This window comes from Mycolicibacterium parafortuitum, from assembly GCF_010725485.1.
GTDB lineage: Bacteria > Actinomycetota > Actinomycetes > Mycobacteriales > Mycobacteriaceae > Mycobacterium.
In genome coordinates, this window is record NZ_AP022598.1 from 1,722,368 (window position 1) to 1,778,840 (window position 56,473).

Annotated in this window: 57 protein-coding genes and 2 pseudogenes (2 of these 59 cut by a window edge); 33 read left to right on the forward strand and 26 right to left on the reverse strand. The window is 69.4% G+C overall.

The genetic code is table 11. The features are described from left to right. The 3 genes from NTM_RS08105 to hrpA form a co-directional block, all read left to right on the forward strand. Nucleotides 1-262, forward strand: partial view of a mycobacterial-type methylenetetrahydrofolate reductase gene (locus NTM_RS08105; RefSeq protein ID WP_104865124.1) — the 3' end only. It extends 635 nt beyond the left edge of the window; 262 of the gene's 897 nt are visible here — the last part of the coding sequence; its start codon lies beyond the left edge, outside the window; its stop codon occupies nt 260-262. 93 nt (nt 263-355) lie between these two features. Next, nucleotides 356-769 carry a hypothetical protein gene (locus NTM_RS08110; protein ID WP_236645110.1) on the forward strand — a complete coding sequence of 138 codons (414 nt, stop codon included), beginning with the start codon at nt 356-358 and terminating at the stop codon, nt 767-769. Further along, complete coding sequence (hrpA, locus tag NTM_RS08115) at nt 651-4,568, forward strand: ATP-dependent RNA helicase HrpA (RefSeq protein WP_163766001.1); 3,918 nt, start codon at nt 651-653, stop codon at nt 4,566-4,568. The genes NTM_RS08110 and hrpA overlap by 119 nt, the downstream gene beginning before the upstream one ends. Here the strand turns inward: hrpA and NTM_RS08120 are convergent. After that, a complete protein-coding gene (locus NTM_RS08120) occupies nt 4,543-5,271 on the reverse strand; it encodes an SDR family oxidoreductase (RefSeq protein WP_163766002.1) in 729 nt (242 codons plus the stop codon). The two genes, hrpA and NTM_RS08120, sit on opposite strands and share 26 nt — an antisense overlap. Before the next feature lie 100 nt (nt 5,272-5,371). Here NTM_RS08120 and NTM_RS08125 point away from each other — a divergent pair, with 100 nt between their 5' ends. Continuing rightward, nucleotides 5,372-6,196, forward strand: coding sequence for a helix-turn-helix transcriptional regulator (locus tag NTM_RS08125; RefSeq protein WP_104865127.1), 825 nt, complete (start codon nt 5,372-5,374; stop codon nt 6,194-6,196). On the opposite strand, the gene NTM_RS08130 is transcribed toward NTM_RS08125, so the two are convergent. Then, nucleotides 6,177-7,322, reverse strand: a complete 1,146-nt coding sequence (locus NTM_RS08130; protein ID WP_104865128.1) for a zinc-binding dehydrogenase — start codon at nt 7,320-7,322, stop codon at nt 6,177-6,179. The genes NTM_RS08125 and NTM_RS08130 overlap by 20 nt on opposite strands. A 30-nt stretch (nt 7,323-7,352) precedes the next feature. On the opposite strand from NTM_RS08130, the gene NTM_RS08135 reads away from it, so the two are divergent. Genes NTM_RS08135 through NTM_RS08145 form a run of 3 tightly spaced genes read left to right on the forward strand, consistent with a single transcriptional unit; the run spans nt 7,353 to nt 9,654 of the window. Then, entirely contained in the window at nt 7,353-8,120 is a 768-nt protein-coding gene (locus tag NTM_RS08135; protein WP_163766003.1) for a glutaminyl-peptide cyclotransferase, read from the forward strand. Next, a complete protein-coding gene (locus tag NTM_RS08140; RefSeq protein WP_163766004.1) occupies nt 8,117-9,235 on the forward strand; it encodes an FAD-dependent oxidoreductase in 1,119 nt (372 codons plus the stop codon). Before NTM_RS08135 ends, NTM_RS08140 begins: the two co-directional genes overlap by 4 nt. After that, on the forward strand, nt 9,232-9,654 hold the full coding sequence (locus NTM_RS08145) for a PPOX class F420-dependent oxidoreductase (protein ID WP_163766005.1): 423 nt from the start codon (nt 9,232-9,234) through the stop codon (nt 9,652-9,654). The genes NTM_RS08140 and NTM_RS08145 overlap by 4 nt, the downstream gene beginning before the upstream one ends. 65 nt (nt 9,655-9,719) lie before the next feature. On the opposite strand, the gene NTM_RS08150 is transcribed toward NTM_RS08145, so the two are convergent. The 4 genes from NTM_RS08150 to NTM_RS08165 all read right to left on the reverse strand — a co-directional run bounded on the left by NTM_RS08150 (nt 9,720) and on the right by NTM_RS08165 (nt 12,636). Then, entirely contained in the window at nt 9,720-10,370 is a 651-nt protein-coding gene (locus tag NTM_RS08150; RefSeq protein ID WP_163766006.1) for an isochorismatase family protein, read from the reverse strand. A 109-nt stretch (nt 10,371-10,479) separates the two neighbouring features. Beyond that, nucleotides 10,480-11,649, reverse strand: coding sequence for a lipase LipE (gene lipE, locus NTM_RS08155; protein ID WP_104865133.1), 1,170 nt, complete (start codon nt 11,647-11,649; stop codon nt 10,480-10,482). Further along, the gene (locus tag NTM_RS08160) at nt 11,649-12,146 is read right to left on the reverse strand and encodes an Rv1352/Rv1906c domain-containing protein (RefSeq protein ID WP_163766007.1); all 498 of its coding nucleotides are present in this window, start codon (nt 12,144-12,146) and stop codon (nt 11,649-11,651) included. Before NTM_RS08160 ends, lipE begins: the two co-directional genes overlap by 1 nt. An 88-nt stretch (nt 12,147-12,234) precedes the next feature. Next, nucleotides 12,235-12,636, reverse strand: coding sequence for a heme-binding protein (locus NTM_RS08165; protein WP_083146203.1), 402 nt, complete (start codon nt 12,634-12,636; stop codon nt 12,235-12,237). Nucleotides 12,637-12,952: 316 nt separating this feature from the next. On the opposite strand from NTM_RS08165, the gene NTM_RS08170 reads away from it, so the two are divergent. From NTM_RS08170 to NTM_RS08185, 4 genes are read left to right on the forward strand one after another with little or no spacing between them, the layout of a single operon-like run. Then, nucleotides 12,953-13,360, forward strand: a complete 408-nt coding sequence (locus NTM_RS08170) for a VOC family protein (RefSeq protein ID WP_179963906.1) — start codon at nt 12,953-12,955, stop codon at nt 13,358-13,360. Between the two features lies 1 nt (nt 13,361). Further along, nucleotides 13,362-14,231 (forward strand): rhomboid family intramembrane serine protease, encoded by an 870-nt coding sequence (locus tag NTM_RS08175; RefSeq protein ID WP_104865136.1) that lies wholly within the window; start codon nt 13,362-13,364, stop codon nt 14,229-14,231. 16 nt (nt 14,232-14,247) lie between these two features. Further along, the gene (locus NTM_RS08180) at nt 14,248-14,949 is read left to right on the forward strand and encodes a beta-phosphoglucomutase family hydrolase (RefSeq protein WP_163766008.1); all 702 of its coding nucleotides are present in this window, start codon (nt 14,248-14,250) and stop codon (nt 14,947-14,949) included. A 13-nt stretch (nt 14,950-14,962) separates the two neighbouring features. Then, nucleotides 14,963-17,335, forward strand: a complete 2,373-nt coding sequence (locus tag NTM_RS08185) for a glycoside hydrolase family 65 protein (protein WP_163766009.1) — start codon at nt 14,963-14,965, stop codon at nt 17,333-17,335. A gap of 1 nt (nt 17,336) precedes the next feature. Here the strand turns inward: NTM_RS08185 and NTM_RS08190 are convergent, their stop codons facing one another. Beyond that, nucleotides 17,337-19,220 (reverse strand): potassium transporter Kup, encoded by a 1,884-nt coding sequence (locus NTM_RS08190; protein WP_232079659.1) that lies wholly within the window; start codon nt 19,218-19,220, stop codon nt 17,337-17,339. 54 nt (nt 19,221-19,274) lie between these two features. Here NTM_RS08190 and NTM_RS08195 point away from each other — a divergent pair, with 54 nt between their 5' ends. From NTM_RS08195 to NTM_RS08205, 3 genes are all read left to right on the forward strand, one after another. Continuing rightward, nucleotides 19,275-20,081 carry a hypothetical protein gene (locus tag NTM_RS08195; protein WP_163766010.1) on the forward strand — a complete coding sequence of 269 codons (807 nt, stop codon included), beginning with the start codon at nt 19,275-19,277 and terminating at the stop codon, nt 20,079-20,081. An 87-nt stretch (nt 20,082-20,168) separates the two neighbouring features. Continuing rightward, nucleotides 20,169-21,458 carry an MFS transporter gene (locus NTM_RS08200; protein ID WP_163766011.1) on the forward strand — a complete coding sequence of 430 codons (1,290 nt, stop codon included), beginning with the start codon at nt 20,169-20,171 and terminating at the stop codon, nt 21,456-21,458. A gap of 10 nt (nt 21,459-21,468) precedes the next feature. Continuing rightward, nucleotides 21,469-22,377, forward strand: coding sequence for a DMT family transporter (locus tag NTM_RS08205; protein ID WP_170311970.1), 909 nt, complete (start codon nt 21,469-21,471; stop codon nt 22,375-22,377). Here NTM_RS08205 and NTM_RS08210 read toward each other — a convergent pair. After that, the gene (locus NTM_RS08210) at nt 22,353-22,937 is read right to left on the reverse strand and encodes a sigma-70 family RNA polymerase sigma factor (protein ID WP_163766012.1); all 585 of its coding nucleotides are present in this window, start codon (nt 22,935-22,937) and stop codon (nt 22,353-22,355) included. The two genes, NTM_RS08205 and NTM_RS08210, sit on opposite strands and share 25 nt — an antisense overlap. A gap of 86 nt (nt 22,938-23,023) precedes the next feature. Further along, nucleotides 23,024-23,452 (reverse strand): TIGR03668 family PPOX class F420-dependent oxidoreductase, encoded by a 429-nt coding sequence (locus NTM_RS08215; protein ID WP_104865141.1) that lies wholly within the window; start codon nt 23,450-23,452, stop codon nt 23,024-23,026. 77 nt (nt 23,453-23,529) lie between these two features. Between NTM_RS08215 and NTM_RS08220 the strand changes: the two genes are divergently transcribed. The 4 genes and pseudogenes from NTM_RS08220 (at nt 23,530) to NTM_RS29125 (ending at nt 27,386) form a co-directional block, all read left to right on the forward strand. Beyond that, nucleotides 23,530-24,675 carry an ABC transporter substrate-binding protein gene (locus NTM_RS08220; protein WP_435405080.1) on the forward strand — a complete coding sequence of 382 codons (1,146 nt, stop codon included), beginning with the start codon at nt 23,530-23,532 and terminating at the stop codon, nt 24,673-24,675. After that, the gene (locus NTM_RS08225) at nt 24,668-25,528 is read left to right on the forward strand and encodes an ABC transporter permease (RefSeq protein ID WP_163766013.1); all 861 of its coding nucleotides are present in this window, start codon (nt 24,668-24,670) and stop codon (nt 25,526-25,528) included. Before NTM_RS08220 ends, NTM_RS08225 begins: the two co-directional genes overlap by 8 nt. A gap of 10 nt (nt 25,529-25,538) precedes the next feature. After that, a complete protein-coding gene (locus tag NTM_RS08230) occupies nt 25,539-26,348 on the forward strand; it encodes an ABC transporter permease (protein ID WP_163766014.1) in 810 nt (269 codons plus the stop codon). Further along, a pseudogene (locus NTM_RS29125) lies at nt 26,345-27,386 on the forward strand (ABC transporter ATP-binding protein). The gene NTM_RS08230 and the pseudogene NTM_RS29125 overlap by 4 nt, the downstream one beginning before the upstream one ends. Here NTM_RS29125 and NTM_RS08240 read toward each other — a convergent pair. Together NTM_RS08240 and NTM_RS08245 are read right to left on the reverse strand one after the other, a co-directional pair. Further along, nucleotides 27,383-27,961: an orotate phosphoribosyltransferase gene (locus NTM_RS08240; protein WP_104865146.1), complete on the reverse strand. Its 579-nt coding sequence runs from the start codon at nt 27,959-27,961 to the stop codon at nt 27,383-27,385. The pseudogene NTM_RS29125 and the gene NTM_RS08240 overlap by 4 nt on opposite strands. Then, on the reverse strand, nt 27,958-28,767 hold the full coding sequence (locus NTM_RS08245) for a HugZ family pyridoxamine 5'-phosphate oxidase (RefSeq protein WP_163766015.1): 810 nt from the start codon (nt 28,765-28,767) through the stop codon (nt 27,958-27,960). Before NTM_RS08245 ends, NTM_RS08240 begins: the two co-directional genes overlap by 4 nt. 112 nt (nt 28,768-28,879) lie before the next feature. Between NTM_RS08245 and NTM_RS08250 the strand changes: the two genes are divergently transcribed. After that, nucleotides 28,880-29,992, forward strand: coding sequence for a hypothetical protein (locus NTM_RS08250; protein ID WP_163766016.1), 1,113 nt, complete (start codon nt 28,880-28,882; stop codon nt 29,990-29,992). 34 nt (nt 29,993-30,026) lie between these two features. Beyond that, nucleotides 30,027-31,349, forward strand: coding sequence for a maltokinase N-terminal cap-like domain-containing protein (locus tag NTM_RS08255; RefSeq protein WP_163766017.1), 1,323 nt, complete (start codon nt 30,027-30,029; stop codon nt 31,347-31,349). A gap of 14 nt (nt 31,350-31,363) precedes the next feature. Here the strand turns inward: NTM_RS08255 and NTM_RS08260 are convergent, their stop codons facing one another. The 12 genes from NTM_RS08260 to NTM_RS08315 form a co-directional block, all read right to left on the reverse strand. Beyond that, entirely contained in the window at nt 31,364-32,155 is a 792-nt protein-coding gene (locus tag NTM_RS08260; protein ID WP_435405123.1) for an ABC transporter permease, read from the reverse strand. Nucleotides 32,156-32,174: 19 nt separating this feature from the next. Further along, nucleotides 32,175-33,014, reverse strand: a complete 840-nt coding sequence (locus NTM_RS08265; protein WP_104865151.1) for an ATP-binding cassette domain-containing protein — start codon at nt 33,012-33,014, stop codon at nt 32,175-32,177. A gap of 394 nt (nt 33,015-33,408) precedes the next feature. Continuing rightward, nucleotides 33,409-35,556 carry a glycogen debranching protein GlgX gene (glgX, locus tag NTM_RS08275; RefSeq protein WP_163766018.1) on the reverse strand — a complete coding sequence of 716 codons (2,148 nt, stop codon included), beginning with the start codon at nt 35,554-35,556 and terminating at the stop codon, nt 33,409-33,411. Between the two features lie 71 nt (nt 35,557-35,627). Next, nucleotides 35,628-36,215: an isochorismatase family protein gene (locus NTM_RS08280; protein ID WP_104865153.1), complete on the reverse strand. Its 588-nt coding sequence runs from the start codon at nt 36,213-36,215 to the stop codon at nt 35,628-35,630. After that, complete coding sequence (locus NTM_RS08285; protein WP_163766019.1) at nt 36,212-36,898, reverse strand: ANTAR domain-containing protein; 687 nt, start codon at nt 36,896-36,898, stop codon at nt 36,212-36,214. Before NTM_RS08285 ends, NTM_RS08280 begins: the two co-directional genes overlap by 4 nt. Nucleotides 36,899-36,930: 32 nt before the next feature. Next, nucleotides 36,931-38,214: a hypothetical protein gene (locus NTM_RS08290; protein WP_163766020.1), complete on the reverse strand. Its 1,284-nt coding sequence runs from the start codon at nt 38,212-38,214 to the stop codon at nt 36,931-36,933. Nucleotides 38,215-38,227: 13 nt separating this feature from the next. Further along, nucleotides 38,228-38,650, reverse strand: a complete 423-nt coding sequence (locus NTM_RS08295) for a hypothetical protein (protein WP_163766021.1) — start codon at nt 38,648-38,650, stop codon at nt 38,228-38,230. After that, a complete protein-coding gene (locus NTM_RS28515; protein WP_170311971.1) occupies nt 38,647-38,796 on the reverse strand; it encodes a hypothetical protein in 150 nt (49 codons plus the stop codon). Before NTM_RS28515 ends, NTM_RS08295 begins: the two co-directional genes overlap by 4 nt. Next, nucleotides 38,793-40,637 (reverse strand): hypothetical protein, encoded by a 1,845-nt coding sequence (locus NTM_RS08300; protein ID WP_163766022.1) that lies wholly within the window; start codon nt 40,635-40,637, stop codon nt 38,793-38,795. Before NTM_RS08300 ends, NTM_RS28515 begins: the two co-directional genes overlap by 4 nt. Before the next feature lie 141 nt (nt 40,638-40,778). Beyond that, complete coding sequence (locus NTM_RS08305) at nt 40,779-42,161, reverse strand: acyl-CoA dehydrogenase family protein (protein ID WP_163766023.1); 1,383 nt, start codon at nt 42,159-42,161, stop codon at nt 40,779-40,781. 89 nt (nt 42,162-42,250) lie between these two features. Further along, nucleotides 42,251-43,552, reverse strand: coding sequence for an MFS transporter (locus tag NTM_RS08310; protein ID WP_232079660.1), 1,302 nt, complete (start codon nt 43,550-43,552; stop codon nt 42,251-42,253). A 25-nt stretch (nt 43,553-43,577) separates the two neighbouring features. Next, entirely contained in the window at nt 43,578-43,883 is a 306-nt protein-coding gene (locus tag NTM_RS08315) for a DUF222 domain-containing protein (RefSeq protein WP_104865158.1), read from the reverse strand. Between the two features lie 49 nt (nt 43,884-43,932). Here NTM_RS08315 and NTM_RS08320 point away from each other — a divergent pair, with 49 nt between their 5' ends. The 4 genes from NTM_RS08320 to mmpH all read left to right on the forward strand — a co-directional run bounded on the left by NTM_RS08320 (nt 43,933) and on the right by mmpH (nt 47,585). Next, nucleotides 43,933-44,388 (forward strand): PPOX class F420-dependent oxidoreductase, encoded by a 456-nt coding sequence (locus tag NTM_RS08320; RefSeq protein WP_104865231.1) that lies wholly within the window; start codon nt 43,933-43,935, stop codon nt 44,386-44,388. Nucleotides 44,389-44,573: 185 nt separating this feature from the next. Next, entirely contained in the window at nt 44,574-45,809 is a 1,236-nt protein-coding gene (gene manT / locus NTM_RS08325) for an MMP alpha-(1->4)-mannosyltransferase (RefSeq protein ID WP_104865159.1), read from the forward strand. Further along, on the forward strand, nt 45,803-46,528 hold the full coding sequence (locus NTM_RS08330; protein ID WP_104865160.1) for a class I SAM-dependent methyltransferase: 726 nt from the start codon (nt 45,803-45,805) through the stop codon (nt 46,526-46,528). The genes manT and NTM_RS08330 overlap by 7 nt, the downstream gene beginning before the upstream one ends. Next, nucleotides 46,521-47,585, forward strand: coding sequence for an MMP endo-(1,4)-3-O-methyl-alpha-D-mannosidase (gene mmpH / locus NTM_RS08335; protein WP_163766025.1), 1,065 nt, complete (start codon nt 46,521-46,523; stop codon nt 47,583-47,585). The genes NTM_RS08330 and mmpH overlap by 8 nt, the downstream gene beginning before the upstream one ends. Here the strand turns inward: mmpH and NTM_RS08340 are convergent. Then, a complete protein-coding gene (locus NTM_RS08340) occupies nt 47,582-48,262 on the reverse strand; it encodes a class I SAM-dependent methyltransferase (protein WP_163766026.1) in 681 nt (226 codons plus the stop codon). The two genes, mmpH and NTM_RS08340, sit on opposite strands and share 4 nt — an antisense overlap. A gap of 30 nt (nt 48,263-48,292) precedes the next feature. Here NTM_RS08340 and NTM_RS08345 point away from each other — a divergent pair, with 30 nt between their 5' ends. Continuing rightward, entirely contained in the window at nt 48,293-48,862 is a 570-nt protein-coding gene (locus NTM_RS08345) for a TetR/AcrR family transcriptional regulator (RefSeq protein WP_104865162.1), read from the forward strand. Between the two features lie 10 nt (nt 48,863-48,872). Here the strand turns inward: NTM_RS08345 and NTM_RS08350 are convergent, their stop codons facing one another. Next, complete coding sequence (locus NTM_RS08350) at nt 48,873-49,469, reverse strand: TetR/AcrR family transcriptional regulator (protein WP_104865233.1); 597 nt, start codon at nt 49,467-49,469, stop codon at nt 48,873-48,875. 57 nt (nt 49,470-49,526) lie between these two features. On the opposite strand from NTM_RS08350, the gene NTM_RS08355 reads away from it, so the two are divergent. After that, on the forward strand, nt 49,527-50,861 hold the full coding sequence (locus NTM_RS08355; RefSeq protein ID WP_104865163.1) for a cytochrome P450: 1,335 nt from the start codon (nt 49,527-49,529) through the stop codon (nt 50,859-50,861). Nucleotides 50,862-50,868: 7 nt separating this feature from the next. Here NTM_RS08355 and msrA read toward each other — a convergent pair whose 3' ends face one another. Continuing rightward, a complete protein-coding gene (gene msrA, locus NTM_RS08360; protein WP_104865164.1) occupies nt 50,869-51,378 on the reverse strand; it encodes a peptide-methionine (S)-S-oxide reductase MsrA in 510 nt (169 codons plus the stop codon). 99 nt (nt 51,379-51,477) lie between these two features. Here msrA and NTM_RS08365 point away from each other — a divergent pair, with 99 nt between their 5' ends. The 7 genes and pseudogenes from NTM_RS08365 to NTM_RS08395 form a co-directional block, all read left to right on the forward strand. Further along, entirely contained in the window at nt 51,478-51,888 is a 411-nt protein-coding gene (locus tag NTM_RS08365; protein ID WP_318268638.1) for a hypothetical protein, read from the forward strand. A gap of 40 nt (nt 51,889-51,928) precedes the next feature. Beyond that, a complete protein-coding gene (locus tag NTM_RS08370) occupies nt 51,929-52,435 on the forward strand; it encodes a nuclear transport factor 2 family protein (protein WP_104865166.1) in 507 nt (168 codons plus the stop codon). Further along, a pseudogene (locus tag NTM_RS08375) lies at nt 52,432-53,447 on the forward strand (NAD-dependent epimerase/dehydratase family protein). The gene NTM_RS08370 and the pseudogene NTM_RS08375 overlap by 4 nt, the downstream one beginning before the upstream one ends. 30 nt (nt 53,448-53,477) lie before the next feature. Further along, on the forward strand, nt 53,478-54,854 hold the full coding sequence (locus NTM_RS08380; protein ID WP_163766027.1) for an NAD(P)/FAD-dependent oxidoreductase: 1,377 nt from the start codon (nt 53,478-53,480) through the stop codon (nt 54,852-54,854). Nucleotides 54,855-54,862: 8 nt separating this feature from the next. After that, nucleotides 54,863-55,255 carry a DUF427 domain-containing protein gene (locus tag NTM_RS08385; protein WP_163766028.1) on the forward strand — a complete coding sequence of 131 codons (393 nt, stop codon included), beginning with the start codon at nt 54,863-54,865 and terminating at the stop codon, nt 55,253-55,255. 9 nt (nt 55,256-55,264) lie between these two features. Next, nucleotides 55,265-56,176: a DNA-3-methyladenine glycosylase family protein gene (locus NTM_RS08390; protein WP_104865170.1), complete on the forward strand. Its 912-nt coding sequence runs from the start codon at nt 55,265-55,267 to the stop codon at nt 56,174-56,176. Nucleotides 56,177-56,255: 79 nt separating this feature from the next. Continuing rightward, a protein-coding gene (locus tag NTM_RS08395) for a Dps family protein (protein ID WP_104865171.1) crosses the window boundary here: on the forward strand, nt 56,256-56,473 show its 5' portion. It continues 328 nt past the right edge of the window; 218 of the gene's 546 nt are visible here — the first part of the coding sequence; the start codon lies at nt 56,256-56,258; its stop codon lies off the right edge, out of view.

Genomic DNA, 56,473 nt, shown 5'->3' on the forward strand with positions numbered 1-56,473 from the left:
CGGGCTGATCAACTGGCTGATCCAGGACCCCGGCAACGAGGCCGTCGAACGCGAGCAGGACTTCGTCCGCACGCTCGCCGAGACCGACCCGGACGGCCGCCGGCGGATGATGGTCGACCTGTACAAGCGGGTCATCGACGGGGTCGGCGAGCTCGGGTTCCCGCTCAGCGTGCACTTCGAGGCCACCTACGGCATCAACACCGCGGCATTCGAGACGCTGGCCGCGATGCTCGACTACTGGGCGCCTGACATCTCGGGATGAGATTTCGGCCTCACCGGGGTCTACTTGTGTATGGACGGTGCGGCGCTTCGACGGTGTAGTCCCGTCGTGCGCGGGACCGGTGCCGTACTCGCCGTGAGTTCGGCTGTCCTGCACGCCAGTTCGCCCACCCCGTGGACCGCCGTGATGGCGGCGGCGTGTCTGTACTGCGCGTACGAGGTGTGGCGGTTCGACACCGTGCGCAGCTGGGTGCTGGTCGCCGTGATGAACGTCGCGATGATCGCCGTGCACCTGCCGCTGGCCGGGCACCGGCACGGCAACGCCGCCGCCGGGGAAGCGTCGATGGGCACCGCGATGCAACTGGCCACCGGGGTGGCCGCCACCGAGATCGTGTTCGCCGCCATCGTGCTGTACCGCCTATCGTTGCCGGGTGCCCGAACCGTCCAGAACCGATGTGCGAGCGCTGCGTGCGCGCCTCGACGGTCTGACGATCAGCGACGCCGCGCGGCTGGGCCGCCGGCTGCGGCAACTGCGCGACCCCACCCCTGACCAACTCGCCAAGCTGACCGAACGCCTCACCGCCGCCGAGGCACTGGTCGCGACGCGGCGCGCCGCCGTCCCCGACATCAGCTATCCGGAGCTGCCGGTCACCGAGCGCCGCGACGAGATCGCGGCCGCGATCGAGGCGAACCAGGTCGTGATCGTCGCCGGTGAGACCGGCTCCGGCAAGACCACGCAGCTGCCCAAGATCTGCCTCGAACTGGGCCGGGGCATCCGCGGCACCATCGGCCACACCCAGCCGCGCCGGCTCGCGGCCCGCACCGTCGCGACCCGCATCGCCGAGGAACTCGGCACGCCGCTGGGCGAGGCCGTCGGCTACACCGTCCGGTTCACCGACCACGCCGGCGACCGGACGCTGGTGAAGCTGATGACCGACGGCATCCTGCTCGCCGAGGTGCAGCGCGACCGCCGGTTGCTGCGCTACGACACGCTGATCATCGACGAGGCGCACGAACGCAGCCTCAACATCGATTTCCTGCTCGGATATCTGCGCCAGCTGCTGCCACGCAGGCCCGACCTGAAGGTCATCGTCACCTCGGCGACCATCGAACCGGAGCGGTTCGCGCGGTTCTTCGGCGACGCCCCGATCGTGGAGGTCTCGGGACGCACCTATCCCGTCGAAATCCGCTACCGCCCGCTGGAAGTGGTGGTACCGGCGGGCGACGACGAGGACCCCGACGACCCGGATCACGAGGTGGTCCGCACCGAGCTGCGCGACCCGGTGGAGGCGATCATCGACGCCGTCGCCGAACTGGAGAGCGAGCCGCGCGGCGACGTGCTGGTGTTCCTGTCCGGAGAGCGGGAGATCCGCGATACCGCAGAGGCTCTGCGCGCCGTCACCGATCCGGCGCACACCGAGGTGCTGCCGCTCTACGCGCGCCTGCCCACCGCCGAACAGCAGAAGGTGTTCCAGCCCGGCCGCACCGCGCGGCGGATCGTGTTGGCCACCAACGTCGCCGAGACGTCGCTGACGGTGCCCGGGATCCGGTACGTGGTGGACCCGGGCACCGCGCGGATATCCCGGTACAGCCGGCGGACCAAGGTGCAGCGGCTGCCGATCGAACCGATCTCGCAGGCTTCGGCGGCGCAGCGGGCGGGCCGGTCCGGCCGTACCGCACCCGGTGTGTGTATCCGGCTGTACTCCGAGGAGGACTTCCAATCTCGGCCCCGCTACACCGATCCCGAGATCCTGCGCACCAACCTGGCCGCGGTGATCCTGCAGATGGCCGCGCTCGGCTTCGGTGACATCGAGGAGTTCGGGTTCCTGGACCCGCCCGACGCGCGCAGCATCCGGGACGGGGTGGCGCTGCTGCAGGAGCTCGGCGCATTCGACCGCGGGGGCGAGCTCACCGACACCGGCCGCAGGCTTGCGCAGATCCCGGTCGATCCGCGGCTGGGCCGGATGATCCTGCAAGCCGACCGGGAGGGCTGCGTCCGGGAGATGCTGGTACTGGCCGCGGCGCTGTCGATCCCGGACCCCCGCGAACGCCCCGCCGACCGCGAGGACGCGGCCCGGCAGAAGCATGCCCGCTTCGCCGACGAGCACTCGGACTTCACGTCCTACCTGAACCTGTGGCGATACCTGACCGATCAGCGAAAGGAGCGTTCCGGCAGCTCTTTCCGGCGGATGTGTCGTGACGAGTTCCTGCACTACCTGCGGATCCGCGAGTGGCAGGACCTGGTCGGCCAGCTGCGCGGCATCTGCCGTGATCTGAACATCCGTGAGCAGGACGAGCCTGCCGACCCGCGCACGGTGCACACCGCCCTGACCGCCGGGCTGCTGTCGCACGTCGGCATGCGCGACCAGGACGGCCGGACCTACGAGGGTGCCCGCAACGCGAAGTTCGTGCTCGCCCCGGGGTCGGTGCTGACCCGGCGTCCGCCGCGCTGGGTCGTGGTCGCCGACCTCGTCGAGACCAGCAGGCTGTTCGGCAGGACCGCGGCGCGCATCGAACCCGACACCGTCGAGCGGGTCGCGGGGCATCTGCTGCAGCGCACCTACAGTGAGCCGCACTGGGATTCCGAGCGCGGCGCGGTGATGGCCTACGAGCGGGTCACGCTGTACGGGCTGCCGCTGGTGGCGCGTCGCCGTGTCGGCTACGCGCAGGTGGACCCGGAGGCGGCGCGGGACCTGTTCATCCGGCACGCCCTCGTCGACGGCGACTGGCGCACCAAGCACCACTTCTTCCGCGACAACGCGCGGCTGCGTGAGGAACTCGCCGACCTCGAGGAGCGGGCGCGTCGCCGAGATCTGCTGGTCTCCGACGACGAGATCTTCGCGTTCTACGACGCCCGGATCCCGGCCGACGTGGTGTCGAGCAGGCACTTCGACGGCTGGTGGCGCAAGGAGCGGCACAAGAATCCCGATCTGCTCACGCTGACCCGGGATGACCTGCTGCGCAACGATACCGGCGACGATCAGCCCGACACCTGGCGCTCCGGGGACCTGGCGTTGCCGCTGAGCTACCGGTTCGACCCGGCCGCCGCCGACGACGGGGTCACCGTTCACGTGCCGGTGGACGTGCTGGCGCGCCTCGGCGGTGACGACTTCGCCTGGCAGGTGCCCGCACTGCGCGAGGAACTGCTCACCGCGCTGATCAAATCGCTGCCGAAGGACCTGCGCCGCAACTTCGTACCCGCCCCGGACACCGCACGCGCGCTGCTGCAGTCCATCACCCCCGACAGCGGGCCGCTGCTGGATGCGGTGCAGCGGGAATTACGGCGCCGCACCGGGGTTCTCGTGCCGATCGACGCGTTCGATCTGAGCAAGCTGCCCGCCCACCTGCGGGTCACCTTCGCCGTCGAGGACGGCGACGGCACCGTGGTCGAACGCGGCAAGGATCTCGAGGCGCTGCAACGCAAACTCGCCGCGCCGACCCGGGATGCGGTCGCGGCGACGGTCGCGGGCGATCTCGAGCGCACCGGGCTGCGCGACTGGCCCGCCGATCTCGACGAGCTGCCCAAGGTGGTGGAACGGGCCGGCGCCTCCGGCCATCTCGTACGCGGATTCCCCGCCCTGGTTCCCGCGGGTGCCGCGGTGGACATCCGGGTGTTCGCGACGAAGGCCGAACAGGACGCCGCCGCGGTGCGCGGCAGCCGGCGGCTGCTGCTGCTCGCGGTCCCGTCGGTCACGAAAGGTGTTGAGCGCAGCCTCGATACCCGGACCCGGTTGCTCCTGGGCAACAACCCGGACGGTTCGCTGCAGGCGCTGCTCGACGACTGCGCGCAGGCCGCGGTACAGGCCCTGGCGCCCAAACCGGTGTGGTCGAAGGGTGAGTTCGCCGCTGCCAGGCAGCGGTTGGCGTCCGGGCTGGCCAAGACCACCGGCGACGTCGTCCGGCGCGTGCAGAGCGTGCTCGCCGCGCTGCACGAGGTGGAGCTCGCGCTGCCGAAGCAGCCGAGCCAGGCCCAGGCCGCCGCGATCGCCGACATCCGCGCGCAGTTGTCCCGGCTGGTGCCACCGGGTTTCGTCGCCGCCACCGGCGCGGCGCGCCTCGGCGACCTGACCCGCTACCTGACCGCGATCAGCCGCAGGCTGGAGCGGCTGCCGCACGGCCTCGCGGCCGACCGTGAGCGGATGGACCGGGTCGCCGCGGTGCAGGGCGCATACGACGACCTGCGCGCGGCGCTGTCACCGGCCCGGGCCGCCGCGCCCGATGTCGTCGACATCGGCTGGATGATCGAGGAACTGCGGGTCAGTCTGTGGGCGCAGCAGCTCGGCACCGCACGGCCGGTCAGCGAACAGCGCATCTACCGGGCGATCAACGCTGCCGAGTCGGCCGGATGACGATCTCGTTGACATCGACGTCCGCCGCGGTGCCGACCGAGTACGCGACCGCATCCGCGATGGCCTCCGGCCCGATCGCGTCGCGGCGGTAGTCGACCATCGCGTCACGGGCGACCGGATCGCTGATCGTGTCGGCCAGTTCGGATTCCACCACACCGGGGGAGACCGTGGTGACCTTCAGCCACGGCGGGGACTCCAGCCGCAGCCCTTCGGTGATCGCCCACGCGGCGTGCTTGGTCCCGCAGTACACCGCCCCGGTCGCGACGACCTCGTGGGCGCCGACCGAGGCCACCGTGACGACGTGCCCGCGCTGCTGACGGGTGAAATGCGGCAGCACGGCGTGGATTCCGTGCAGCAGACCGCGGATGTTGACGTCGATCATCCGGTCCCACTCGTCGACGAGCCCCGCGTCCAGCCGCGACAGCGGCATCACCCCCGCGTTGGCGACCAGTACGTCGATGCTGCCGTGCCGGGACACGATTCGGTCGACCGCATCGCGCACCGCGTCGCAGTCGGTGACGTCGAGTGCGCACGGTTCGACGGTGCCGGGCGCGTCGGCCAGTTCGGCGGCCAACGCGTCGAGCCGGTCGGTGCGCCGCGCCGCGGCGATCACGGTGAACCCGTCGGAGGCCAGTCGTGCCGCGACCGCGCGGCCGATTCCGCTACTTGCTCCGGTGACCAGAGCAGTGCTGTGATTCGTCATGCCTCCACTGTCGGCGCGGACCGCCGAACGTACGAGGATGCGGTGTACCTGGGAGTGCTGCACCCAGGAACGTCCCGCCGAACCCGGTTACGCTGCGGAGATGGCCGGAAACGAGCTCGGGGAGTTCCTGAAGGCACGCCGCGCGCAGGTCACCCCGGCCGAGGTGGACCTGCCCTCGGTCGGGCAGCGCCGGGTCAGCGGGCTGCGGCGGGAGGAGGTCGCGCTGCTGGCCGGGTTGAGCGTCGACTACTACACCCGCCTGGAGCAGGGCCGCGAACGCCATCCGTCGGCCCAGGTGGTCGATGCGCTCGCTGCGGCACTGCGGCTGCCCGAGGACGGCAGGGAACACCTGTTCCGGCTGGCCGCGCTGAGCCCGCGGGTGCACACCGCGGCCGCCGTCCACGTCGACCCCGCGCTGCTGCAGCTGATGAGCATGTGGCCGCACAACCCGGCGATCGTGTACAGCCGTGCCTATGACGTGCTGGCCTCGAACCAGATCGCCGACGCGATGTTCTCGGGATGGGAGCACTCGACGAACCTGCTGCACGTGGTGTTCACCGACCCGGCCGCACGCGGCTTCTACGCCGACTGGGCCGCGGTCGCCGAGGACGCGGTCGCCGGCTTCCGGCACGGCTACGGGCAGGCGCCCAACGATCCGCGGATCCGCGCGGTGCTCGCCGAGCTGCTGGAGGCCAGCCCCGAGTTCGCCGACCTGTGGACCAGTCACGATGCCCGGCGGAAGTCAGCGCAGAGCAAGAGGTTTCGCCATCCCGGGGTCGGTGAGATGACGTTGACGATGCAGACCTTCGACGTGCGGTCCAGCCCCGGCCAGGAGCTGGTGGTCTACCACGCCGAGGCCGGATCGCCGAGCGCCGAGGCGCTTTCGCTACTCGGATCGCTGGCGGCTACCGAGACGGGTCGATGAGGATCTTCGCGTGTTTCTCCGGGTTCCCGAGGTCGGCGAACGCCCCGGCGACGCCGTCCAGCCCCACCGTCCCGGTCACCAGCGGTGACGCGTCGACCTTGCCGTCGGCGAGCATGTGCAGGGTGTCGCGGAATTCCAGAGGCGTGTAACCGAATACGAAGCGTAGGTCGATCTCCTTGCCGATCGCCATCGCCGGGCGCAGCTTGTCCTCACCCATGCAGACACCGACCACGATCACCCGTGACGCGAGCGGGGCGGCGCTGATGGCGCCGTCGATCATGCCGGGAACGCCGACACACTCGAAGATCACCGGACGCTTCGGGGCGGTGCCGCCGAGCCGGTCGGCGACCCGGTACACGTGCGACCAGGCGGGGATCTTGCGCAGCTTCTCCATCGCACCGATACCGAGTTCGTACAGGGCGGGCAGCTCGGTCAGCCCGCGCTGCTTGGCGGGCACCGCGTCGTACGGCGAATCCTCGGCGGGGTCGACGACGATGTCGGCGCCGCAGCGGGTGGCCAGCGCGCGCCGGCCGGGGGAGAAGTCGCTGGCGACGATCGTGCGCACGCCCCTGGCCTTCAGGTGGGAGATCACGGCCAGCCCGACCGGGCCGCAGCCGAGCACGATCGCGACGTCCTTGCCGGTGATGTCGCTGCGCCGCACCGCGTGATAGGCGACCGCCATCGGCTCGGTCAGCGCGGCGGTGGACGGATCCAGGCCGTTGGGCACCACGAACGTCAGCGCCGCCTCGGCCAGCACCTGCTCGGCGTAGCCGCCGGGCGCCTTCGGTGACAGGCCCGTCAGGTGCACGCCGCCGTGGGCGCGCAGCAGCGGGAACGACACCACCGTGGTGCCCGGCTTGAACTCCTTGCCCGCCTTACGGCCGCGGTCGGCGACCACGCCGCAGAACTCGTGGCCCATCACCACCGGGGTGTCACTGCGGACGAAGTCGTGGTAGCCGCCCTCGGCGAACACCTCGGTGAGCTCGTCGGCGTGATCCTTGGCGTGCAGGTCCGACCCGCAGATCCCGCAGCGCAGCACGTCGAGCAGCAGCTGGGCGTCGTCGGGGCGGGGGGACGGCAGGTCGACGACCTTCAGATCGCCGTGAAAACAACTGACCGCTTTCATTGCGCCATCGTCGCACGGTAGAACGGCGGTATGAGCAAGTCGCCCCTGTGGGCCACTCTGATGCTTGCGGTGGTGGCGGGCTGCGCCTCCCCGCCGGCTGCCCAGGCCGGCCCGGCGCCGGTGATCCAGCCGGTGGTGCTCGAGGAGATCCCGCACGATCCTGGCGCGTTCACCCAAGGCTTCGAGATCAGCGGGCCGGTGCTCTACGAGGGCACGGGGCTGGCGGGGCAGTCGCAGCTGCGCCGGCTCGACCCCGCGACCGGGGAGGTGGCGCGCGCGGTCGCGATCCCGGGCGGCTACTTCGGCGAGGGCATCACCGTGGTCGGGGACCGGATCTGGCAGCTGACCTACCAGGACGAGATCGCCGTCGAATGGGACAAAGAGAGCCTGACGCCGGTGCGCGAGGTCCCGCTGGCCGGGGAGGGATGGGGGCTCTGCTACGACGGGAACCGGCTGATCCGCAGCGACGGCACCAACCGGCTGCAGTTCCTGGACCCGGACACGCTGGCCGAGATCGGAAGCGTGGAGGTCACCGGAGACTCCGGCGTGGTCAAGGGTCTCAACGAACTGGAGTGTGTCGACGGCCAGGTGTGGGCCAACGTGTGGCCGACCGACACCATCGTGCGCATCGATCCCGGCACCGGGACGGTCACCCTGGTCGTCGACGCGGCCCCGCTGCGGGAACGGGGGATCCCGCCGACTGCGCAGGTGCTCAACGGCATCGCCCACGTCCAGGGCTCGGAGTTCCTGCTCACCGGCAAGGACTGGCCGAAGACGTTCCGGGTCGAACTGCGGTGACGGGGCGCCGTGTCGTGATCGCCGGCCTCGGCGACGTCGGAGTGCTCACCGCGATCAGGCTCGCCAGACACGTTGACGTGACTGGGATCTCGACGAATCCTGGCCTGGTCAGCGGGCAGGAGCTGGGCTGGCGACTGGCCCGCCCCGACGACTGGGCCCGGCACAACTGGATCCCGTTCTCCCGCTTCCGTGGGCTCGACCGGGCCCGCACCGTGCACGGCACGCTGACCGGGGTGGACACCGGCGCTCGTACCGTCTCGGTGACCCGCGCCGACGGCACCGCCACCGAGGTGCCCTACGACGTGCTGGTGATCGCGACCGGCGTCAGCAACGGGTTCTGGCGCCGGGCCGCGCTGCAGACGCCGGATCAGGTCGGCCGGTCCCTGCGTGACCCGCACGAGAAGCTCTCCGCCGCAACATCTGTGGCAGTGGTTGGTGGTGGCGCGGCGGCGGTCAGCAGCGCCGCGCAGATCGCGACGGCATGGCCTGGTAAACAGGTCGCGCTGTACTTCCCCGGCGAGCGCGCGCTGGCCGGGCACCACCCGCGCACGTGGCAGAAGGTCCGGTCCCGGCTGCTCGCCGCCGGGGTGCGTCTGCAGCCCGGCCACCGCGCCGCGCTGGAACCGGGATTCACCGGTGAGGAGCTGACCGCGGGACCGGTGCGGTGGAGCACCGGCCAACCGCCCGCCGCCGCCGACGTGGTGCTGTGGGCCGTCGGCAAGGTGCGGCCCAACACCGGCTGGCTGCCCGCCGAGCTGCTCGACGAGGACGGCTTCGTCCGCGTGACCCCGCAGCTGCAGGTGCCCGGGCACCCCGAGATCTTCGCCGTCGGCGACGTCGCGGCGACCGACCCGCTGCGCAGCTCTGCGCGCAACCGCGCCGACGGTCTGTTGGCCCGCAACATCTGCGCGTACTTCGCAGGCGAGCCGCTGCGGAAATACCGTCCCCCGACCCGGCGTTGGGGTTCGGTGTTGGGTATCCAGCCCGACGGGCTGGAGGTGTTCGCGCCGAACGGCACGGCGTTCCGGTTCCCGGCCTGGGCGTTCGAGCGGGTGCTGATGCCGTGGATCGTGCGCCGGGGCATCTATCGCGGTGTGCGACAGGAGAACACATGAGTTTCGACCCCCACGAACTGCTCGCGTCCGCGCGCCTCGGCGTGCTGGCCACCATCAAGTCCAGCGGGATCCCGCAACTGTCCCCGGTGACGCCGTTCTACGACCGCGGCGCCGGGGTCATCTACGTGTCGATGACCGACGGGCGCGCCAAGACCGCGAACCTGCGCCGGGATCCCCGCGCCGCGCTCGAGGTCACCAGCGCCGACGGTTGGGCGTGGGTCACCGCGGAGGGACCGGTGACGTTGACCGGCCCCGGCACCGACCCGCACGGTCCCGAGGTGCAGGCGCTGGTGGACTACTACCGCAGCGCCGCGGGCGAGCACCCCGACTGGGACGAGTACCGCTCGGTGATGGTGTCGGACCGCCGCGTGCTGATGGCGATGACGGTCGAGAAGGTCTACGGCGAGAAGTTGCGCTGAAACCCGGAGATCGCGGCGGTGGCGGGCCGCTGTCGCGGAGAACCCGAACGGGGTTGTCACACGGTTCATCTCAGCATCTCTGCGACGATATCCTCGGTCCACACCACGCCGTGGGCGAGGAACGCGTAGTTGACCAGCGCGGCCGCATAGCCGTCTCCCCACTCGGGATGGCGGGGCCCGGCGATGGCGTCACGCACGATGTAGACCTCGAAACCCTGTTCCAGCAGATCGCGAAGGTGCGATTCCACGCACATGTTGGCCAGCATGCCCCCGAGGAGGACTTTGCCGATCCGACGTTTGCGCAACTGCAGGACGAGGTCGTTGGTCTGCGGACCGAAGACCTTGTGCGGGCTGACGACGACCGTGTCCGGGTCCTCGATGTAGGGCCTGAACTCTTCGAGCCAGTCCGCACCGGATCCGGGCAGTCCGTCGAGGTTCAGCGGTCCGGAGCGGTCGAAGGTTCCGGTGCGTAACTCGTCGGTTTCCAAGGCGCCGTTGAACAGCCAGCGATGATCGGTGGGATAGAAGTAGTGCGGCGAGATGAACATCCCGAACTGCGCTTCCTTGGCGGCCCGGAAGATGTCGAGCATGTGCGCGACGGTGCCGTTCTCGGTGACGCTGGCACCGGTGGCCGCCCAGTTGATGCCGGTCGGGCTGAGCACGTCGTTCTGCGGGTCGATGAACACGACGGCGGTGTCGCTTCGGTGGATGTTCATCATCGAAGAATCCCCTGATCTGTCGCCGGTGTCGTCAGGGCTCGCCCCCAGGCGGCACTACCTGCTACCAGGTAGTGCTAGACGTTCGGTGTGACCACGGAGCCCGAGGTCAGATCCGGGGGATCTCGGCGTTGATCCGGTCCAGCAGCTGCGGGTAACGCTTCGCCTCGCGGTGCGGCCCCGGCTTGCCGCTGCTGACCACCGCCACCGACAGCGCGCGCTCCGGATCCGCCCACACCGCGATGTCGGTCAGCCCGGTGTGCCCGAACGCGCCTTGCGCGTCGCGGCCGAACGGCCCGAACCGCTTGGATCCCAACATGTATCCGGTGCCCCAGCGCATGGGCTGCAGGCCGGTCGCGAGGTCCGGTCGCAGCCGGCGGGCCTGCTGTGTCGCAGCCCGCAGCGTCTGCGCCGAGAGCACCCGGACTCCGTCGAGTTCGCCACCGCGGCAGAGGATCTCGGCGAACCGCGACAGTTCGTTGGCGTTGGACACCGTGTTCGAGGACGGGATGACGCTGGTCAGGAACCGCGGCGTGTTCGAGAACGGGATGATCGTCTGCGGTGTCCCGCCGACGGCGGTCTTGAACGCCTTGGCCACTGGCGCCGGCAGTGGCTTGCCGGTGACGTGGCTCGGTGCGACCAGCGGAACGTCCTGTGCCGCAACGCCGTAATTCGTCCACCGGAAATTCAGCGGGGCCAGGATCTCTTCGTGCAGGATGTCGCGGATGCTTCGGCCCGCTGCGGCGTCGATGATCTCGCGCATGAGCGGACCCCACGTCACGCCGTGGTAGATGTGCACCAGGCCGGGCGGATACACCGGTTTCATCCGCGACAGCATGTCGCGGGTGTAGGCGCTGTCGTCCATGCGTTTGAGATCCGGTTTGGGACCGGTCGCGAACGGGATGCCGGCGCTGTGGGTCATCACGTGCCGGATCGTGGTGCGGTCCTTGCCGTGGCTGGTGTACTCCGGCAGGTATTCGCAGACCCGGTCGTCGAGGGAGAACACGCCACGCTCGACGAGCATGTGGGCGACGGTGGTGGTGATCGCCTTCGCCGCCGAGTAGACGCAGAACGGGGTGTCGGTGCGGACCGGGACGTCGTCCCACGCATGACCGATCGCGCGGTCGAGGATCACCCGCCCGTCGCGGCGCAGGCACACCTGGATCGCGGGCTGCATGCCCGCCCGGTACCAGTGCACGGCGGCCTGCCAGATCCGCTCGACGGCCGACGGGTCGACATCGGAGTGGTCCTCGGGCCCGACGGCGGTGATCGCGTCGATCAGGGCGGCGGACCCCCGGAGAACATGCCGCTCCCGATGGCCTTGGTCAGCTCACCGAGCAGGGACGCCGGAGAGGGCGGCGGGGGCATCGGGGCGTTGGTCAGCTGCCAGGTCTGGCAGTCGCTGGTGGTGAACGACGTGTCGGTCGGCATGATCTGCACGAACGCCGGCTTCTTCGTCAGCGCGTTGTCGACGAGCTTCTCACCCGCGGTCCGCTTCCAGTAGCAGGCGCCGCCCTCGATCGGGCCGGCCGACTGCCACACGCCCGGGAGGATGTCGGTGCCGACCCCGTAGGTGCCGCCGTCCTCGATCGTCGTCTTGGGGCCCTCCGCTTCGGCGGCGCCTTCGGGGGACGGGGATTCTTCGGGGGCCGGGGCGGGAGCCGGAGCTGGGGCCGGGGTGGGGCCGGGTGCCGGCTGCGCGGAAGCCACCGGTGCGAGCACACACCAGCTCACCAGTGCCGTCGCGGCGAGCGCGGCCGGTTTCGTCAGCCTCATAGGAAGCGAGTCTAATTGCTTTCGAGAGTGGCGACCAAAAAACGGCGACGACGGGGATGACCCCGCCGCCGCCGTCCCGGTGAACAGATCAGCCTGCCATGAACGTGTTGTAGGCCGACTGCAGGTCGGCGGGCAGCACGGTCACATTGCAGTTGCGCTGCGCATCGCCGAGCGGTGCCAGGATGCCGCGCAGTTCGTAGTACTCGTTCGCATTGGCCGTGAAGTAGCCGCGCAGGTTCGCCTCGGCTTCCGGTCGCGGCTGGCTCATCGCGGCGGTCACCGCCTGGTTGGCGCCCGGGTGCGTATCCAGATACTGGCGCGCCGACGCGGTCACCGAACTCACGGTGCCGGTCAGTGCGCTGGCGGTGCAGTCCGCCGGCTGGGCATTGGCGACCGGCCCGGCCACGGTTGCTGCGGCAAGGCCGCCGAACAGACATGCCGCCCCGACACCAGCCAGCGAACGGCGCACGGTGTTACCACTGAAATTCATGTTGGATTGGTCCTTCTCATCGATGACGCGATGTGCGTCGGTTACTGCTTACCCCGCCCGAAATCCAAGGTAGCCGAGATCTGGAGTGCCCAAACGTCATGAGTCGGCGTCAATAAACCGGCCTGTGCCACGTTACAAATCCGGGCCGTGATGTTCGCCTCAATACGGTCGGTGACGTTCGCTGTCGACGAAATAACCCTCGCGGCGCTCTGAACATTCTCAAAATTTGCCGGGAATGCTTAATTGATCGTGATGTGGGTCGTTGCCCAATCGTTATCCGCACCGCCGGATCGCGCCGGCAGATAGTTTGGTCGCTGTGAAACTGGACCTGCTGACACCCGGCATCGAGGTCGGGCTCGTCACCACCGATCTGGCCCCGATGGTCGACTTCTACGAAGGCTTCCTCGAACTCGAGCCTCAGGGCGAGATCGAGTTCGACGGCGGATCGCAACGGCGGTACTCGCTCGGCGGCAGCGTGCTCAAACTCGTCACCTACACGACACCGCCTCCGGCCCCGGCCGCGCCCGGGGGCGGCCGCGCCCAGGCCGGGCTGCGCTACTTCACGATCGGCGTCAACGGGCTGCGCGCGATCGCCGAACAGTTCGAGGCGTCGCCGTACCAGATCGTCGAACCGGTCACCGAGTTCACACCGGTGCCCGGGATGGGCTGGATGTTCGTCGCCGATCCCGACGGCAACCACATCGAACTGTTCGGGATGCTCTGACGTGAGTTATCCGTACCAGCCCCAGCCCTACCAGCAGGTGCCCACCTGCTACCGCCATCCCGACCGGCAGACCTATGTGCGCTGCACCCGGTGCAACCGCTTCATCTGCGGAGAATGCATGCGCAACGCGGCGGTCGGTCACCAGTGCGTCGACTGCGTCGGCGAGGCCGCGCGAGCGGTGCGGCCCGTCACCAATGTGTTCGGCGCGCAGCGTCCGTCGTCGATGACCCCGGTCGTCACCTACGGCCTGATCGCCGCCAACCTGCTGGTCTTCGCGCTGCAGATGGCCTCCCCCGAGTTGCAGCGTGCCTTCGGGTTGTGGTCGCCCGCGGTGGCCGACGGGCAGCTCTACCGGCTGCTGACCTCGGCGTTCCTGCACTTCGGGCTGACCCACATCGCGTTCAACATGCTGGCGCTGTACTTCGTCGGACCGCCGCTGGAGATCGCACTGGGCCGGCTGCGCTACATCACGCTGTATCTGGTCAGCGCGCTCGGCGGCTCGGTGCTGGTCTACCTGCTGACCCTCAACGCGCTGACCGCCGGCGCGTCGGGGGCGGTGTTCGGATTGTTCGGGGCGATGTTCGTGGTCGGTAAGCGGCTGAACATGGACGTGCGCTCCGTGATGGTGATCATCGTGTTGAACCTGGTGTTCACGTTCGTCATCCCGTTGGTCACCTCGCAGAACATCAGCTGGCAGGGTCACGTCGGTGGTCTGGTCACCGGCGCGTTGGTGGCCGCCGCGTTCGGGTACGCGCCCCGGCAGCAGCGCAACCTCGTGCAGGCGGGCGCGGTCGGCGCGCTGCTGGTGGTCTTCGCCGTTCTGGTGGTGTGGCGCACCACGGAACTGCGGGGATTGATGGGCCTGGCCTGAGGGGTATGGGGGACAGATGCTCGGGCTCCCTGGACACATCCGCGCGTGCCTGTTCGACCTCGACGGCGTGCTGACCGATACGGCGAGCGTGCACCGGCGCGCGTGGAAGGCGATGTTCGACGAGTATCTGCGCGCCCGCGGGGGTGACTTCGTTCCGTTCGACGCCGGACCGGACTACGAGAGGTACGTCGACGGCAAGCCCCGCGCCGACGGGATCCGCTCCTTTCTGGGAAGCCGGGACATCGCCGCGGACGAGGACACCGTGACCCGGCTCGGGGAGCGCAAGAACCAGATGTTCCTGGACACGATGCGCACCGACGGTGTCGAGGTGTTCGACGGCTCCCGCCGGTATCTGCAGGCCGCCGCCGAGGCAGGCCTGCGGCGGGCGGTGGTCTCGTCGAGCGCCAACACCCGTGAGGTGCTGGAGCTGACGGGCTTGGAGCGCTATATCGAGGTGCGCGTCGACGGCGTCACCCTGCGCGAAGAAAACCTGCCGGGTAAGCCCGCCCCGGACACGTTCCTGCGTGCCGCCGCGCTACTCGACGTCGCACCCGCCGATGCGGCGGTGTTCGAGGACGCGCTGTCCGGCGTCGCGGCGGGGCGGGCGGGCGAGTTCGGCCTCGTGGTCGGCGTGGACCGCACGGGACAGTCAGAAGCGCTACGCGAGAACGGCGCCGATATCGTCGTCACCGACCTGGGGGAGCTGCTCGACTCATGATGATCTCCGGCTTATGACGATTTCCGAAGACGCCTTTCCCGTCGAACCGTGGTGTATCCGTGAGACCGAGCTGAGGCTCGAACAGCTGGCCGAGTCCGAGTCGGTGTTCGCACTGTCCAACGGCCACATCGGGTTACGCGGCAACCTCGACGAAGGCGAGCCGCACGGCCTGCCCGGTACCTACTTGAACGGCTTCTACGAGATCCGCCCGTTGCCATATGCGGAGGCGGGTTTCGGCTATCCCGAGGACGGCCAGTCGATCGTCGACGTCACCAACGGCAAGCTGATCCGGTTGCTGGTCGACGACGAGCCGTTCGATGTCCGGTATGGCGACCTGCGTTCACACGAAAGGGTTCTCGACATGCGTGCCGGCGTCCTGACCCGGTCTGCGGACTGGACGGCGCCGTCGGGTAAACGGGTGAAGCTGACCTCGACGCGGCTGGTGTCGCTGGCGCAGCGCGGGCTGGCCGCGATCGAGTACGTGGTGGAGGCCGTCGACGGCGTGCTGCTGACCGTGCAGTCGGAACTGGTGGCCAACGAGGATCTGCCCGAACCCGAGGATGACCCGCGGGTGGCCGCCGCCCTGGACAAACCGCTGGAGGCGGTGCAGCACGAGGTCAGTGAGCGCGGTGCGCTGCTGATCCACCGCACCAGGGCCAGCAAGCTGACGATGGCGGCGGCGATGGATCACGTCATCGAGTCCGACGGACGGGTGGAGGTCAGCGGTGACGCCGGGGACCACTGGGCCCGGACCACTGTGGTGTCGGCGCTGAAACCCGGTGAGCGCCTTCGGCTGATCAAGTTCCTCGCCTACGGCTGGTCGAGCCTGCGCTCCCCGCCGGCGTTGCGCGACCAGGTCGCTGCCCATATCGCCGGAGCGCGGTACACCGGCTGGGACGGGCTGGTGCGCTCGCAGCGCGAGTACCTCGACGACTTCTGGGACTGCGCCGACGTCGAGGTCGACGGCGATGCGGACTGCCAGCAGGCGGTGCGGTTCGGGCTGTTCCACGTGTTGCAGGCCAGTGCCCGTGCCGAGCGGCGGGCCATCGCGGGCAAGGGGCTGACCGGAACCGGTTACGACGGCCACGCGTTCTGGGACACCGAGGGTTTCGTGCTGCCGGTGCTGACCTACACCGCGCCGTGGGCGGCTGCCGACGCATTGCGCTGGCGCGCCACGATTCTGGACCTTGCCCGCGCACGGGCCGCCGAGTTGGACCTCGAAGGAGCCAGCTATCCGTGGCGGACCATCCACGGCGAGGAGTGCTCGGCGTACTGGCCGGCCGGGACGGCGGCTTTCCACGTCAACGCCGACATCGCGATGGCGTTCGAGCGCTACCGGGTGGTCACCGGTGACGATTCGCTCGAAAAGGAATGCGGCCTGGCCGTTCTCGTCGAGACGGCCCGGATGTGGATGTCGCTCGGGCATTTCGACCGGCACGGCCGGTGGCGCATCGACGGGGTGACCGGCCCCGACGAGTACACCGCGATCGTGCGCGACAACGTGTTCACCAACCTGATGGCCGCGGCCAACCTGGCCTACGCCGCCGACGCGTGCGCCCGAAGGCCGGATGCCGCCCGCGATCTGGGTGTCGACTCCGAGGAGGCCGAGGCGTGGTGCGGTGCCGCCGACGCCGTGCACATCCCGTACGACGAGGAGCTGGGGGTGCACCCGCAGTGCGAGGGATTCACCACGCTGCGTGAGTGGGACTTCACGTCCAACACCGAATATCCGCTGTTGCTTCATGAACCGTATGTGAGGCTATATCCGACCCAGGTGGTCAAGCAGGCCGATCTGGTGCTGGCCATGCATTGGCAGAGCCACGCGTTCACCGCCGAGCAGAAGGCCCGCAACGTCGACTACTACGAACGCCGCACCACCCGGGACTCGTCGCTGTCGGCGTGTACGCAGGCGGTGATGTGCGCCGAGGTCGGACATCTGGAACTGGCCCACGACTACGCGTACGAAGCGGCGCTGATCGACTTGCGCAACCTCCATCACAACACCGGTGACGGCCTGCATCTGGCATCGCTGGCCGGTGGCTGGATCGCGCTGGTTGCCGGCTTCGGCGGACTTCGCGACGACGAGGGCATGCTCTCCCTCGATCCACAGCTGCCCTCGGGCATCACGCGGCTGCGGTTCCGGTTGCGCTGGCGCGATTTCCGGGTCACGGTCGAGGCCGACCACGAGACAGTGACCTACACACTGCGGGACGGGCCGCACGGCGAACTGACCATCCGGCACGCGGGGGAGTCGCTGACGATCACCACGACGGAGGAGACGCGGGTACCGGTGCGACCGAAGGAGGCGTTGCTGCCGCCGCCCGAACAGCCGCCCGGCCGGGAACCGACACTGCGGCAACGACATCTGGGCGACGACCAGAGCTGAGTCAGATCTGGATCCGCGACCCGATGATCACGGTGCGGTCCAGCGGCAGCCCGAACGAGGCCGCCGCGTCTGCGGTCAGATGTGAGGTGGCGATGAACAGACGCTTGCGCCACGGCGCCATCGTCGGCGCATCGCCTTGGCGGAGTTCGAGTTTCGACAGGAAATAGGTGGCGTTGGCCAGATCCAGCGGGCCTTCGGTCTGCGCCGGGTCGAGCAGGCTCAGCGCGTAGGGGACGTCGATGCGGTCCATGTAGCCGAACCGCGCCAGCACGTGGATGATTCCGTCGTCGTCGGCGCCGAGGTCGTCGACGGTGATCCGGTCCGAGTCCGGCACCCGGGGCACCGGTTCGGTGGTCAGCGAGATGATCACCACGTGTTCGGCGAGCACGTGGTTGTGCTCGACGTTGGTGCGCATCGACAGCGGCGCGGTGTCGTCGCCGCGGTTGAGGAACACCGCGGTGCCGGGCAGCCGCAGCAGCGGGGGCTCGCGGGTCGACAGGCCGTCGATGAACTCGCGCATCGGGCCCTCAGCTCTGCGCCTGGCCTTGGTCACCAGCACCCGTCCCCGCTGCCAGGTCGTCATCACCGTGAACGCACAGACCGCGATCAACAACGGAAGCCAGGCTCCGTGAACGAGTTTCGTCAGGTTCGCCGCGAAGAACGTCACATCGACGATCAGCAGCGCGCCGCCGCCGAGCACGATCAGCCACAGCGGTGCGCCGGCGCGGGTACGCGCGAGATACAGGAACAGCAGTGTGGTGATGGTCATCGTGCCGGTCACCGCCATGCCGAACGCGTACGCCAGCGCCGAGGAACTGCGGAACGCGAACACCAGGATCAGCACCGCGACCATCAGGAACCCGTTGATCCACGGGACGTAGACCTGCCCGATCGAGGACGCCGAGGTGTGCAGGATGCGCAGCCGAGGCAGATAGCCGAGCTGCGCGGCCTGCGAGGCCACCGAGAACGCTCCGGTGATCACCGCCTGCGACGCGATCACCGTCGCCGCGGTCGCCAGCAGCACCATCGGGATCCGCGACCACTCCGGCATCAGCAGGAAAAACGGTGCGGTGACCGCGCTTTGGTCGTCGAGCACCAGGGCGCCCTGGCCGAAGTAGTTCAGGGTGCAGGCGGGCAGCACCAGGCCGAGCCAGCCGACCGTGATCGCCCTGCGGCCGAAATGACCCATGTCGGCGTACAGCGCCTCCGCGCCGGTCACGGCCAGGACGACCGCCGCCAGCGCGAAGAACGCGATGTGGAAGTGCTCGGTGAGGAACACGAACGCGTAGGTCGGCGACAGCGCGTGAAGAATGTGCGGATTGCGCGCGATGCCAACGATGCCCAGCGCGCCGATCGCGAGGAACCACATGATCATCACCGGCCCGAAGAGCCGGCCCACCACGGCGGTGCCGCGGCGCTGCACGGAGAACAACGCCACGATGATCACGGCGGTGATCGGGACGACCAGGTCCTTGAGATCCGGGTCGACGACGGCGAGCCCCTCGACCGCCGACAGCACCGAGATCGCGGGTGTGATCATGCTGTCGCCGAAGAACAGGGCGGCGCCGAAAACTCCGAGCGCGGCCAGGACCAGCGTGGTGTGCCGGGTCTTCGGTGCCGAGCCGCTGCTGGTCCAGCTGCGCCGGACCAGCGTGATCAGCGCCATGATGCCGCCCTCGCCGTGGTTGTCGGCGCGCATCACCAGCGTCACGTACGTCAGCGTCACGATCGTCATCACCGACCAGAAGACCAGCGACACCACGCCGTAGACGCTGTGTGAGGACACCGGAACCGGATGCGGGTCGCCGGGGTCGAACACGGTCGCGAGCGTGTAGATCGGGCTGGTGCCGATGTCGCCGAAGACCACGCCGAGCGCCCCGACCACGATCGCGGGCCGGAGCAGTCGCGCATTGTGGGTACCCGAGGTGGCGTCGATGGGATGATTGTCGCTGATGGGGTTTGCCGTGGAGGAATAACGGTGGATGACGTTCTCGACCAGCTCTACTCCGCCACACCGGAGGAGTTCACCGCGCTGCGCGGCACGCTCGCGGCTGCGGCCAAGAAGGACGGTGACACCGACGCGGCCCGCCGGATCAGCGGGTGCCGCAAGCCGACGACCGCGGCGTGGGTGGTGAACCGGCTGGCGATCACCGGGACCGCGCGATCGGAGCTGGCCGAACTCGGATCGAAGTTGCGCCAGGCGCACTCGTCGATGGACGGCGACGCGATCCGGGCGCTGACCGCCGAGCAGCGCGCCCTCGTCGACAGGCTGACCCGCACCGCGCTCGCCGGCGCCGACCTGTCCACCCCGTCGGGGGCGCTGCGCGACGACGTCACCGCGACGTTGCAGGCCGCGATCGCCGATCCGGAGGTCGCCGAACGGCTGGGCCGGCTCACGAAGGCCGAACGGTGGTCGGGTTTCGGGGAGTTCGGGTTCAGCGCGGCCGTCGCGCCCGCGCCGCGCAAGACGGCACCGAAGTCATCAGTACCGAAGCCGGACGGCCGCGCGGCGGCACGCGCCGAACTCGCCGCCGCCGAACACGCCCGCGCGCAGGCCGATGCCGCGCTGAGCGAGCTGCAAGCCGACCTCGCCGCCGCGCGGCTGAGGCACGACGACGCCAAGCGCAGGCTCGCCACCGCCGAGCAGGCACTGAGCACCGCCGAGAAGGCGTATGCCGACGGTAAACAGGTCAGCCGGGACGCCGCCGACGCGGTGCGCAAGGCCAAGCGCGCCGTAGGCCGCTGACGGCACGATATGTTTCCCACGGCATCGGCAACGATGCCGGGATGTAAGCGAAATGCTCAGCGCCACGCTTATTTTCGGGAGGGGAACATGGTCGACGTGCGACCCGGTGACGACATCCGCCGGGTGGTGACCGGCGCGTCCATCGGCAACGCGGTGGAATGGTTCGACTTCGCCATCTACGGGTTCCTCGCCACGTTCATCGCCGCGCACTTCTTCCCGGCGGGCAACGACACCGCCGCGCTGCTCAACACGTTCGCGATCTTCGCCGCGGCGTTCTTCATGCGCCCGCTCGGCGGTTTCTTCTTCGGCCCGCTCGGCGACCGGATCGGGCGGCAGAAGGTACTGGCCTTGGTGATCCTGCTGATGTCGGCGGCGACGCTGTGCATCGGCCTGCTGCCCACCTACGAGACGATCGGTGTCGCGGCGCCGTTGCTGCTGCTGGTGCTGCGCTGTCTGCAGGGCTTCTCCGCCGGCGGTGAGTACGGCGGCGGCGCGGTGTACCTCGCCGAGTTCGCCGACGACGCGCGCCGGGGTCTGACCATCACGTTCATGGCCTGGTCCGGGGTGGTCGGCTTCCTGGCCGGCTCGGTCACCGTCACGCTGCTGCAGGCGTTGCTGCCCGCTGCGGCGATGGACAGCTACGGCTGGCGCATCCCGTTCCTGATCGCCGGGCCGCTCGGGCTGGTCGGCCTGTACATCCGGCTGCGCCTCGGCGACACCCCGCAGTTCGCCGAACTCGCCAAGGCAGAGCAGAAGGCAGAGTCCCCGCTGCGGGAGGCCGTCACCACGTCGTGGCGTCCGATCCTGCAGGTGATCGGGCTGTTCATCGTGTTCAACATCGGCTATTACGTGGTATTCACGTTCCTGCCAACATATTTCATCAAGACGCTGGAGTTCTCCAAGTCGCAGTCGTTCCTGTCCATCACGCTGGCCTGCCTGGTCGCGCTGATCCTGATCCTGCCGCTGGCCGCGCTGTCGGACCGGGTCGGGCGCCGGCCGCTGCTGATCGGCGGCGCCGTCGCGTTCATCGTGGCCGGCTACCCGCTGTTCCTGCTGATGACCTCCGGTTCGCTGGTCGCCGCGATCGCCGGGCACTGCATGCTGGCCGCGATCGCGTCGGTGTACATCTCGTGTGCGGTCTCGGCCGGGGTCGAACTGTTCGCGACCCGGGTGCGCTTCAGCGGTTTCTCCGTCGGCTACAACGTGTGCGTCGCACTGTTCGGCGGCACCACCCCGTACGTGGTCACGTGGCTGACCGCCAGCACCGGCAACTCGATCGCCCCCGCGTTCTACCTGATCACCGCTGCGGTGATCTCACTTGTGACGGTGCTGACGTTGCGCGAATCGGCTCGGCGCCCACTCGCTCAAGTCCAATAGACTCGCGCGGGTGATCGGCCATGGACTCACCGTGCTGCTGGCGATCCTGGCTGCGGTCTTTCTCGCAATCGGCATCGTCGTGCGGCAACGCGCGACCCTCGACGTACCGGCCGAGGACGGCGTCAGCGCCGTCATGTTCCAGACCCTGATCCGGCGCCCGCTGTGGTGGGCGGGGACCGCGGCGGCGATCGCCGGGTTCGTGTTCCAGGCGCTGGCGCTGGCGAACGGCTCTCTGCTGCTGGTGCAGCCCATCCTGGTCTCGGCGCTGCTGTTCGCGCTGCCGCTCAGTGCCCGGCTGGCCCACCGCCGGGTGACGCGCGGCGAATGGGCATGGGCGGTGCTGCTGACCATCGCGCTGGCGGTGTTCGTGATCCTCGCCAAGGCCAGCCCCGGGGACTACGAGGCGTCGCTGACCACGTCGGCGATCGTCGCGGTGGTGTGCACGGCCGCGGTGATGGCGTGCGTGATCGTCGCGGCGCGGTTCGCCGGCTGGATCCGGGCGGTGATGCTGGCCGTCGCGGTCGGCGTGCTGTTCGGCGTGGTCGCGGTGCTGACGAAACTGGTCATGCACCTGCTCACCCACGAGGGCGTCGTCGCGGTGCTGACCACGCCGGTGCTGTACCTGCTGGCGCTGCTCGGGGTGGTGGCCATGCTGCTGCAGCAGTCGTCGTTCCATGCCGGATCGCTGCAGACCTCGGTGCCGACGATGCTGGTGCTCGAGCCGGTGATCGCGGTGGTGCTGGGGGCGGTGGTGCTCGGGGAGCACCTCAACGTCGGACGCTGGGACATGGTCGCGATCGGCGTCGCGACGGTCGCGATGGCCGCGGGCACCGTCGCGCTCGGCCGCGGCGAGGGCGCCTACGAGGAGCAGTTGGAGGCCGAGAACCGCAGGGCTCAAGCCGCGGCGGGCAAGCGGTAACCGCGGGCCCTGGCGATGTCGGCCAGCGCGTCGCGCAACTGCTTGCGGCCGCGGTGCAGCCGCGACATCACGGTGCCGATCGGGACGTCGGTCAACGCGGCGATCTCGCGGAACTTCCGCCCCTCGACGTCGGCGTAGTAGACCGCCGTGCGGTACTTCTCCGGCAGCGAGCGCATCGCCGCGGCGATCGCCGGATCGCTGGCGCCCGCGAGCACCACGTCCTCGGTGGAGCCGGTGGCGGTGCTGGTGCGGCTGTACGCGAGCAGTTGGCCGTCGCTGAACTCGTCGGTGAACTGCAGCGTCGGCCGGTGCAGCTGTCTGCGGTAGGCGCTGATGTGGGTGTTGCGCATGATCCGGTACAGCCAGCCGGCCAGGTTCGTGCCGTCGTGGAAGGTGTCGAACGCGGCGTAGGCCTTCGCCGCGGTCTCCTGCAGGAGATCCTCGGCGTCGGCGTGGTCGCGGGTGAGGCGGTAGGCGTGCCGGTACAGCTGCGAGATCATCGGGATGACATCGCGTTCGAAGCGGGCGGTGAGCTGCGCGTCATGGTGGCCGGTGGACATGGATCTGACTCTGCGCTCCGGCCGGCGCCGAGTCAGCCCGGCTGACCCCCAAACCCGCTCCGGAGAACCGGAACCGGCTCTACCGGTTAACCCCCAGACCAGGACGCCCAGTGCCGGATCTCGACGGTCACCACCGGGCCGTTGAGCTCGACGCGCTGATACTGCGGGTACTTGTCGCGCAGCAGCGCGTACCCCGTCGCCATCTCCACCCCGCTGTGGTGGATCGCGGCCACACCGTCGGCGCGCACCCACCACAACCGCGACCAGTCGTCGTCGTAGTGGTCGACGAGCAGGCTCACCGCGGCATTGGCCTCGATGTTGCGCAGCCGGCGCAGTCGCTGGGTGGACTTCGGCTTCGAGTCGACCGCGGTGTAGAGGATGTCGGTGCGGCCCTCGGGCAGTGCGAACACCACCGGAACCACATGCGGCGCCGCATCCGCCCCCGCCGTGGCGAGCATCGCTACCGGCGCAGCCGCGAACACGCCGGTCGCGTCGAACGCCCCGGGATCTGACATGGCACCAGAGTAGGGTTCACCTCGGCTGGATGGATTCATTCACCGCACCGTCGCGGTAACTCGTGGGAAGGTTCGGCATGCCACAACCAATGCCCAAACGGATCGTGTCGAAGGTCTTCGCGGCCTCGTTCGCCGCGCTGCTGACCGCCGGTGCGGTCGCGTGCGCCCCGCCTGAGAAGAACGACTCCGGTGCGGCCGGGTCGGGGACCGACGCGGCGCAGGCGACCTCGGCCGAGGATTTCGGCGGCATGGAGGCCCTGGTCGAGGCCGCCAAGGCCGAGGGCGAACTGAATGTCATTGCGCTGCCGCCGGATTGGGCGAACTACGGAGCCATCATCGCGGCCTTCTCCGAGAAGTACGGGATCAAGGTCAACTCGGCCCAGCCCGACGCGTCCAGCCAGGACGAGATCAACGCCGCCAACCAGCAGAAGGGCCGCAGCACCGCGCCCGACGTGTTCGATCTCGGCCAGTCCGTCGCGCTGGCCAACACGTCGATGTTCGCGCCGTACAAAGTCGCGACGTTCGACGAGATCCCCGAGGCGTTCAAGGATCCCGACGGCACCTGGGTCAACGACTACGGCGGCTACATGTCGATCGGCTTCGACGCGGCGAAGGTGCCTCCGGTGGCGACCGTCGACGACCTCCTCAAGCCCGAGTACCAGGGCAAGGTCGCGCTCAACGGCGACCCGACCCAGGCCGGTGCCGCATTCTCCGGAGTGTTGATGGTCGCGCTGTCCCAGGGTGGTTCGGCCGACGACATCGCCCCCGGGGTGGAGTTCTTCCGCAAGCTCAAGGACGCGGGCAATTTCCTCCCGGTCGACCCGACCCCGGCGACCATCGAGTCCGGTCAGACCCCGGTGGTCATCGACTGGAACTACACCAATTCGTCGGAGACCAAGAAGCTGCCATCCTGGACGGTCGTGGTGCCCCCGGACAACGCGGTGGCCGGCTATTACTACCAGGCGATCAATAAGGACGCCCCGCACCCGGCGGCCGCACGGCTGTGGCAGGAGTTCCTGTACAGCGACGAGGGGCAGAACCTCTACGCCCAGGGCGGTGTCAGGCCGGTGCGGGCCGACACCATGCAGGCCGACGGAGTGCTCGACCCGGCGGTCGCGGCCGCGCTTCCCGTGGTGGAGGGCCCGGTGACGGTGCCGACGCCGGAGCAGACCGAGAAGGCCTCGAAGTACCTCGCGGAGAACTGGGCGGCCGCGGTTGGCTGACCTACGGCTCGGCCAGCGGCTGCGGGACTCGCTGCCGCTGTTGCCGTTCCTGGCCGTCGTGGCGATCTTCCTGATCATCCCGACGGTCACCGTGGTGGTCGGTTCGGTGTACGCCGACGGCGTCTTCTCATTGGACCGCATCGCGGCGCTGTTCACCGGGACCGCGCTCAACGCGCTGGCCAACAGCGTGCTGCTGTCCGGGGCCACCGCGCTGCTCGGTGCGTTCTTCGGCGCGGTGATGGCCTGGCTGATCGTCAGCAGCCCGCCGACCTCGATGCTGCGCCGCGCGGTGCTGTCGCTGTGCAGCGTGCTGGCCCAGTTCGGTGGTGTCGCACTGGCATTCGCGTTCCTGGCCACCGTCGGGCTCAACGGGGTGCTGACGCTGTGGGTGCAGCAGGTGTTCGGGTTCAACCTGGCCGGGTCCGGGTGGCTGTACAGCCTGTCTGGTCTGATCCTGGTCTACACGTACTTCCAGATCCCGCTGATGGTGATCGTGTTCATCCCCGCGCTGGAGGGCCTGCGCGAGCAGTGGCGCGAAGCCGCCGTCAGCCTCGGCGCGTCGACGTGGGCGTACTGGCGTGAGGTCGCGATCCCGCTGCTGACGCCCGCGTTCCTCGGCTCGGCACTGCTGTTGTTCGCCAACGCTTTCGCCGCGTACGCGACGGCCGCCGCGCTGGTCAGTCAGGGCAGCCCGATCCTGCCGCTGCTGATCCGCGCGTCACTGGTCAGTGAGGTGGTGCTGGGTCAGGCCGGCTTCGCGTACGCGCTGGCGCTGGAGATGATCGTCGTCGTCGCCGTGGTGATGGTGGCCTACAACCTGCTGGTGCGGCGCAGTGCGCGGTGGCTCTCGTGAGAGCCGGGTCATGAGAACTGCGGTGCGGGGCGGACTCTGGGTCATGTTCGGCCTGTTCTTCCTGTTCCCGCTGTATGCGATGGCCGACTTCTCCACCCGCAACCTGGTCGGCGGTGGACGCACGTGGGAGGCGTGGGCCCACCTGGTGACCGACGAGGCGCTCTACCGGTCGATCGTGGTGTCGCTGCTGCTCGCGGTGTTCACCGTCGCGGCGATGCTGGTGCTGCTGGTGCCGACCATGATCTGGGTGCGGCTGCGCGCGCCGTGGGCGAAGGGGCTCGTGGAGTTCCTGTGCCTGCTGCCGCTGACGATCCCGGCGCTGGTGATCGTCGTCGGGCTGCGCAACGTCTACCTGTGGGTGGTGTACTTCTTCGGCGAGTCGGCACTGACGCTGACGTTCGTCTACATCGTGGTGGTGCTGCCCTTCGCGTACCGCGCGCTCGACGCGGCACTGTCGTCGATCGATCTCCAGACGCTCACCGAGGCCGCCCGATCCCTCGGCGCGGGCTGGCTGACCACCATGACCCGGGTGGTGGTCCCGAACATCTGGTCGGGGATCCTGTCGGCGGCGTTCATCTCGATCGCGGTGGTGCTCGGCGAGTTCACCATCGCGTCGCTGTCCGGTTACGAGACGCTTCAGGTGCAGATCGTGCTGATCGGCAAGAGTGATGGCCCGACCTCGGTGGCGGCCTCGCTGGCGACGCTGCTGTTCGGATTCGCGCTGCTGCTGATCCTGTCCCTGCTCACCCGGGGGCGCCGACGAGCGCTTGCGCGAGGAGCTGACAATCGGGGCGGCAATACCCCAGGAGTGACCGTATGACGCAAGGCGTGGCCGTCGAACTGACCGAGCTGACCCGGGTGTACGGCGCCACCAGGGCGCTGGACGGGCTGACGCTGCACATCGAACCGGGCGAGCTGGTCGCGCTGCTCGGGCCGTCCGGGTGCGGTAAGACCACCGCGCTGCGCATCCTGGCCGGGCTCGACGAGGCCACCTCCGGCACGGTGTCGGTGGGCGGTGCCGACGTCAGCCGGGTGCCGGCCAACAAACGCGATATGGGAAATGGTGTTCCAGGCCTACAGCCTGTTCCCGCACCTGACGGTGCTCGACAACGTCGCATTCGGTCTGAAGATGCGCGGGAAAGGCAAGCGGGACAGGCTGTCCCGGGCCGCCGAGATGCTCGAGCTGGTCGGACTCGGGGCGCTGGGCGACCGCTACGCCAAGGAGCTCTCCGGTGGCCAGCAGCAGCGGGTGGCGCTGGCCCGCGCGTTGGCGATCCAGCCGCGGGTGCTGTTACTCGACGAACCGCTGTCCGCGCTCGACGCGAAGGTGCGCACCCAGCTGCGCGAGGAGATCCGCCGGGTGCAACTCGAAGTCGGCATCACGACACTGTTCGTCACCCACGACCAGGAGGAGGCGCTGGCCGTCGCCGACCGGGTCGGGGTGATGAACCAGGGCAGGCTCGAACAGCTCGCCGCGCCCGCAGACCTGTATGCGAATCCGGCGACACCGTTCGTCGCCGACTTCGTGGGCCTGAACAACAAGGTTGCCGCCACGGTGTCCGGCGGAACCGCGGCGCTGCTGGGTGTCTCGGTGCCCGCGCTGCCGGGCTCGGTGGACGGGGGCGGAGTCGCGATGGTGCGGCCGGAGTCGATCACCGTGACCGCCGATCCGGCCGGGGCGGCGATGGTCAGCTCGGTGTCGTTCCTCGGCGCGATCTCACGGGTCAACGTCGCACTGCCCGACGGCGCCACGGTCAGCGCTCAGATGGCCAGTTCGGCGGCGCGGGGGTTGGCGCCCGGTGACCCGGTGCGGATCGGTCTCGACGCCGACGGCGTGCTGGTCACACGTCGGGCCTAGACGTCGGCGACCGGTTCGATGCCCAGGTCGCGGTAGCTGACCAGCGCGTGGAACGGGATGCCGCGCTTGGCGAATCGTGCGGTCGCGATGTCGCCGCGGTCGACCATCGGGATCACCCCGGTGACGACGACCCCGAGCGGGGCGATGCGTTCCAGCGCGAGCTCGGTGGACCCGCCGGTGCTGATCACATCGTCGACCAGCAGCACTCTGGTGCCCGGCTGCAGGCGGGTGCCTTCGACCCACTGCTCGCGGCCGCGCTTCTTCTGTTCCTTGCGCACCGAGAACCACGCCGCGCCGGTCACCATCGCGACACCGTGCGCGAGCGGGTCGGCGCCCATGGTCAGCCCGCCGACGGCGTCGAACTCGATGCCCTCGGCGGCGGCCAGTTCGGCGACGGCCTCGGAGACGATCCGCAGCCGCTCACCGGTGTCGACGGCGTACTTGCCGTCGATGTAGTCATGGCTGAGCTGGCCGCTGGCCAGTCTGAACGGCTCTTCGCGGCGTTCGTGTCCGCGTGTGCGGATCAGGTCGAAGGCGGCTTGCCAGGTCTGCGAGCGGTCGGACACGGGGGTCATCGTAGGGCACGTCGCGCCAGCTCGACCGCGGCCGAACGGAGCTCGTCGATCGACGCCAGCGGGGCCGCATAACCGATGCGGGTGTAGGCCACCCCGCGGTCCGTCGTGACACGCAGGTCCAGGCCGTAGCGGTCGGCCCCGGTGCACGTCGCCGAGGTGGTGTCGGGGTAGCCGCCGAGGGTGCGGGCCATCGCGGCCAACGATTCGGCGTGGTCGTCGTTCAGATGCGCGATCGCGCCCGCGGCTCGCGGCGTCACCGGGTCCGGTTCGGCCGCCGTGTACGCCTCGCCGCTGGTGGAGTCCATCCGGCCGTAGCCGCCGACCCAGCGCACCCGCGAGACCCGCAGCACCCACAGCGTGAAGTCGCTGTAGTCGATGTAGTACTTCGCCGCCGGGACCGCGGCCAGGTGCGCCTCGCGCGCGGCGTCGCGCTCTGGGCCTGCCGGGGCCTCGACCCGGCCCGCCAGCGTGATCCGGGCGTTGGCCAGCGGATCGGCGTCGGTCGCCGGGGCCACGATCGCGATGCTCGCACGGGGATCGCCGGCCAGATTGCGGCCGTGTTCGGCCAGGTTGGACACACACAGCACCGGTGCGCCGCCGAGCAGACCGTATGTCACGAACGACGCCCAGGGATCGCCGTCGGACGTCAACGTGGCCAGCGTGCCGCTGTTCGTCGACGCCGCGATGGTGCGGGCCTCTTCGGCCGCCGACGGGCGGACGGGGTTGGCGGGTTCGGTCAGCGGCGGCGGAATCGTCGGGGCATCACCCGGGTCGCCGTGATCGCGGGTCTGTCCTGCGGTGGCCACGTCGGCACCCTATCCCGGGTCGGCGATTCGCAACGCCCCTCACCGGGTTGTGCACATGTGCGACAATTTGGTCAATTCTCGTCGCGAGACAGATCTCTGGAGTGGGTGCACGATGGCCGGTGCGGAGCTTCGCCGCCTCGCGATGGCCGGTGCTCTCTCCTCGACACTGATCTTCGGGGGCGTCTTCGGGGGCATCGCCGCGGTCGCGCCCGCGTGGGCCCAGCCCGGTGACACCGGCGGATCGAGTCAGGATCCCGGAACCACGGGCGGGGGCAGCACGGACGGCTCCGGGGCGGGCTCCGAGACCGGCACCGGCGATTCCGGTGACACCGGGTCGACGCCGAACGAGACCAGCGAACCCGACGAACCGGCCGCCCCGTCCGACGACGCCGTGATCGAGGACGTCGACCCGGTGGAGCCCGAGGTCGTCCCGGAACCGGATCCCGAGCCCGAAGAGGTCGTGACCCCGCCGACCACCCGCGGCCGCAGCTCGGCGGTGCCCGAGCCGACGCCGCCGGCGCGGACGATCCCGAACTCACAGATCTACAGCCACTCGATCACGCTGCCGTGGATCCGGTTGCCGAGCCCCGGGGAGATCCCGCCCGGCACCTGGCCGTCGGTGTCGAACTTCTATACCACCTGGACGATCCCGGTGCCGACACTCGGGGAGTACCTGCGGGCGTTGCGCATCATGCGCAACCCGGCACCCGCGCCGGGACCGACGTTCCGGACCCAGGAGGACGGCCCGCCCGTGGCGGACGCGTTCAGCGGCACCACCACCGGCGGCGATGGCGGCGGCGGTCCCGTGGTGACCGAACCTGTCGTGCTGCGGGCGCCGCTGGTGACCGTGCCTCGGGCCACCACCGTCGCGGGCCGGCCCACGCACCTGCCGGCCCGTGTCCCGGCCGATCCGGCGGTGGCCCCCGCGTTCGCCCCGCCCGGGATGGCCGGTGTGCGGACCCCGGCGATCCGCGGTTCGGTCGCACCCACGCCCGGCACCACCGCACCGCTTCAGGCCACTCCCGCCGGGGTCGGGCCGTCGCCGCGGGTCGGCACGCTCGCGCGCGGCGTGACCAATCCGACCGTCGGTGAGATCGCCGCCGTCGCGCTGCCCGGGGTCGCCGGCCTGCTGTTCCTGACCGTCAGCGGAGGGATGATCGGCTATCGGCAGGCCAACAGCGCCCGGTATGTCCGCACCGCGGGCGCCGAGCGGTTCCTGGCCTGATTGCTATTGCGCATGCCTGGGTAGGTTCCACTGCATGACGCTGGCCTACGGCGAATGGATCATTCACCGGCGCTGGTACGCCGGCCGCAGTCGCGAACTCGCCTCGGCCGAACCGGCTGTCGTGACACCGCTGGGTGACGACCTCGAACACGTGCTGCTCGACGTCACCTACACCGACGGGTTCACCGAGCGCTATCAGGTGTTCGTGCACTGGGAGGACGGCCCGGCCGGCGGCTATGGCTCGGCGGGCGGCTATCACGACGCCGCGCTGATCGGCACCGGCGCGAACGGGCGCATCGGCTACGACGCGCTGTTCAACCCGGCGGCGGCCGGCCGGCTGCTGGCGCTGATCGACTCGTCGGCGACCGTCGGCGCGCTGACGTTCAGCAGGGAACCGGGCGCCGCGCTGCCCGTCGGCGCGCCGGCCAAGGTCTCGGGTGCCGAGCAGAGCAACACCAGCGTGATCTTCGGAAAAGACGCGATGCTCAAGGTGTTTCGCCGTGTCACCCCGGGGGTGAACCCCGACATCGAACTCAACCGGGTGCTCGCCAGGGCGGGCAACCCGCACGTCGCGACGCTGCTCGGGTCGTTCGAGACGACGTGGGCCGGGCCGGGGTCGCCGCCGTGTGCGCTCGGCATGGTCGCCGCGTTCGCCGCCAACAGCGCCGAGGGCTGGGACATGGCCACCGCCAGCGCCCGCGATCTGTTCGCCAACGAGGTCGGCGGCGATTTCGCCGACGAGTCCCACCGCCTCGGCGAGGCCGTCGCCTCGGTGCACCGGACGCTGGCCGATGCGCTGGGCACCTCCCTCGGGCAGTTCCCGGTCGACACGGTGCTGCAGCGTCTGGAGTCCGCCGTGCAGGCCGCACCGGATCTGAGCCCGTACGCCGCGGCCGTCGAGGAACGGATCCGGCGCCTCGCCGGCCGGCAGATCACCGTGCACCGGGTCCACGGCGACCTGCATCTGGGCCAGGTGCTGCGTACCCCCGAGAACTGGTTGCTGATCGACTTCGAGGGCGAACCGGGGCAACCGCTGGAGGAGAGGCGGCGTCCCGATTCACCGCTGCGCGACGTCGCCGGCGTGCTGCGGTCGTTCGAGTACGCGGCCTACCAGAAGGTGGTCGACGACGGAGGCGACGCCGGGATGGCCGAGCGTGCGCGGGCGTGGGTGGACCGCAATGCGAGAGCGTTCTGCGACGGCTACGCGGCGATCGCCGGCGCCGACCCGCGGCAGTCCGGAGATGTGCTCGCCGCCTACGAACTGGACAAGGCCGTCTACGAGGCGGCCTATGAGGCACGCTTCCGGCCGTCCTGGCTGCCGATCCCGATGCGCTCGATCCAGCGCATCCTGGGCTGAGGGTTGCCGGGCCGTCACCGCACCAGCCTGCGCAGCAGCGCCGAGGCCACCACCACACCGAGTACCGCCGCCAGCGCCAGCACGGCGATGTCGAGCAGACCGTTGGCCGGGGTGCCGATGAGCAGCCCGCGCAGCGCGTTGACCTCATAGGACAGCGGGTTCACCGCCGACAGCCAGCGCAGCCACTGCGGCATCACGTCCACCGGGTAGAGCGCGTTGGACGCGAAGAACAGCGGCATCGTGATCGCCTGACCGATCCCCATCAACCGGTCCCGGTTGCGGACCAGTCCGGCCAGCGCCATCGACAGGCACGCGAAGAACGCCGACCCGAGCACCACCACACCCATCGCGGCCAGGATCTTGAGCGGATTGCCGGTCAGCTGTACGCCGAGCACGAAGGCCAGCGCCACCACACCGATCACCTGCACCACCGAACGCACCCCGGCCGCGAACGCCTTGCCGGTCACGATGGCCGACGCCGGTGCGGGTGTCACCATCAACTTGGCCAGGATCCCGGCGTCGCGGTCCCACACGATCTGGATGCCGTAGAAGATCGAGATGAACAGCGCGGACTGGGCGATGATGCCCGGTGCCAGGAACGCCAGGTATGGGACGTCGCCGGTGTCGATGACGTCGAGGCGGCTGAACGTCTGGCCGAAGATCAGCAACCACAGAGCGGGCTGGACCATGCGGGTGACCAACTCGGTGCGGTCGTGGCGCAGTTTCTGCAGCTCCACCAGCGCGAACGCGGCGATACGCACCGCGGTGCCGCGGATCCGGCGCCATCCGCGCGGCGCCAGGACCAGCTCGACCCGGGGCCTTGGCTCAACTGACACGGCGCGCCGTCCTGCGGCTCGCGCGGACCGCGCGGAAACCGTCCCTGGCCTCCCCGGTCAGTGCGGAGCCGGCATAGTGCCGGAACACGTCCTCCAGCGTCGCCTCGGTCCCCTCCGCGGCGATCTCGCGTTTGAGCTCGGCCGGGCTGCCCACCACCTGCAGCCGGCCCCGGTCCATCAGCGCCACCCGGTCGCACAGCACGTCGGCCTCCTCCATGTAGTGGGTGGTCAGCAGCACCGTCATGCCGAACTCGGCCTGCATGCCGCGCACCTGGTTCCAGACGCCCTCGCGCGCGATCGGATCCAGGCCGACCGTCGGCTCGTCGAGCAGCAGCAGCGACGGCTTGTTGACCAGTGCCTGCGCCAACTCCAGACGCCGGACCATGCCACCGGAGTACGACCCGGCGGGCACGTCGGCGACGTCGAGCAACTGCATCGCGTCCAGCGCGTCGGCCACGCGCTGTCTGCGCACCGCACGCGGCACGTCGTAGAGCCGGGCGAACAGCTCGACGTTCTGCCTGCCCGTGAGCGCAGACTCGATCGAAAGCTGTTGCGGCACATAGCCGATGTTGTGCCGAATATCCATGGTGCGCTTGCGGGAGTCCATCCCGAAGATCGAAACCCGGCCGTGCTGAGCCGGGGTCAGGGTGGTCAGCACCCGCACCACGGTGGTCTTGCCCGCGCCGTTGGGGCCCAGCAGGCCCATGGTCTCGCCGGCACGCACCTGCAGGGTCAGATCGTCGACGGCGGTGAAATCGCCGTAGCGGTGCGTCAGGTTGCGGCAGTCGATCGCCAGGTCGGTCCCAGCGTTGTCTGTGTCTGCGGTCACGGGGTCTCCTGTTGCAGCATCCTCGTCAGGTGGGTCAGCACGGCCAGCCCGCGCGCACCGAGATCCCGGAGTGGCGGCCGACCAGCCGCATCAGCTCGACCTGGGACTGGGTCAGCCCGATCCCGTCGAAGCCCGGGCGGGGGGTGCGCCGGCGAGATCGGTGGTGGATTCCATCCCCGCCACACTACCTTTGTCACAGAGGCTTCTGAGCTGGCAACCGTGGCCGCCCAGGCAGGTCGCCGCCGCTCTTCGGCTCCTGCACCCGGCCCGCCCGGCCGGTGGCGGCCACGGTTGCTACAGCGATGTCAAGTTAACACAACGTTACGCCGACAGGGGGTAGACTCGCCCGCGTAAGCGCGGTGGCGCACAACAGGTTTCAGGGGGTCGCGGGGGGTCAGGGGTTCTGGGCCGCCCGGAGCACCAGCACGGCACGCGCGTCCACCGTGACCGACGTTTCGGCGTCGAGCTGCTCCTGGGTCTCGACCGCCTCGGGTGCGGCCGTCGAGATCACCGGAACCCACGACGGCGCGAACTCCTTCGGCGGCAACGTGAACTCTATCGGCTCGTGGTGGGCATTGAAACACAACAGGAACGAGTCATCGACGACCCGCTGGCCCCGCGCGTCCATGTCCGGGATGCCCTGTCCGTTCAGGAACACCGTCAGCGACTTCGCGAAGCCGACGCCCCAGTCCTCGCCGGTCATCTCCGCACCGTCTGGGGTGAACCACGCGATGTCGGGGTTGCCGGACTCACCGCGCCTGCCGACCGGCTTACCGGTGAAGAACCGGCGGCGACGGAACACCGGGTGCTCGGCGCGCAGCTGCGACACCGTCCTGGCGAACTTCAGCAGTTCGTCGTCGACGTTGGCCCAGTCGATCCAGGTGATCTCGTTGTCCTGGCAGTAACCGTTGTTGTTGCCGCCCTGGGTGCGTCCGAGTTCGTCCCCGTGGCAGATCATCGGAACACCCTGGGACAGAAGCAGAGTGGTCAGGAAGTTGCGCTCCTGTTTGGCGCGCAGCGCGAGGATCTCCTCGTCGTCGGTCGGCCCCTCCGCGCCGCAGTTCCAGGACCGGTTGTGGCTCTCGCCGTCGTTGTTGTCCTCGCCGTTGGCCTCGTTGTGCTTCTCGTTGTAGGACACCAGATCCCGCAGCGTGAAGCCGTCATGGGCGATCACGAAGTTGATCGACGCCACCGGTCTGCGCGCGGTGTGCTCGTAGAGATCCGACGAACCGGTGAGCCGGTAGGCGAACTCATCGAGGCTGGCGCCCTCGCCGCGCCAGAAGTCGCGCACCGTGTCGCGGTACTTGCCGTTCCACTCCGTCCACTGTGGCGGGAAGTTGCCGACCTGGTAGCCGCCGGGGCCGACGTCCCACGGCTCGGCGATCAGCTTGACCTGGCTGACGGTCGGATCCTGCTGCACGAGTTCGAAGAACGTCGCGAGCCGGTCGACGTCGTAGAACTCGCGGGCCAGCGTCGAGGCGAGGTCGAAGCGGAACCCGTCGACGTGCATCTCGGTGACCCAGTAGCGCAGTGAGTCCATGATCAGTTGCAGCGAATGCGGGTGCCGCACGTTGAAGCTGTTGCCGGTGCCCGTGTAATCCATGTAGTACCGCTTGTCGTCGTCGACGAGCTGGTAGTACGCCGCGTTGTCGATGCCGCGCATCGACAGCGTCGGCCCCATATGGTTGCCCTCGGCGGTGTGGTTGTAGACCACGTCGAGGATCACCTCGATGCCCGCCTCGTGCAGCGCGCGCACCATCGCCTTGAACTCCTGCACCTGCCCGCCCGGATTCGGGTTCGAGCTGTACTTGGAGTCCGGCGCGAAGAACCCGATGGTGTTGTAGCCCCAGTAGTTCGACAGGCCCTTGTCGATCAGCGTCGAGTCGTTGGCGAAGTGGTGCACCGGCATCAGCTCGATCGCGTTGACGCCGAGCGAGACCAGATGGTCGATGATCGCCGGGTGCGCCACCGCGGCGTAGGTGCCGCGCATCTGCTCGGGGATGTCCGGGTGGGTCTGGGTCAGTCCCTTGACGTGCGCCTCGTAGATCACGGTGTCGGCGTACTCGTGACCCGGCGGACGGTCCACCCCCCAGTCGAAGTACGGGTTGACGACCACCGACTTCGGCATGCTGGCCGCCGAGTCGTCGTCGTTGCGGCTGTCCGGGTCGCCGAAGTTGTAGGAGAACAGTGACTGGTTCCACTCGAAGTTGCCGTCGATGGCCTTCGAGTACGGATCCAGCAGCAGTTTGTTCGGGTTGCAGCGGTGCCCGTTCTCCGGTTCGTACGGTCCGTAGACGCGATAGCCGTACCGCTGGCCGGGTTCGATGTTCGGGATGAAACCGTGCCAGACGAAGCCGTCGACCTCGGGCAGCTTCACCCGGGTCTCGGTCCCGTCATCGCTGAACAGGCACAACTCGACCTTCTCGGCGACCTCGCTGAACAACGCGAAGTTGGTGCCGTAGCCGTCGTAGGTGGCTCCCAACGGGTAGGCCTTACCTGGCCATAGTTCGTACGTGGTGGTGGGTGAGGTGACGGTGGTCACTGGGAAGCACCTTCCTGTCGATCTGGGCGCGCACGCTCAACTGCCCGTTTACGGGGCGGCGCAAACCCTGCTCAGCCGAGGACCTCGACACCTGCCCTGCTCAGCGCGGTCACCGCCTCGGCGGTGGTGTCCGCGGACACACCCGCGGTCAGCGCGAGCAGCACCCTGGTGGCGAAACCGGCGGCGGCCGCATCGGCCGCGGTGGCCTTCACGCAGTAGTCGGTGGCGATGCCGACCACGTCGACGGTGTCGACCCCGCGGGCGCGCAGCCAGTCGGCCAGCGTGGTGCCGTCCTCGGCGGTGCCCTCGAATCCGCTGTAGGCCGCCGAGTAGTGCCCTTTGTGGAACACCTCCTCGATCGCCGCGGTGTCGAGGTCGGGGTGGAACTGCGCGCCGGCGGTCTCGGCGACGCAGTGCACCGGCCAGGAGTCGACGTAGTCAGGATGGTCCGAGAAGTGGGAACCGGGATCTATGTGAAAGTCCTTGGTGGCCACCACATGCCGGTAACCGTCGGGCTCGCCGTCACCGCCGCCGGTGAGCAACGCGCTGATCCCGCGCGCCACGGCCGCTCCGCCGGTGACCGCCAGTGAGCCACCTTCGCAGAAGTCGTTCTGCACGTCGACGATGACGAGAGCTCGGTTCGGCGCCGAAGGGGTCACCCCTTCACGGTATCGTCGCCGCGCTCCATTCGCAGGTGGGTGGTCAACAGCAGGTGGTCGAACGTGGAACGGGGTGGCAGCGTCTCGTCGTACTCGAGTTGGGCGTAGTCGCGCACCAACTGCTCGGCGAGCAGCCGGAGTTTGACGTTGGTCTCCTGGGAACGCCAGCGCAGCAACTCGAACGCGGTGTCGTCGTCGACCCGGTAGATCAGCATCAGCATGCCTTTGACCTGTTCGATGACGGCGCGGTTCTCGGTGATCTCGGCCAGTGTCGCCGAGATCACCGCTTTGGTCTGGGTGTCGCTGGGAGTCATGTCGACGCAGAACCCGCGCGTGCCGATCGTGCGACCCGCATCGTCGAGGAGTTTGTCGGCGATGATCACGATCTCGTGGGTCTCACCGCGGGTGTCGACGATCCGGTGCCGCATCGAATAGGCGCGTTCTTCGACGTCGGTGTGCCGGACCTGGTCGATGATCCCGGCCACCTCCACGCGGTCGTTGGGATGGCGGTGGGAGAGCACCAGCTCCGTGGTCGGCGTGACGGTGCCCGGCTCGTAACCGTGCAGGATCGCCACCTCGTCGGACCATTCCCAGCGTTCGTCGGCGAAGTAGAAGCGGAACCAGCCGACGCGTTGCGGCGTGCCTCCGGTGAGCGCCCGCTCAACTGGGTTCCCGCCTGCCATCGTGCCGACCTTAACGTCTTCCACCGCGGCTCTCATCCGCCGAAGAGTAGGTACAGACCGGTGAACGTGTAGCCGACCATGACCAGCATCATCGCCAGCTGTCCGGTCAGCTGGTGCTGCCGGGGCAGCACGGTGAGCGCCCTGTCGTGGGCGGCGATCACCCCGGCGACATGCCCGAGCAGCACGAATCCGACTTTCAGCGTGGCCAGCAGCGTGGGATGCATCGACAGGACGTAGACGACGTCGGCGTCGACGCGCAGCAGCCGGTAGACGGTTTGCTGACCGCGCTCGACGAGGTAGGTCAGATAGTGGGCAAAGACGTACCCCAGCACGATCGGGATCAGCGAGTGGGCGAGTAGTCCCGGCAGTTCCCGCCGGGTGCGGGCGTCCACACCTCCCGTGCACCTGGCGGCGAGGCTGAACGTCAGCGCGACGACACCGACGAACAACAGCAACCCGGCGGTGCGCAGCCCGGTCGCGGCGAGCGCCGAGTCGGTGACGTCGTCGACGAACCGGCGCATCTGCGGCATCGCGGAGAAGCTGTCGAACGCCGTGGACCCCAGCAGCACCGACAGCACCGCGACCACGCCAGGGCGCACCGGCAGCGTGAGCAGCCGGTTGAACGGGTTGCCGAACGCGATCCTGCCGTCTGGGTTGCGCCCGAGTGGCGAAAAGCGGGACGCGACAACGCTGTACACCTCGAACGGGTCGGCGTTCGCGTTCCATCGCGGACCACACCACAGCGTGCCGGCCAGCGTCACCGCGAGGTAGACCAGCAGCCAGGTGCGGATCGCCGACAGCGAACCGGGATCGGGGCTGGCCAGCTCCAGCCAGACGAAGGCGAACAAACCCGCTGCGGCGGGCCAGTATCCGAGCTTCTCGGGGTACCGGCCGCCGAGCGTGCGCCCGCCGAGGAAGCGGTGCGCCGCCCGCGCGGGGGACAGCACCCGCCACACCGGGCCGATCGCCAGCGACAACGCCACCACGCCGACCCAGATCAGCACGTAGAACACGCCGGGCAGCGGGTTCTCCGCGTTCTGCGGTCCACGGAACGCCGCGATGGCGACCCAGCCGGTGAGCAGCAGCGCCGCGGCGGCCAGAACCCAGCGGGTGGCCGGTGCGTCGACCGCGCGCGTCACCCACCCCGGGAGTGCGCGCCCGGGCCGTTCGGCGTCGAACTTCGGTGTGCGCCAGGCGAACGCGACGAGTGCGAAGGTGAACGTCAGCGTCCACGCGGCGCCGATCAGCGCATACGTGTACGGGATCGGGAGATCTGTCGAGCCGCCGAGACCGTGGGCCAGGGTGTGGACGGTCACTGTAGTTGGATGTTCACTGCACTTGGATTGTCGCGATCGTGGTGTGTGCCTCGTGCAACTCGACGTCGACGCGGCCCGGCACGGTCACGCTGAACTCGAAGGACTGCTGCGGGCCGACGCCGATCGGAAAACTGTGCTCCGGAGTGGAGTGCACGTGCAGCTCGTCCGGCGCATCACTGTCCACCCGGACCACGATCGGCTCGTTGAGCCCGGCCCGCAGCTGTTCGTTGGTCGGGGTGACCTTCCCGCGCTTGATCGTCACGTCGATGACGAGCTGCTCGGGCGCCGGCTCCGCTGCCGAGGTGGGCGTCTGCTGCTCGGCGGTACCGGTGGCGGATTGGTTTGCGCCGTCTCCGGATTCGGTGGATCCGGCGCAGCCGGCGAGTAGCAGGGCCGCCGCCGCTGCGGCGAGGAGTCGTGTCGGTGTCGTGCTCACGGTTTCCTGTCTTCGTCGGATCGGCGCCGGTTCTTGGCGGCGATGTACACGATCACCCCCGCGATCACGAACGCGGGTGCGAACGCGGGCACCGCGATCCAGATCGGGTGGTCGGCGAGGACCACGACCTCGGGGGCGGGCGTCATGCCTGCGCCGAGGGCTCGAACTCGGCTTCGCTGCCGGACGGCTCACTGTTGGCCAGACGGCCACCGCCCCAGGCGATCCCGGCGATCATCGCCAGCGAGCACACCAGCACCACCAGGCAACCGATCAGCCACAGCGCGGCCGGGATGTCGGGGCTGCGTTCGCGCTGCAGGATGGTGATCTCCGAGACGAACGGCCGGGTGAACTCGGGCTCGGCGGGCACCTCCTCGGCGCCGATACCGGGATCGCCGTGCAGGTAGATCGGGACCGCGGTGAGCGTGGACCCGTCGTGGACACGCAGCAGCGTCTTCCAGGTGCCCGACACCGGCATCGGTTGGGTGGAGCGGAAGTGCCCGGGCCCGACCTGCTCCAGATGGTCGATGAACTGTCCCCGGCCGTTGGGCAGGCCGCCCTGCCAGCCCAGCACCGACACCCAGTTCGGGTTGTCGCCGATCACGTCGGGCGGGTTGAGCCGGACGTCGGCGGTGACGTACCGCTCCCCGTTCACCGGCGGTGCCTCAGTCAGGGTGAACGACGCGGTGGCGTTCTGCGGGGTGTCGTAGCGCAGACCGTTGGCGGCCGCGCCGGCGATGGCGACGACCGTCAGCGCCACCAGGCCGATCCCGACCGCGCGGCGGGGCAGCCGCTGACCCGTCAGCACCATCCCGACCAGCGCGCCGCAGCCGCCGGTCAGGACCGCCACCGGCACCGCCATCCCGAGGGCCTCGGGCCAGATGCTGGTCTGCCACGGATAGGCGTACACGGCGTTGATCCACAGCGATTCCAGGAACAGCCCGACGGTTCCGATACCGAGGCCGGAGACCAGGCCGAACAGCACCGGGCGTTTCAGCAGCGGGGTCAGGGCGACGAGTTCGACGACCAGCGCGGCCCCCAGATACAGCGGGAACCAGTTGATCGGGGCCTCGAGCAGCGGCCCGACCAGGACCGCCATGATGCCGCGCAGCCCGATCGCGATGAGCGCCGCGATCAGGGCGGCGCCGCGGCCCATGAAGATCCGCGCGGCGACGAGCGCCAGCGCGGCGGCCGCGGCGATCAGCATCGGCTGGAACACCTGGCGGAACTGCGGGACACCGAAGTCGAACTCGATCTGGTAGACCGACGCCCCGATCAGCACCCCCGCGAAGGCCAGGTACTGCACGAACTTCAGGCCCAGCCCGTCGCGCGGAGTCTCGCCGGTGCTGGCCTTGCGGCCCTCGTACTCCAGGTACAGCGCGGCCAGGGTGGAGAAGCCGGCGCCGCCGATCATCATCAGGTGCGTCGGGCCCCACAGCGTGACGTCCTGACCGAAGATGCGGTGCCAGATGTCGTCGAGCGGGAAGCCCAGCAGGGCGTACACACCGCAGCCGGCCATCACGATGCCGCCGACCGGCGCGTACCAGTCGTCGGTGATCCGGACCGCGGCCGTCCCCGGGCGTTCGTAGGGCAGCACCATCGCGGTGCAGCCGGCGACGAAGATGCCGAACAGGCCGATCAGGATGAAGTAGTGCGCCGGATTGGCCAGCGCCCCGTCGTCGCGGCCGTTGCCGATGTGCAGGCTGACATCCCAGATGAAGCCGAACAGCGCGCAGATGATCGACGAGATGAACAACGCGATCGGCAGCGCGACCCACGGCGGGCGCTTGAACCGGCGGCCGGACCACTCGGCCAGGCTCGCCAGCCAGGTGATCTTGCGGCTGCGGTGCATCCAGCCGATCCACAGCAGCACGACGGCCACGACGGCGCCGACGGCGCTGAGCGCGATGATCTCACCTATCGCGGCGCCGCCGCCCTCGTCGCCCGCCGGCTGCGCCAGCAGCGTCTCCGCTTGCAGAGAGAGCTCCATCGTCATCCCCATCCCCCGCGCGTTTCGGTGATCTTACTCGTCGGTAATATTGCCAGAGGTACCCGAGGTGAAACCAGGGGTACCGGGTTCTTTTGTAACCCCGGCCACAATTTCGCAAACTGTCGTCGTGTGCTGCGCATGTCATCGCCCCGGTGGCCGCAGGAACTTCATCGCCATCCGCATGACCGGCGCGGGCACGCGGTCCTTCATCGTCAGCGCGCCGGCCCCGGCCCGGGTGCGCGCCGGGGTGCCGCGGCCGAGGTAGCGGTTGAACGGGCCCCCGGTCGGCTCCAGGTCGACGTGCAGCGGCGGCTTTCCGTCGGCGGCGCCCAGGGCGTTCGAGATCACGATGCGCTGGATCTCGCTGGTGCCCTCGAAGATCGTGTAGAGCTTCGCATCGCGGTACCACTTTTCGACCGGGTGGTCCTTGATGTAGCCGTAGCCGCCCATGGTCTGGATGGCGCGTTCGGTGGTCCGCACCGCCAGCTCGCTGGCGGCGAGCTTCGACATCGACCCCTCGCCGCGTTCGAACGGGACGCCGGTCGCGGCCATCCACGACGCCCGCCAGGTCAGCAGCCGGGCGGCGTCGAGCCCGGTGGCCAGATCGGCCAGCGGAAACGCGATGCCCTGGTTGTCGATGATCGGTGCGCCGAAAGCCTCCCGGCGGTTGGCGTACTCGGTGACGTACTCCAGTGCCGCCCTGGCGATTCCGAGCGCTTGCGCGGCGACCATCGGCCGGGTCTGTTCGAACGTGCCCAGCGTCGCCGAGCCGGAGTGCCTGCCGCCCTCGACGGCCTCCCGGGCGCGGGCGAGCTTGTAGTCGAGCTTCTCCTGGCCTCCGAGTAGGTGATCACCCGGGATCCGCACCGAGTTGAACTTCAGCTCCGCGGTGTGTGACGCGCGGCAGCCCAGCTTGTCGAGCTTGCGCACCATGTCCAGGCCCGGCGTGCCGCCGGGCACCACGAACAGTGCCTGACCCTTGTGGCCGAGTTCCTGGTCGACGACGGCATTGACCACGTGCACGTTGGCGATACCGCCGTTGCCGATCCACATCTTGTGGCCGTCGATGATCCAGTCGTCGCCATCGCGGCGAGCGGTGGTGCGCAGGTTGCGGACGTCGCTGCCGCCCTCGGGTTCGGAGATGGCCAGCGCGGCGAGCTTGAGGTCGCCCGGCGTGCCGAAACATTCGGGCGCCCACTGCAGCATCTGCTCCGGCGACGCCGCCTGTCCGATCGCCGACAGTGCCAGGGCCGGCATCACGATGGCCAGGCCGATGCCGGCGCATCCCCAGAACAGCTCCTCCATGAACATCGGCAGCGACAGCCCGGTCGGGTCGCCGATCAGGTCGCGGTAGAACAGCGGACTGTAGAAGCCCCGGCGGGCGGCCTCCTCGAGGACCGGCCACGGGAACTCCTGCCGCTGGTCGTAGTCGGCGGCCACCGGACGGATGACCTCTTCGGCGAACTCGTGGGTGCGGCGGGCCAGGTCGTGCTGGGCGGCAGTGGGTGTGATGTCGAACGTCATGAGAACCCCCGGGGTTGAGTGCACATGTGTTCACTCTTACCCAGTCCGGTTCTGGACTACTCCGCGCGCGCCACCCGATCGGCGACAGCCTAGGACGGGGCGGGGCGCGGCTGCGGCTGCACGGCGGGCGCCGACCACACCGGGGCCGCTCTGAGGCTGGCCAGGGCCAGACTGCTGAGCGCCATCAGCACCATGGTCAGGACCAGGAAGTTGGTGTAACCGCCGAAGTGGTCGGCGGTGGCGCCCGCGGCCAGTGGGCCGAACGCGGTGCCCAGCGACAGCGCGGCCACCAGCCCGCCGAACAGCCCGCCGAAGTTGCGCAGCCCGAAGTAGCGCGACGCGAGGTAGGCAATCACGTCGACCTCGGCGCCGAGGGTCAGACCGAACAGGGCCGCGGCCACCGTCTGGCTGACCGGGCTGCTGCCGTCGATGAGCAGCGCCGCGCAGCCGAGGATCGGCACCAGGTATGCGCACGCGCCGACGATCCGGCCGGGGAACCGGTCGAGCAACAGACCCACCCCGAGCCGCCCGGCGATGGAGAAGACGCCGACCAGCGCGGCGGTGCCCGCCGCGGCGAGGGGATCGGCGCCGGCGTCGCGCAGGATCGGGACCAGGTGCACGACGATGCCCAGCGTGGTGAACGCGAACAGGCCGGCCGCGATCAGGAGCTTGTAGAACGTCGGTGAGCGCAGACCCTCGCCGAGCGTCAGGCCGGGAAGGTCCGCCTGGGTTTCCGGAGCCCGGGGTGCCGGCGCCGGGAGTTCTTGCGCTGCGGGTTTCAGGGCCTCCTTGTCGTCCTGCGCGCCGCGGAAGAAGAACAGGACCGCGATCAGGACCAGCGCGCCCCACAGCGTGCCGAGACTGAAGAACGCTCCGCGCCAACCCCATTCACCGATCAGCAAGGTGGCCAACGGTGGGAACACCGCGGCCGCCAGCGATCCACCCGACAGCGTCACCGCGAACGCGAGGCCCCGGGAGGATTCGAACCGCGTCGCGACCGCCGACGTCCAGACCGTGGTCTGCACCCAGAACGCCGCGAATGCCAGCAGCGACCACAGCAGGATCCAGTTCGTCATGGAACCCGTCGCGGTGCCCAGCAGCGCGAAGGTCGCGGCCATCAGGACGACCCCGGTCAGCCCGACCCGGCGCGGGCCCAGCCGGTCCACCGCGAGGCCGATCGGTAGCGCGGCCACCGCGGCGGCCATGCCCACGATCGTCAGCCCGGCCGAGGTCTCGGCGCGGCTCCACCCGAACGTCTCCTGCAACGGCGCCATGAACGCGCCGAGCGAGTACACGTGGATCACGCCCATCGAGTAGCCGAGACCCGCGGCCACCGGGACCGGGCCGTAGCGCCGCCACTCCGTGATCGCCGTGCTGTCGGTGTTCGCCACCGGACCTTCCATGCTGAGCGAGTGCTCAGGAGTCTATCGGCGCACCCGCCTCCGCAATGCGGCGTTGGGCTTCCCCGACCGAGATGCGCAACCGCCGGGCGAGCACGTCGGCCCACGGTGCGCCCGCCAGTTCGACGGGTGGCGGGGCGGACACCATCCGCGCGAGCAGCCGGCGCTGGGTCACGGCCAGCTGTTTGGTGACCGCGTCGAGTCGGACCAGCAGGGCGCGCTGGTCGACGGGTTGCAGGGTCTGGAACGGCAGCGCGGCGAGCGCGCGGTGGGCGCGGTCCACGGCGTCGAGCGCCGCGGCGACTTCTTTCTTCGAACTCATGTTCGACAGCGTAGGGGCGGGGTCCGACATCGACGGATACGCTGGGGCGATGGCCCGAAAGTTCGCCACCGCCGAGACGGTCGCGCTGCCCGATCTGCTCGACTTCGTCCGGCCCCGGCATCGGATGGTGCTCACGACGTTCCGTTCCGACGGAACCCTGCAGAGTTCCCCGGTGACCGGCGGGGTGGACGGGCAGGGGCGCATCGTCGTCGCGACCTATCCGCAGCGCGCGAAGGTGGCCAACATCCGGCGCCATCCCCAGGCCTGCGTGGTCGTGCTCTCCGACGAGTTCGACGGACCCTATGTCCAGGTCGACGGGGACGCCGAGGTCGTCGACCTGCCCGATGCGGTCGAACCCCTCGTCGAGTACTTCCGGGTCATCGCCGGCGAGCACCCGGACTGGGACGAGTACCGGCAGGCGATGCGCGATCAGAACAAGTGCCTGATCAGGATCACCCCGCGGCGGTGGGGGCCGGTTGCGACCGGAGGTTTCCCGCCCGCCTGACGCGGGGCCCGCGTGGAGGCCGGGCAGGACGGCGCAGCGCGATTGTGGTAGTCAGAGCAAGCAGGCGCATTGCGTCAGCTAGCACGTCAAACTATAGTCTGGACACATGTCCAGGAGGGTTCGGATTTCTTGCTCCACATTATTCGGCCAGGTCAGGGCCGCTCTCCAGGATCAGTGAGCTGAATATGCGCATCGCGTTGCTGTCGTATCGGAGCAAGACCCACTGCGGTGGTCAAGGGGTTTACGTCCGGCATCTGAGCCAGGGGCTCGTCGAACTCGGTCACGACGTCGAGGTCTTCTCCGGCCAGCCCTATCCGGAGATCCTCGATCCGCGGGTCCGGCTGACCGAGGTGCCGAGCCTCGATCTCTATCGGGAGCCGGATCCGTTCCGCATTCCCCGGCCCAGCGAGATCAAGACCCGCATCGACCTCGAGGAGCTGCTGACCACCTGGACCGCCGGGTTCCCCGAGCCGAAGACGTTCAGCATGCGCGCGGCGCGGCTGCTGGCCGCGCGCCGCGGTGACTTCGACGTGGTGCACGACAACCAGTGCCTGGGTACCGGCCTGCTGACGATCCAGAACTCGGGCATGCCGGTGGTGGCCACCGTGCACCATCCGATCACCCGGGACCGGGTGCTCGAGGTGGCGGCCGCAGCGTGGTGGCGCAAGCCGCTCGTGAAGCGCTGGTACGCGTTTGCCGAGATGCAGAAGGACGTCGCCCGGCGGATCCCCGAACTGGTCACCGTGTCGTCGACGTCGGCCGCCGACATCGCCGAGGACTTCGGTGTCGATCCGGGGCAGCTCAACGTCGTTCCGCTCGGGGTGAACACCCAGCTGTTCCAGCCCGCCGAGCACCGGGTGCGCAACCGCATCATCGCGATCGCCAGCGCCGATGTACCGCTCAAGGGAGTCAGCCACCTGCTGCACGCGGTGGCCCGGCTGCGTGTCGAGCGCGACCTCGAGCTGCAGCTGGTCGCCAAGCTGGAGCCCAATGGGCCCACCGAGAAGCTGATCGCCGAACTCGGCATCTCCGACATCGTGCACATCTCCAGCGGGCTGTCGGACTCCGAGCTCGCCGAACTGCTCGCCTCGGCCGAAGTGGCTTGCATCCCTTCGCTTTACGAAGGTTTCTCGCTGCCTGCGGTGGAGGCGATGGCCAGCGGGACGCCGATCGTGGCCAGCCGCGCCGGGGCGCTGCCCGAGGTCGTCGGTACCGACGGCCAGTGCGCACGACTGGTGACACCCGCCGACGTCGCGGAACTGACCGCGGTGCTCGGTGAATTACTGGACTCGCCAAGGGAGTTGCGACGGCTGGGCGACAACGGCCGCCGGCGTGCGCTGGAAGTCTTCAGTTGGGAATCCGTTGCGGCGCAGACCGTCGCGATATACGAACGAGCTTGTGAAAGGGTCGCGACATGCTGACCGTTGACTTCGACCGGCTCGGCGTGGGCGCCGGAACCAAGGTGATCGACGTCGGGTGCGGCGCCGGCCGGCACACGTTCGAGGCGTTCCGGCGGGGTGCCGACGTCATCGGATTCGACCAGAACGCATCGGATCTCAACGACGTCGACCAGATCCTGCAGGCGATGAAGGAGCAGGGCGAGGTACCCGCGTCGGCCAAGGCGGAGGTGGTCAAGGGTGACGCACTCGACCTGCCCTACTCCGACGGCACCTTCGACTGCGTGATCGCCTCCGAGATCCTCGAGCACGTGCCCGCCGACGAGCGTGCCATCTCCGAACTCGTGCGGGTGCTCAAACCCGGTGGGGTGCTGGCGATCACGGTTCCTCGCTGGCTGCCCGAGCGGATCTGCTGGGCGTTGTCCGACGAGTACCACGCCAACGAGGGCGGGCACGTGCGCATCTATCGTGCCGACGAGTTGCGCGACAAGGTGCTCGCGCACGGGCTGAAGCTGACGCACACCCACCACGCGCACGCGTTGCACTCACCGTTCTGGTGGCTCAAATGTGCTGTGGGAACGGAGAAGAACGACCACCCGGCCGTTGCCGCGTACCACAAGCTGCTGGTGTGGGACATGATGGACCGGCCGTGGCTGACGCGCACCGCGGAAGCCGCGCTGAACCCGCTGATCGGCAAGAGCGTCGCCCTCTACTTCAGGAAGCCAGCCACAGCCGATGCCTGACATTCCCGGAGTGCCGGGGGTGTTCACTCCGGCCCAGTGCCGGCAGACAGCCGAATCCATCGCCGCGACGCAAGAGTCGAGCGGCGCCATCCCGTGGTCGGTCGGTGGTCACACCGACCCCTGGGACCACATCGAGAGCGCGATGGCACTCACCGCCGCGGGGCTGCTGGAGCCCGCCCGCGCGGCGTTCGAGTGGTCGCGCACCACGCAGCGTCCCGACGGCACCTGGCCGATCCAGGTGCGTGACGGGGTGATCGAGGACGCCAACAGCGACACCAACTTCTGTGCCTACATCGCCACCGGGGTGTGGCACCACGTGCTGATCACCGATGACCGCGAGTTCGCGGTCAGGATGTGGCCGGTGGTGGCCAAGGCCATCGACTTCGTGCTGGAGTTGCAGCAGAGCACCGGTGAGATCACCTGGGCCCGTGGGAAAGGCGGCGATGCCGACGAGGCGCTGCTGACCGGTTGCGCGAGCATCTACCACAGCATCCGGTGCGCGCTGGCGCTGGCCGATTACGTCGGCGACCCCCAGCCCGAATGGGAGGTCGCCGTCGGGCGGCTCGGGCACGCGATCGCGGACCATCCTGGCGCCTTCGTGACCAAGGACCGTTGGTCGATGGAGTGGTACTACCCGATTCTCGGTGGTGCCCTGCGTGGTTCACGGGCGCGGGCACGCATCGACGAACGCTGGGAAGATTTCGTGGTGCCCGGGCTCGGAATCCGCTGCGTGGACGATCGGCCGTGGGTGACCGGGGCCGAGACCTGCGAATTGGTGATGGCGCTGGACTCGATCGGGGAGCGCGAGCGGGCCCTTGAGCAGTTCACCGCGATGCACCACCTGCGCGAGGAGGACGGCTCGTACTGGACCGGGCTGGTGTACTCCGACGGCAAGCGGTGGCCGGTGGAACGCACCACCTGGACGGGTGCCGCGGTGATCCTGGCCGCCGACGCGCTGTCGTCGACGACGCCGGCCAGCGGCATCTTCCGGGGCGACGATCTGCCCAGAGGTCTTGAGGGCGTGTACGACTGCGAATGCGCGGCCAGCGAACGCTAACCCGCGTCCGTCAGCGTCCCCGGCGTGCCCGACACCCGCTCGAGCACGCGCATCGAGCCGGTCGCGCGGACCTCGCTGAAATCCCCGGTGCCCAGCGCGCGCTGGTAGATCAGGAACGGTGCGCGGCCGCCGTCGGCGGGATCCGGGAACACGTCGTGGATGACCAGGGCACCGCCGACCTCGACCCACGGGGCCCAGCCGTCGAAGTCGCGGTTGGCTGCCTCCTCGGTGTGGCCGCCGTCGATGAACAGGAACCGCAACGGAGTTCGCCATCCGCGGGCCACCACCGGCGAACGCCCGACGACCGCGACGATGTGCTCGTCGAGCCCGGCGCCGTCGAGGGTGTGGCGCAGCGTCGGCAGGGTGTCGAACAAGCCGGTGACGGGATCGACCATCGACGCGTCGTGGTACTCCCAGCCGACCTGGTGCTCCTCGGAGCCGTGATGGTGGTCGACGGTGTAGATCAGACCGCCGGTCTGCTGCGCGGCCGCACCGAGCATCACCGTCGACTTGCCGCAGTACGTGCCGATCTCGACGCCCACACCGTCGCCGAGATAGCGCACGGCGGTGTCGTAGAGGGCGCGACCCTCGTCGGCCGGCATGAAGCCGATGACCTTGTCGGCGTACTCGAACAGGGCGGCGGCGTCCGCCGGCAACGCGGCGTCGGTGGTGTCCATCGAGGTCCGATTGTAGTAGCGTCCGGACATGTGTCCGATCCGGCTCTGGAGTCGACGCGGCGACGCTTGACCGCCCGGCAGGCCGACACGGTGGACCGGCTGGGCCGGGCGGCTCTCGATCTGCTCCGGCGTGAGGGATTCAGCGGGCTGACGGTGCGCCGGGTGGCCGCCGAGGCGGGTGTCGGAGCCGCCACCGCGTACACCTATTTCTCGTCCAAGGAGCACCTCGTCGCCGAGGTGTTCTGGCGACGGCTGACCGGCTCGCCGCGCATCGAACACACCTCCGACGACCGCGCCGCGCGGGTCACCGAGGTGCTCGGCCACATCTCCTCGCTGGTCGCCGACGAACCGGAGTTCGCGGGCGCGGTGACCACCGCGCTGCTCGGCAGGGATCCCGATGTGGAGGAACTGCGGGCGCGCATCGGCGCCGACGTCCGCGGCAGGCTGGCCGAAGCACTCGGGTCCGCCACCGATCCGGACGTGATCGACGCGCTGGAGATGCTCTACTCCGGGGCGCTGGTGCGCGCCGGGATGGGCCACGCGTCGTACGAGGCGATCGCCGCGAAGCTGGAGAAGTCCGCGCGACTGCTGCTCGGCTGAGGCGAACCCGTTACCGGGGCCCGAGCAATGCGGTCGCCGCGACGACCGCGGGGCCGGCGATGCCGTGCATGTCCCGCCCGTCCTCGACGAACAGGGCGGTCAGCTCCCGTAGCCCACCGAGCAGGATCAGCGCGATCGGCGGGGTGATCGGGTCCAGGCCGGCGCGCCGGAAGCCCGCGCTGCTGGTCAACGTCACCAGCATGTCGGTCAGATCCTGCATCACCTGCCGGTGCAACGGGCGTGCCACCGCGCCGAGCGCGGGCGCCTCCCGGATCCAGCACAGCGTGATCGCGGGACGGGCGCTGATGTGCTCGACGTAGGCGTCGACGGCCTGGTGGATCTGTCGCTGCCAGTCCGATCCGGCGTCGACGGCGGCGTTGATGCCCGCGATGAGGTCGACGTTGTTGCGGCGCAGCAGCTCGAGCAGGCACTGCTCCTTGCTGGCGAAGTGCTCGTAGAACGTGCGCTTGGAGGTCCGCGCGTGCCGCACCACGTCGGCGACGGTGGTGTCGCGGAATCCGCGATCGCCGATCGAGGTCGCCAGACCGTCGAGCAGGCGGTCGGTGACCGGGCCCGCGTCGACGAACACCACCGGTGTCGAGGTCACACCGGACACCTCCTCAACCCTTGCGGCCTGTTGGTACTACCCGGTACCGTACTCGCCATGACGACGGTACACCGCAGTACCAAGCCCGCCGGCCTCGACCTTCCGGTCCGCCTTCCGCCGGCGCCCCGGATTCCGCGTCTGGCGCAGGCCCTCGGGTTCTCGCTGTCGCGGCAGTGGACCGTCGAACAGATCGCCCGCCGCTACGGCGATGCGTTCACGATGACGCTGCCGGTCTTCGGCCCGACCGTGATGGTCACCGAGCCGGGCCTGGCCAAGCAGGTGTTCATGGCCAACACCGACGACGTCGGCAACATTCAGCCGAACCTGTCCCGGGTGCTGGGCTCGGGATCGGTGTTCGCGCTCGACGGGATGGACCACCGCCGTCGCCGCAAGTTGTTGACGCCGCCGTTCCACGGCAAGAGCATCAAGAATTACGAGAGGATCTTCGAAGAGGAGACGTTGCGCGAGGCGGCGAGCTGGCCCGAGGGGCAGCCCTTCGAGACGCTCGAACCGATGATGCGGATCACCCTGAACGTGATCCTGCGGGCCGTCTTCGGCGCCGACGGTGCGCAACTCGACGAATTGCGGCGCATCATCCCGCCGTGGGTCACGCTCGGCTCGCGGCTGTCGGTGCTGCCGACGCCGCAACGCACCTACGGGCGGTTCAGCCCGTGGGGCAGGCTGGCCACCTACCGTCGCCAGTACGACGAGGTGATCGGGCGGCTCATCGACGCCGTGCAGGCCGATCCGGACTTCGGCACCCGCGACGACGTGCTGGCGCTGCTGCTGCGCAGCACCTACGAGGACGGTTCGTCGATGTCGCGTCAGGACATCGGCGACGAACTGCTCACCCTGCTGGCCGCCGGCCACGAGACCACCGCCGCGACGCTGGGCTGGGTGTTCGAGCGCATCAGCCGCCACCCCGATGTGCTGGCGAAGCTGGCGGCCGAGGCCGACACCGACGACAACGAATACCGCCAGGCGGTGATTTTGGAGGTCCAGCGGGCCCGCACCATCATCGACTTCGCCGGCAGGCACGTCTACGCGCCGACCTTCGAACTCGGTGAGTGGGTTGTCCCACAGGGATATTCGATCGTCGTGGCGATCCGGGAGGTGCATCACCGCAGTCAGGACTTCCCGGACCCGCAGCGGTTCGACCCGCAGCGCTTCGTCGGTCAGCGACCTCCGACGCTGTCGCACATTCCGTTCGGGGGCGGCACCCGGCGCTGCGTCGGGGCGGCGTTCGCCAACGTCGAGATGGACGTCGTATTACGGACGGTGTTGCGGCACTTCACCATCGAGACGACCGCCGCGGCGGGGGAGAAGATGCACTCACGCGGAGTGGCCTACACCCCGGCCGACGGCGGCCGTGTCGTAATGCGGCGGCGCTAGCTCAGACTCAGACTTCAGCGCGCTTGGGCAGTTTCCAGCCCGGCCGCGGGAAGTGGCAGGTGTAGCCGGTCGGGTAGCGCTCCAGGTAGTCCTGGTGCTCGGGCTCGGCCTCCCAGAACTCCGGCGCGGGGCTCACCTCGGTGACCACCTTGCCGGGCCACAGCCCTGACGCATCCACGTCGGCGATGGTGTCCAGCGCGATCTGGCGCTGCTCGTCGTCGACGTAGAAGATCTCCGAGCGGTAGCTGGTGCCGATGTCGTTGCCCTGCCGGTTCTTCGTGGTCGGGTCGTGGATCTGGAAAAAGAACTCCAGCAGCGCGCGGTAGTCGGTCTGCGCCGGGTCGTAGACGATCTCGATCGCCTCGGCGTGGCCGGGGTGATTGCGGTAGGTGGGGTGGTCGTTCTGCCCGCCGGTGTAACCGACCCGGGTGGACACCACTCCGGGCTGCTTGCGGATCAGATCCTGCATACCCCAGAAGCATCCGCCCGCCAGAACTGCTCGCTTGTGGTCGCTCACGCCTGCTCCTTCTCGGTGGCTGTATCCCTGCTCCCCATAGTGCCTGTGTACAACCGCGGGCGAAACGTTCGTGTTCCGGGCGGCGATTACGGAAATGTGATGCGAGTGTCCACCGCTGCCCTTGTGGCGACCGCTGCCGTTGCCGCTGCCACCTGGGGCGCACCGATCGCGGCCGCGGAGACCGCCGTACTGGCCGAGCAGCCCGGCGACGGGCGCGCAGTATTCCTCGACGACCCCGCAATCGTCGACCCCCAGCCGTTGCGTGCCGAGTCCTACCACCGCGTCCCCGGGGACCGGGCCGTCGCCGTGCACTTCACCACCGGCACCCCGCAGTGCTTCGGCGTGGATGCCACGGCCACCGAGACCGCCGACGCGGTGACCGTCGAGTTGCGGGGCGGGACGCTGCCCGATGCGGTCGACAAGGCCTGCATCATGCTCGCGGTGTTCGGCTCCATCGAGGTTCCGCTGCAGGCGCCACTGGGCGACCGCCAGGTGCTCGCCGTCTTCTGACGCTCGACAAGCCCGGGTAGAACGTGTTCTAGTTCTGGGTGTGACGAGCAGCACCTTCAGCCGCGAGGAACTCGCCGAGGCGTTCGGGCAGTTCGAGGCCACGGTCGACCGGGCCGCCCAGACCCGGGACTGGGATCCGTGGGTTGACCAGTACAGCGACGACATCCTCTACATCGAGCACGCCGCGGGCACGATGCGCGGGCGCGAGCAGGTGCGCCCGTGGATCTGGAAGACGATGGAGAGCTTCCCGGGCAGCTACATGACGTCGTTCCCGTCGCTGTGGCACGTGATCGACGAGAGCACCGGCCGCATCATCTGCGAACTCGACAACCCGATGCGTGACCCCGGCGACGGCACCATCGTCAGCGCCACCAACATCTCGATCCTCACCTACGCCGGGGACGGGCAGTGGAAGCGGCAGGAGGACATCTACAACCCGCTGCGGTTCGTGTCCGCGACGGTGAAGTGGTGCCGCAAGGCCGAGGAGCTCGGCACGCTGCCCGACGAGGCCGCCCAGTGGATGGCCAAGTACGGCGGCCGCAAGTGACCGCTCTGGTGATCGGTGCCAACGGCTACCTCGGCAGCCATGTCACCCGCCAACTCGTCGCTGCCGGCCAGGACGTGCGCGTGATGGTCCGCGACGGCGCCAACACCGTCGGTATCGACGACCTCGCGATCACCCGGTTCGTCGGCGACATCTGGAACACCGCGGTGTTGCGCGAGGCGATGACGGGCTGCGACGTCGTCTACTACTGCGTCGTCGACACCCGCGGCTGGCTGCGCGACGCGGCGCCGCTGTTCCGCACCAACGTCGACGGCACCCGCAACGTCCTGGACGTCGCGGTCGAACCCGAGATCGCCGCGGGGCTACGCAAATTCGTGTTCACCAGCAGCTACGTGACCGTCGGCCGCAAGCGGGGGCGGGTCGCCACCGAGGCCGATGTGATCGCCGACCCGGCGACGTTGACCCCGTACGTGCGGTCCCGGGTGCAGGCCGAGAACCTGGTGATGGAGTACGCGCGTGAGCGCGGCCTGCCCGCCGTCGCGATGTGTGTGTCCACCACCTACGGCGCCGGCGACTGGGGCCGCACGCCGCACGGCGCGATCATCGCCGGCGCGGCGTTCGGCAAGCTGCCGTTCGTGATGTCCGGTATCGAACTGGAAGCCGTCGGGATCGACGACGCCGCCGCGGCGCTGCTGTTGGCCGCCGACAGGGGACGGGTCGGGGAGAGGTACCTGATCTCGGAGAAGATGATCTCCAATGCCGAGGTGGTCCGGATCGCGGCCGAGGCCGCCGGGGTGCCCGCGCCGTCCAGGTCGGTCCCGCTGGCGTTGTCCTACGCGATGGCGGCGCTCGCAGCGTCAAGGCCACGCTGACCAGGACCGACGAGCGCATGTCGCTGGGCTCGCTGCGGTTGATGCGCGCCGAGGCCCCGGTCGACTGCTCGAAGGCGCGGGGTGAACTCGGATGGCAACCGCGGCCCGTCGAGGAATCGATCCGCGAGGCCGCGAGGTTCTGGGTGGGTCTGCGCGACGCCAAGCGTCGACGCTCCGCCTAGCCGTCGCGATCAGCCTGCGACAATCTGTCGGTGCTTCCCAAAGCGCCGGTCAACGGTCACGTGTCCCACTGGTTCGACGGGCTGCCGATCAGCCGCGCGCCGCTGCCGGGCAGCCGCGACGCGGACGTGTGCATCGTCGGCGCCGGCTACACCGGGTTGTGGACCGCGTATTACCTCAAACGCGCCGACCCGTCGCTGCGCATCGTCGTGCTGGAGGCGCGGTTCGCCGGCTACGGCGCCTCGGGTCGCAACGGCGGCTGGCTGTCGGGACTGGTCCCCGCCGAGCGCGACCGGATGGCGCGCAGACACGGCCGTGACGGGGTGGTCGCGTGGCAGCGCGCCCTCAACGACGCCGTCGACGAGGTGATCGCGGTCGCGGCCGACGAAGGCATCGACGCGGGAATCGTCAAGGGCGGCACCCTGGAGATCGCCCGCAACCCCGCGCAGGCCCGTCGGCTGGCCGCCGCCGCCGAGGAGGAACGTCGCTGGGGCGTCGACGGCATCGCAGAACTCACCGGAGACGAAGCGGCACAACGGATCAACCTCGACGGTGTGGTCGCGGGTTTCCACAACCCGCACTGCGCCCGGATCCAGCCCGCCCAGCTGGCCCGCGGGCTCGCCGACGCGGTCGAGCGACTCGGTGTGGTGATCTACGAGCGGACCCCGGTCACCGAGATCGCCGCGGGCGGTGCCACCACCCCGTGGGGTGTCGTCAGTGCGCCGGTCGTACTGCGCGCCACCGAGGGATTCACCACCCGGCTGCCCGGGCTGAAACGCCGGTGGCTGCCGATGAACAGCTCGATGATCGCGACCGAGCCTGTGCCCGAGAACCTTTGGGACAGCATCGGGTGGCACGGCAGGGAAACCCTGGGCGACACCGCGCACGGTTTCTTCTACGCCCAGCGCACCGTCGACGACCGGATCGCGATCGGCGGGCGCAGTGTGCCGTACCGGTTCGGGTCCCGGCTGGACCGGGACGGCCGGGTGCCCGACGCGACGATCAAGCGGCTCGGCGCGACGTTGCATTCGATCCTGCCGCAGGTCGCGTCGGTCCCGATCGCCCACGCATGGTGCGGGGTGCTCGCGGTGCCGCGCGACTGGGCCGCGACCGTCGACTTCGACCGGGCCGACGGGCTCGGCTGGGCCGGCGGCTACGTCGGCCACGGCGTCACCGCGACCAACCTCGCCGGCCGGACGCTGACCGACCTGGTGCTCGGCCGCGACACCGAGTTGACCCGGCTGCCGTGGGTCGGGCACGAATCCAGGGACTGGGAGCCCGAACCGTTGCGCTGGATCGGCGTACGCGGGCTGTACCTGGCGTACAAGGCCGCCGACTGGCACGAGGCGCGCGGGACGAAGCGCACGTCGCCGTTCGCCGTCGCCGCCGACCGCATCGCGGGGCGTTGAATGGAGGCATGACCGAACACGCCGCCCACCAATCCCGCGAACCCCGCGAGCCATCCCCGTCGCATCCGATCACCGTCGTGCCGACCGGCAGACACGTGACGGTCCGGGTCAACGGCGAGACCGTCGCCGAGACCGACTCGGCGCTGACCCTGCAAGAAGCCAGCTATCCCGCCGTGCAATACATCCCGATCTCGGACGTGGTGGCGGGCCGGCTCACCTCCAGCGACACCACCTCGTACTGCCCGTACAAGGGCGACGCCGGCTATTTCCACGTCACCGCGGGTGGAAGCACCGTCGAGGACGCGGTCTGGACCTACCGTGACCCGTATCCGGGCGTCGCGGAGATCGCCGGGCACGTCGCGTTCTATCCGGACAAGGCCGACGTCACCGTCGACGCCTAACCTGGCGTGATGCCCCGTACGGCCAGCGTCGTGTTTCCCGGGCCGGCCAGTCCGGGCTGGACGCTGTCCCCGCTGCGCCGCGGACGGGCGGACCCGTGCTACCACGACGCCGCAGACGGCTCGATCTGGCGGACCAGCCTGATGCGCAGCGGACCGGTCACCGCGCGAATCAGCCGCAGCGCACCCGGCGTCGTCGACTGCGAGGCGTGGGGGCCGGGCGCCGCCGAGTTCACCGAGACCCTGCCCGCGCTGCTCGGCGCCACCGACGATGCCGCCGGTTTCGCACCCGAGGAACCGACGGTCGCGCGGGCGGCGGCGAAGGCGCCGCAGCTGCGGCTGGGACGTACCGGGCGCGTGCTGGAGGCGCTGATCCCGGCGATCCTGGAGCAGCGCGTCGTCGGCAAGGACGCCCGCCGCGCCTGGCGCCAGCTGGTGACCAAGTACGGCGCCCCGGCGCCGGGGCCCGCGCCGGCCCACCTGCGGATCCCGCCCACCCCAGAGGCGTGGCGGCGGATCCCGTCGTGGGAATTCCACCTCGCGAACGTCGACCCCGGCCGGGCCCGCACGGTGATCGGCTGCGCCCAGCGTGCCGATGCGCTGGAACGGCTGATCACGCGCACACCCGAGGCCGCGCGCACCGCGATGATGTCGCTGCCAGGGGTCGGGATCTGGACGGCCGCCGAAACCGCGCAGCGGGCGTTCGGCGACGCCGATGCCCTCTCGGTCGGCGATTACCACCTTGCCAAGGTGGTCGGGTGGACTCTGCTCGGACATCCGATCGACGACGCCGAGATGGTGGAACTGCTGGAACCGCTGCGACCGCACCGCCACCGCGCGGTGCGGCTGCTCGAGGTCAGCGGCATGATGATGCACCCCCGCTTCGGGCCGCGGCTGTCGATCCCGCGGCTCGCCGATCTGTGACCTCGACGTCACCGTTGGTTATCTGCCCACCGCCCCGGGTACCCGGGCCGGGACAGTCGATCGTGCGAAGGAGCAATCTATGACTGCGTTCACCGTTCCCGGCCTCACCGACAAGCAGGGAGCCGAAGTCGCCGAGCTGCTGCAGAAAGCGCTCAGCAGGTACAACGACCTGCACCTGACGCTCAAGCATGTCCACTGGAATGTGGTGGGCCCCAACTTCATCGGCGTCCACGAGATGATCGACCCGCAGGTCGAACTCGTCCGCGGCTACGCCGACGAAGCAGCCGAACGGATCGC

Coding starts and splice junctions, on each gene's coding strand:
- NTM_RS28515 (WP_170311971.1), bottom strand. CDS start 38,796: ATGACGCCCGCCCCCGAGGTCGTGGTCCTCGCCGACCACCCGATCTGG.
- NTM_RS08330 (WP_104865160.1), top strand. CDS start 45,803: ATGCTGACCGTTGACTTCGACCGGCTCGGCGTGGGCGCCGGAACCAAG.
- NTM_RS08315 (WP_104865158.1), bottom strand. CDS start 43,883: ATGAGTTCGAAGAAAGAAGTCGCCGCGGCGCTCGACGCCGTGGACCGC.
- manT (WP_104865159.1), top strand. CDS start 44,574: ATGCGCATCGCGTTGCTGTCGTATCGGAGCAAGACCCACTGCGGTGGT.
- NTM_RS08355 (WP_104865163.1), top strand. CDS start 49,527: ATGACGACGGTACACCGCAGTACCAAGCCCGCCGGCCTCGACCTTCCG.
- NTM_RS08165 (WP_083146203.1), bottom strand. CDS start 12,636: ATGAATTTCAGTGGTAACACCGTGCGCCGTTCGCTGGCTGGTGTCGGG.
- NTM_RS08285 (WP_163766019.1), bottom strand. CDS start 36,898: ATGGCAGGCGGGAACCCAGTTGAGCGGGCGCTCACCGGAGGCACGCCG.
- NTM_RS08340 (WP_163766026.1), bottom strand. CDS start 48,262: ATGGACACCACCGACGCCGCGTTGCCGGCGGACGCCGCCGCCCTGTTC.
- NTM_RS08365 (WP_318268638.1), top strand. CDS start 51,478: ATGCGAGTGTCCACCGCTGCCCTTGTGGCGACCGCTGCCGTTGCCGCT.
- NTM_RS08135 (WP_163766003.1), top strand. CDS start 7,353: ATGAGCAAGTCGCCCCTGTGGGCCACTCTGATGCTTGCGGTGGTGGCG.
- NTM_RS08195 (WP_163766010.1), top strand. CDS start 19,275: ATGATTGTCGCTGATGGGGTTTGCCGTGGAGGAATAACGGTGGATGAC.
- NTM_RS08255 (WP_163766017.1), top strand. CDS start 30,027: ATGACGCTGGCCTACGGCGAATGGATCATTCACCGGCGCTGGTACGCC.
- NTM_RS08320 (WP_104865231.1), top strand. CDS start 43,933: ATGGCCCGAAAGTTCGCCACCGCCGAGACGGTCGCGCTGCCCGATCTG.
- NTM_RS08210 (WP_163766012.1), bottom strand. CDS start 22,937: ATGTCCACCGGCCACCATGACGCGCAGCTCACCGCCCGCTTCGAACGC.
- NTM_RS08130 (WP_104865128.1), bottom strand. CDS start 7,322: ATGAAAGCGGTCAGTTGTTTTCACGGCGATCTGAAGGTCGTCGACCTG.
- NTM_RS08215 (WP_104865141.1), bottom strand. CDS start 23,452: ATGTCAGATCCCGGGGCGTTCGACGCGACCGGCGTGTTCGCGGCTGCG.
- NTM_RS08120 (WP_163766002.1), bottom strand. CDS start 5,271: ATGACGAATCACAGCACTGCTCTGGTCACCGGAGCAAGTAGCGGAATC.
- NTM_RS08250 (WP_163766016.1), top strand. CDS start 28,880: ATGGCCGGTGCGGAGCTTCGCCGCCTCGCGATGGCCGGTGCTCTCTCC.
- NTM_RS08220 (WP_435405080.1), top strand. CDS start 23,530: ATGCCACAACCAATGCCCAAACGGATCGTGTCGAAGGTCTTCGCGGCC.
- mmpH (WP_163766025.1), top strand. CDS start 46,521: ATGCCTGACATTCCCGGAGTGCCGGGGGTGTTCACTCCGGCCCAGTGC.
- NTM_RS08390 (WP_104865170.1), top strand. CDS start 55,265: ATGCCCCGTACGGCCAGCGTCGTGTTTCCCGGGCCGGCCAGTCCGGGC.
- NTM_RS08150 (WP_163766006.1), bottom strand. CDS start 10,370: ATGAACATCCACCGAAGCGACACCGCCGTCGTGTTCATCGACCCGCAG.
- NTM_RS08125 (WP_104865127.1), top strand. CDS start 5,372: ATGGCCGGAAACGAGCTCGGGGAGTTCCTGAAGGCACGCCGCGCGCAG.
- NTM_RS08300 (WP_163766022.1), bottom strand. CDS start 40,637: ATGGAGCTCTCTCTGCAAGCGGAGACGCTGCTGGCGCAGCCGGCGGGC.
- NTM_RS08160 (WP_163766007.1), bottom strand. CDS start 12,146: ATGAGGCTGACGAAACCGGCCGCGCTCGCCGCGACGGCACTGGTGAGC.
- NTM_RS08185 (WP_163766009.1), top strand. CDS start 14,963: ATGACGATTTCCGAAGACGCCTTTCCCGTCGAACCGTGGTGTATCCGT.
- NTM_RS08145 (WP_163766005.1), top strand. CDS start 9,232: ATGAGTTTCGACCCCCACGAACTGCTCGCGTCCGCGCGCCTCGGCGTG.
- NTM_RS08385 (WP_163766028.1), top strand. CDS start 54,863: ATGACCGAACACGCCGCCCACCAATCCCGCGAACCCCGCGAGCCATCC.
- NTM_RS08230 (WP_163766014.1), top strand. CDS start 25,539: ATGAGAACTGCGGTGCGGGGCGGACTCTGGGTCATGTTCGGCCTGTTC.
- NTM_RS08180 (WP_163766008.1), top strand. CDS start 14,248: ATGCTCGGGCTCCCTGGACACATCCGCGCGTGCCTGTTCGACCTCGAC.
- NTM_RS08200 (WP_163766011.1), top strand. CDS start 20,169: ATGGTCGACGTGCGACCCGGTGACGACATCCGCCGGGTGGTGACCGGC.
- NTM_RS08240 (WP_104865146.1), bottom strand. CDS start 27,961: ATGACCCCCGTGTCCGACCGCTCGCAGACCTGGCAAGCCGCCTTCGAC.
- NTM_RS08305 (WP_163766023.1), bottom strand. CDS start 42,161: ATGACGTTCGACATCACACCCACTGCCGCCCAGCACGACCTGGCCCGC.